Source organism: Streptococcus sp. HMSC064D12, assembly GCF_001837205.1.
Taxonomy (GTDB): domain Bacteria; phylum Bacillota; class Bacilli; order Lactobacillales; family Streptococcaceae; genus Streptococcus; species Streptococcus salivarius_D.
Map to the genome: position 1 here is coordinate 1 of NZ_KV831762.1, position 56,375 is coordinate 56,375.

Genomic DNA, 56,375 nt, shown 5'->3' on the forward strand with positions numbered 1-56,375 from the left:
GTATAACTTCTGAGGACTTTGTCTTCAATCTGAGCTGACCTTGCGTCAGCTTTTATTTTCCAAATAGTTTAGCGAAAAATCCCTTTTTTTCAGTAACAGGTTCAGTTTCTGTAGGAGCAAGGATATCAGGATAGAGCTCAGAAAATAATACTTTATCAAGGTTTTCTGCTTGATTACTATGTACAATAAGACCGTATGGTGAATGGGCCTTGGCCTCGTCTACGATAGTAGCTGAAATGTTGAGTGCTTGAGCCGTTTTGATATAGGTAAATTGTATCTGGTCAGCTAATTTTGGCGATAGCTTGAGACTAAGATTCGGGTAAACGGCTTGCAAGTCTTTTAAAATCTGCGGAAAATGGTCAATTACAGTTTTCTTTTCAGCATTTTCCAAGAGAACAGCTAGGACTACACGTTCCGCATAGGTTCCAAAATACTGACGAAGTTCATCGGGATTAAGGCGTTTTTCGCCACTAGCGCATTGGAGTACTTTGTTTTCAAGTGAAGTCATAGGAATCTCCTGTAAGTTTTCTACTTGTATTATACAATATTTTGAATTCCTTTTCATTCGGGTCGTTTTCTGAGATTTTCAAAAACAATTGAAAATATTAAAAAATAGAAAATCGCTAGAAAATTCTGGTTTTAATTTGCTTAAGCCTTGATATTATGGTAATATATAGGTGTAAAAAATTTTAACTCATAAGGAGAGTATTGTAATGTCAATTATTACTGATGTTTACGCACGCGAAGTCCTTGACTCACGCGGTAACCCAACACTTGAAGTAGAAGTTTACACTGAATCTGGTGCATTCGGTCGCGGTATGGTTCCTTCAGGAGCTTCAACTGGTGAACACGAAGCAGTAGAACTTCGTGATGGTGACAAAGCTCGTTACGGTGGTCTTGGTACTCAAAAAGCAGTTGATAACGTAAACAACGTTATTGCTGAACACATCATCGGATTCGACGTACGTGATCAACAAGGTATTGACCGCGCAATGATCGCTCTTGACGGTACTCCAAACAAAGGTAAACTTGGTGCCAACGCTATTCTTGGTGTGTCTATCGCTGTAGCACGCGCAGCTGCTGACTACCTTGAAGTTCCACTTTACAGCTACCTTGGCGGATTCAACACTAAAGTTCTTCCAACTCCAATGATGAACATCATCAACGGTGGTTCTCACTCAGACGCTCCAATCGCTTTCCAAGAATTCATGATCGTACCTGCTGGTGCACCAACATTCAAAGAAGCTCTTCGTTGGGGTGCTGAAATCTTCCACGCACTTAAGAAAATCCTTAAAGAACGTGGACTTGAAACAGCCGTAGGTGACGAAGGTGGTTTCGCACCTCGTTTCGACGGAACTGAAGATGGTGTTGAAACTATCATCAAAGCTATCGAAGCTGCTGGATATGTACCAGGTAAAGACGTATTTATCGGATTTGACTGTGCATCATCTGAATTCTACGATGCAGAACGTAAAGTTTACGACTACACTAAATTTGAAGGTGAAGGCGCTGCTGTTCGTACTGCTGCAGAACAAATCGACTACCTTGAAGAATTGGTTAACAAATACCCAATCATCACTATCGAAGATGGTATGGACGAAAACGACTGGGACGGTTGGAAAGCTCTTACTGAACGTCTTGGTGGTAAAGTTCAATTGGTTGGTGACGACTTCTTCGTAACTAACACAGCTTACCTTGAAAAAGGTATTGCAGAACACGCTGCTAACTCAATCCTTATCAAAGTTAACCAAATCGGTACTTTGACTGAAACTTTCGACGCTATCGAAATGGCGAAAGAAGCTGGATACACAGCAGTAGTATCACACCGTTCAGGTGAAACTGAAGATTCAACAATCGCTGATATCGCAGTTGCAACTAACGCTGGTCAAATCAAGACAGGTTCATTGTCACGTACTGACCGTATCGCTAAATACAACCAATTGCTTCGTATCGAAGACCAACTTGGTGAAGTTGCAGAATACCGTGGTTTAAAATCATTCTACAACTTGAAAAAATAATTCTATAGTCATATAGAATGAAAAGAGGTTCCTTAGGGAATCTCTTTTTTTTGCTTGTTCTAAAAAATTTTAGACTAAGATGGGCACCGTCTCTAAATAGGACTTCTAAATATAAAAAATCCCTGCAATCCTATTGATTGCGGGGATTTCGTCTTAGAATAGGCCTTTAATCTTGTCTAAAGCTCCACTGACCATTTCGTTACCTGAAACAAGAGATTTAGCTTGGTCGAAGTACTCGCCCAAATCATCTTTGTTTTCATCGACAAACTTTTTAGCAGCTTCGAAATCTTTCTTTTCGATCATTTCTTTTACTTGGTTAAATAATTCCATTGGATTCATATCGGTTCTCCTTTATAAGTTTTCTTACAAATCCTATTTAATCACGCTTATAGCAAACTAGCAAGAAATATGTTTGAAGCGACTGATATGAGAGTTACAATTTTCCAGTTAAGCACTATTGAGACTTGTTTAATCTAAAAAGGCAGTCCATATTGGACTGCCTTTAGGGGTTATTGTTGTTCCGTTGAAGAGCTGCTTGGCTCTGATTCACCCGAACTTGAGCTAGAGCTTGATTCGGATTCTACAGGATGTAGCTCCTTGTAAGATGGCGTCTTGAATAGATCAGCTGTTGATTTATTGCCTTTCTGCTTGTAGAGGCTAGTTGATTTATCTTTCAGCTTTTTGTTGATCTGTTTCAGTTGATCCATCTGTTTCGTGTAGGAAATCTTGCTAGAATCAACAGGTTTCAAACCATTTGGTGTATAGAAACGAAGGAGGTCACCTGTTTGAACAGCGTCACTCATTGAAAGCTGAGTGGCTACTGCCTTACGAATGGCTTCGTTATCCTTTTTAGTCGTTTCATCAGGGTTGGTAATTTCTTCCCCTGTTTGAGTATTATAGAGTCGACCAGAATAGCTAGTGTATTGAGGAGTAACATATTGACCTGAGGTTCTAAATGCGACAATTTGCTTGTTATCAGGAGATAGGAGGTCTTGTCCCATCTGGATATAAGAGCTAGTGTCAACACCAAGAATGTGAAGGAGAGTTGGAAGGGCATCGACCTCACCGCCAAAGGTGTTAGAGATGCCACCACCAGTATATCCTGGAATATGAATCATGTAAGGAACACGTTGAAGCATGGCCTTATCATAGTTTGACCAAGTTTCAGGGTTCTTACCGAGAAGTTCAGCAAGATTGCTACTTCGTGTATCAGAGATACCATAGTGGTCACCGTACATGACAATAATTGAGTTGTCGTAAAGACCAGTTTCCTTAAGGTAATCAAAGAAGTCTTTGATTGCTGAGTCAAGATAGTTAGCTGTTGCAAAATATCCGTTGACTGTTTCGTCTTTTGTTTCAGCGAGTGGGAAACCTTGTTCCTTTTCATCGCCTGAGAGTGAAGTGTATGGGTAGTGGTTAGATACTGTAAGGTATTTAACGTAGAAAGGTTGTTGCATTTGTTCCAGATATTTGATGGAATCTGGGAACATGTACTTGTCATTTAGACCATACTGGAAGGAGTTTTCATCAGTTTTTTCAGTGAAGGCTGATGAGTCAAAGAAGTAATTATACCCCCATTGTTTATAGGTATTATTACGATTCCAGAAGGATCCAGTGTTTCCGTGGAAAACAGCTGACGTATAGTCACCTGTTTGAGCTAGGATAGATGGTGCCGCATAGGCTGTATTGGTACCACCATAGTTTACCATGTATGATCCTGTACTTAGTCCAAAGAGAGATGTTTCCATCAAGGTTTCAGCATCAGAAGTTTTCCCTGATTTAACTTGGTGGAAAAAGTTTGAAAAGGCTAGCGTCTCGTTTGAGTGGTAGATGGAATTGATGAATGGAGTAACCTCATAGTCTTTACCGTCTACTTGGAGCTTGTAGTCTATGAGGAACTGTTGAAAGCTTTCCAAGTGAATAACAATGACGTTTCTTCCTTTAGCAATGCCATAATACTTAGGATCAGGTGCTGCGTAATGCTCTTTAACGTAAGCTTCAACCTTTTTCATATCCTCAGCTGTTGCAGATGAACGAGCCTGTGAGGCCTGATAAGTTAAGTTACCAGAATAGGCTGTGAAGAAGGGAAGTCCCATAGCACGAACAATATAGTTATTTGAGAAACCACGTGTCAACAACTCGCCACGGTTAACTTCCGCTAAGAAGAGGTTAACTGAGAGAAGGAGTGTCGATAGTGCAGTGACGGCAAAACTAGCTCGTTTGTTAAATGGCTTGCTGTCCATCTTAAGCTTCTTCCTGAAACCAGCATAGATGAAGAAAGGTACATCAATCAGGTAGAAGAGATAGCTTGGCTCAAGAAGGTTCTTGGCGGAGTCTCCTAGTCCTGCTGCCGAACTAGAACTTGCTAGGATGGTATTTACAGTGATGAAGTCTGTAAACTCTCCAAAGTAAATCACATTAGCAATAAGTAAGAGGTTGAGGATGACATAGATAGCAATGGTAATACTATAAAAGAAACGTCGTTTCTTGAAGTATAGTCCTAAACCTAGAAGCATTAATCCTAGTGGAATAGGGTTAATCAGCGAAAGCATAACCTGATATCTGCTTTCCAACTCAAGATTAATGTTGACGTAATAAGCGAATATGGTTTTTAGCCAGTAAAAGAAGAGTAACAAGAGGATAAATCCAAGTCTTGATGAAACTCCTTTCCAAAAGGCTTCATTAATTTTTTTCAAAGTAATACTTCCTTTGATTCTATATTATCTTAATCATTATACCAAATAAGATAATGACTCTCAAAAATTTACTGCCATTGAGTGTGATATTCCTTGACATATAATTGATAAAATCTAGTTACGAAACAGAAATAATAGCATTTTTTTGGTATAATAGTAACATGAGTATATTGACGGTAAGTCCCTTTGCGGAGAAAAAAATCAAACAAGGAAAACAGCTTCTTTTAGCGGAAGATTTTCCAAATATAACTGAAAATAATCAGTTGGTTTACCTTTATAGCCAGTCCAAAGATTTTTTAGGAACGGGCTATTTGTCAAGTCAAAATAAGGGGATAGGATGGTTTCTGTCCCCTAATAAAGAAAAATTGACAGTGACTTATTTTCAAGGACTTTTTGAAAGGGCTAAGGCCAAACGTCAATCCTATTATGATAATGAGTTGACGACAGCTTTTCGTCTTTTCAACCAGGATGGTGACGATTTTGGTGGTCTCACTATTGATCTATATGGCGATTACGCCCTCTTTTCATGGTACAATGCCTTTGTTTATTCCTTGAAGGATGTTATTGTAGAGGCTTTCCAAGCGGTCTTTCCTGAGGTTTTGGGAGGCTATGAGAAAATTCGCTTCAAGGGTCTTGATTTCGAATCAGACCATCTTTTTGGGCAAGAGGCGGCCGATACCTTCACCATTTTAGAAAATGGGGTAACTTATGAAGTTTTCCTCAATGATGGGCTAATGACGGGAATTTTCCTTGATCAGCATGAAGTGCGTGATGGTTTAGTTAATGGCCTAGCTTTGGGTAAATCAGTTCTGAATATGTTCTCCTATACGGCAGCTTTTTCAGTTGCTGCGGCTATGGGTGGAGCGATTGAAACGACATCAGTTGATTTGGCTAAGCGTTCACGTGAATTATCGACGGCTCATTTTGAAGCTAATGGTTTCAGTATGGACAATCATCGCTTGGTCGTGATGGATGTCTTTGATTATTTCAAATATGCAAAGAAAAAAGGCTTATCTTATGACCTTATCGTCATCGATCCGCCAAGCTTTGCCAGAAATAAGAAACGCACTTTCTCAGCAAATAAGGATTACCACAAGTTAATTGCACAGAGTCTTGATATTTTATCAGAGCATGGGACAATCATTGCAAGTACCAATGCTGCTAATATGACCGTGCAACAGTTTAAAAAACAACTGCGTAAGGGCTTGGGAGATGTTTCAGCGGACTTCGTTAACCTGCAACAATTACCAGCGGATTTTACCGTCAATCCTAATGATCCAACATCAAATTATTTGAAAGTATACACAATAAAGGTAAATAAATGAAAATTGTAGTTCCGATTATGCCAACTAGTTTAGAGGAGGCACAAGAGCTTGAACTGTCTCGTTTTGAGGGGGCAGACATTATAGAATGGCGTGCAGATTTTTTAGATAAGGATAGTATCTTAACGGTTGCTCCAGCTATTTTCGAGAAATTCGCAGGCTTTGAGATTGTCTTTACCATCCGTACGACGCGTGAGGGTGGCAAGCTTGAGTTAACGGATGCGGAATACGTCGCACTAATTAAGGATGTAGCTGCTATCTATTCGCCAGATTATATTGATTTTGAGTATTTCACACGTAAGGCTGTCTTTGACCAAATGCTCGAATTTTCAAACTTGGTTTTGTCTTATCATAACTTTGAGGAGACACCTGAAAACCTTATGGCACTTTTATCTGAGATGGCAAACTTGACACCAAGAGTGGTAAAGGTGGCGGTTATGCCTAAGCATGAGCAGGATGTTATTGACTTGATGAACTTCACACGTGGTTTCAAGGCCTATAATCCTGAACAAGAGTTTGCAACTATGTCAATGGGTAAACTTGGTCGTATGTCACGTCTTGCTGGCGACTTGATGGGTTCATCATGGACCTTTGCTAGTCTTGATAATGCCAGTGCTCCAGGACAAATTAGTCTAGCAGATATGCGTAGAATTAGGGAGATTTTAGATGCAGATTGATGGACACACACGCCTAGCAGCTGTTGTCGCCAATCCCATCAAGCACTCTATTTCGCCATTTATTCATAATTCGGCCTTCGAAAAGACACAAGTTAATGGTGTTTATGTGGCCTGGGAGATTCCAGAATCAGACCTAGCCGAGACAGTTGAAAATATTAGACGTTACAACATGTTCGGTATCAACTTGTCGATGCCATATAAGGAAGCAGTCATTCCTTTTTTGGATGAGATTAGTCCTGCAGCTCAACTGATTGGTGCTGTCAATACAGTTGTTAATCGTGATGGTCATTTGATTGGTCATAATACGGACGGTTTTGGCTTCTTTGCTAGTCTAAAGGACTTTAGCCCTAGAGACGCTCATCTGATGATTTTGGGCGCTGGTGGTGCCGCTAAAGCTATTGTGACGCAGGCAGTTCTTGATGGTGCAAAAAAAGTCAGTGTCTACGTTCGCCCTCAGTCATTGGATAAGGCAAAAGAGAGCTTTAAGTCCTTACTTGAACAGGCAACTTGCCACTTGGAGTTTCATGCTTTAAATGATTTTGAGTATTTTCAAGAGGAACTAGGCCAGGCTGATTTATTGGTGAATGCGACCAGTGTTGGGATGGATGGCGAATCCTTGCCTATTCCTACAGACACAAAATTTCCTAAGGGACTCTTGGTTGCTGATATCATTTATCAGCCTTTTGAAACACCTTTCTTGGCCTTGGCTAGGAAACAGGGAATCGAGGCTGTGAATGGACTTGGCATGTTGCTTCATCAAGCAGCAGCTGCCTTTAAATTGTGGACCGGCAAGGACATGCCAACAGACGCCATATGGCAGGAATTAGAAAATATTTACAATAGCTAGGAGGGGACGACTATGAAACTAGAGGTAAATTTAACACATAACCCTTATGACATTATTATTGAAAAAGGAGCCCTTAAGACAGTCGGTCAATGGGTGAAGTCACTTTGGGAACCACAAAAGATTGCACTTATCACAGACAATCATGTGGGAGCTCTATATGCAGAAAAAGTTAAGCTTAGCTTGGAGCATGAAGGTTTTGAGGTAGTCGTTTTTGATTTCCTAGAAGGTGAAGCAAGTAAGAATCTTAAAACTGTTAATAAGGCTTATGAGTTTTTGATTAAGAATGGCATGACTCGTAGTGATGGTATCCTTGCTCTTGGTGGTGGCGTTGTTGGTGATTTGGCAGGATTTGTCGCTTCGACCTATATGCGTGGCATTCACTTCGTTCAGGTTCCAACTAGTCTAACTGCCCAAGTAGATTCATCTATTGGTGGTAAGACAGGTGTGAACACACCATTTGCTAAAAATATCGTGGGAACTTTCGCTCAGCCTGATGGTGTCTTGATTGACCCTAATGTCCTTGAGACACTTGGTAAACGCGAATTGATTGAAGGTATGGGTGAGGTTGTCAAATACGGTTTGATTGACGATCCTGAACTTTGGCACCTCCTTGAAAGCATTGATGGTTCGGTTCACAGTATCCTAGAAAACTCAGAAACCATTATTTACCGTTCATGTAATGTGAAGCGTAAAATTGTGGTTGAAGATGAGTTTGAAGGTGGTGTCCGTATGTACCTAAACTTTGGTCATACGATTGGGCATGCCGTTGAACAAACAGCTGGTTACGGTAAAGTCATGCACGGTGAAGCGGTGGCTATCGGAATGGTTCAGATTTCACGTGTTGCTGAGGAAAAAGGTCTGATGCCTAAGGGAATCACACGTCAAATTGCTGAGATGTGTGTTAAGTTTGGCTTGCCAGTAGACTATGAGCCATGGCGTGTTGAGGAGCTTTATACAGCTCTCACACATGACAAAAAAGCCCGTGGTAATAGCATTAAGACAGTTATCGTTCCAGAGATTGGTAAGGCAGCTATCAATCAAATTCCTTTAGTTGAAATGAAAGAGTACTTGGAGAAATAAATGAGATATTTAACAGCAGGTGAGTCTCACGGCCCACGTTTAACAGCAATTATCGAAGGTGTTCCAGCAGGTCTTCCCTTGACGGCTGAAGATATCAATGGCGATTTGAAACGTCGTCAAGGTGGCTATGGTCGTGGTGGCCGTATGAAAATTGAGTCTGATAAGGTTGAAATCACTTCTGGTGTTCGTCATGGGAAAACAACAGGAGCTCCAATCACCCTTCATGTTATCAATAAGGACCATCAAAAATGGTTGGACATCATGGCTGTGGAAGATATTGAGGACCGTTTGAAAACCAAACGTAAAATCACTCACCCACGTCCAGGCCATGCTGACTTAGTTGGTGGAATGAAATACCGTTTCGATGATTTGCGTAACTCTTTGGAACGTTCTAGTGCGCGTGAGACAACTATGCGTGTGGCAGTAGGTGCTGTCGCTAAACGTATCTTGGCTGAGCTTGATATTGAAATTGCTAACCATGTTGTTGTCTTTGGTGGTAAGGAAATTGATGTGCCTGAGAATTTGACAGTAGCTCAAATCAAGGAATTGGCTCAACAATCAGAGATTTCAGTTGTTAACCAAGAACGTGAACAAGAAATTAAAGATTACATTGACCAAATTAAAAAAGAGGGAGACACAATCGGTGGTGTCGTTGAAACTGTTGTTGGCGGCGTCCCTGTTGGCCTTGGTTCTTATGTCCAATGGGATACCAAACTTGATGCTAAGATTGCTCAAGCAGTTGTATCCATCAATGCCTTCAAGGGTGTAGAATTTGGACTTGGTTTCAAGGATGGCTACCTCAAGGGCTCTCAAGTAATGGACGAGATTCTCTGGAATGAAGAGGATGGCTATACGCGTCGCACTAACAACCTTGGTGGTTTTGAAGGTGGTATGACCAACGGGCAACCGATTGTGGTCCGTGGGGTTATGAAACCTATTCCAACCCTATACAAGCCATTGATGTCAGTAGATATCGAAACACATGAACCATACAAGGCGACAGTCGAGCGTTCAGATCCAACGGCCTTGCCTGCAGCGGGTGTCGTTATGGAATCCGTAGTCGCTACAGTCGTAGCCAATGAAATCTTGGACAAATTCTCTTCTGACAACATGGAAGAATTGAAAGAAGCAGTAGCACGTCACCGTGCCTATGTGAAAAACTTTTAAGTAGCATCAGACAATAGATGGGAGTAGTAATGAGTAAGAAAACTATTTATATCGCAGGATTGGGCTTGATTGGTGGCTCCTTGGCCTTAGGGATTAAAAGGGACCACCCTGATTATGAGATTCTTGGATATAATCGCTCTGACTATTCTCGAAATATTGCACTTGAGCGTGGCATCGTTGACCGTGCAACAAGTGATTTCAAAGAATTTGCTCCCCTCGCGGATGTTATTATCCTTGCAGTGCCAATTAAGCAAACGGTGGCCTACTTGAAGGAGTTGGCTGACTTGGAGCTCAAAGATGATGTCATCATCACAGACGCAGGGTCTACTAAGTTGGATATCGTTGAGGCAGCTGAACGTTACCTAACAGGTAAGAATGTTCAGTTTGTAGGTTCTCACCCTATGGCTGGTTCCCATAAATCAGGGGCTATTGCAGCTGACGTGACACTTTTCGAAAATGCTTATTATATTTTCACACCGACGAGTCTAACAAGAGAGACAACTATCCCTGAACTTAAGGACATCTTGTCAGGGCTTAAGTCACGATTTGTGGAGATTGATGCGGCTGAACATGACCGTGTAACCAGTCAAATTAGTCATTTTCCACATCTTTTGGCTTCTGGACTTATGGAGCAGGCAGCTGATTATGCTCAGGCTCATGAGATGACCAATCACTTTGCGGCTGGGGGCTTCCGAGATATGACCCGTATTGCTGAGAGTGAACCTGGCATGTGGGCTTCCATTCTCATGACCAATGGGCCAGCTGTTTTGGATCGTATTGAAGATTTCAAAAAACGTTTGGACAATGTGGCTGACTTGATTAAGGCTGAAGATGAGAATGCCATTTGGGAGTTCTTTGACAACGGTCGTAAGAAACGTAAAGAGATGGAGATCCACAAAAAAGGTGGCGTGGAAAGTGCCTTCGATATTTTCGTGGATGTGCCTGACCGAGAAGACGTTATCCTTAGCATTATGGAATTGTTACGAGGAACGTCTTTGGTTAACCTTCGTATTAATGAGGAAAATCGTGAGGATATTCACGGTATCCTCCAAATTACTTTTAAAAATGAAAAAGATCGCACACATGCTAAGACTGTTATTGAAGCCAATACGGATTATCATGTGGTGATCGCCTAGGAGAATAAAATGACAAATATTTATGATTTAGCAAATGAGTTGGAACGTGGCATTCGTGCCCTTCCTGAGTACAAAACTTTGGTAGAGAAAAAAGAAGCGATTGCAGCTGATGCTGAAGCTAGCGCTCTTTTCAAAGAGTTTACTGATTTCCAAGAGGATTTCTATGCTAAAATGCAAGCTGGTACAATGCCAACAGCAGAAGAACAAGCTGCTGTTCAAGAATTGGGTCAAAAGGTAGAAGCTAATGCACTTTTGAAAGAATACTTGGCTGCACAACAAAGTTTGTCTGTTTATTTGAATGATATTGAACGTATCATCTTCAAACCTTTGCAAGAATTGAATAGTTAATCAAAGAGGGTGTGTCAATTGACAGGCCCTTTTCTGCATTCAAAAGAGATTGTCTAAGGAAAAAGCTAGAAATATTTAGGAGGAAAACGATGAGTCGTAAGATTGGAATTATTGGTATGGGAAATGTTGGAGCTGCAGTAGCTCATGGGGCAATTGCTCAAGGCTTGGCCGATAGCTATGTCTTTATAGATATCAATGAGAAGAAGGCCGAGGCAGATGCCCAGGATTTTAAGGATGCCATGGCAAATCTACCTAGCTATGCAAACATTGTTGTCAATGATTATGCAGCACTTGAAGATGCTGATGTGATTATTTCATCTCTTGGCAATATTCAGTTACAGCATAATGCTGGTGAGGATCGCTTTGCTGAATTTCCATTTACTCGAGAAGCTGTTTATCTGGTTTCTCAGGAACTTAAAAAATTGGATTTTAAAGGCATACTCTTGGTTATCTCGAATCCTGTAGATGCCGTATCAGCCCTCTATCAGGAATTCACAGGCTGGCCAAGAGAACGTGTGATTGGGACAGGGACTTTACTCGATACCGCTAGAATGAAGGCGGCGGTAGGAGATGATTTATCAGTCAATCCCAAATCAGTATCCGGCTACAATCTTGGCGAACATGGGAATTCCCAATTTACAGCCTGGAGTCAAGTTAAGGTCAAAGGTCAAGACATTACAGCATTGACAAGCGAAGAAGAGCGACAAAATCTGTTTATGGCTTCCATGAAGGGTGGTCACAAGGTCTTTTATGGTAAGGGCTATACTTCTTACGGCATTGCCAGTGCGGCTCTTCGTTTGGTAACTATTATCCTTTCAGATGCTCAAGAAGAAGTGGCAGTATCAAGCTATCAAGAAGCCTATCAAACCTATCTAGGCTATCCAGTTATTTTAGGACGTCAAGGGGTGGCTGCTCCCGTTCACTTGTCTTTGTCTGCTGAGGAAAATCGTCTTTTGGAGGAGTCTGCTAACTTGATTCGGAACCGTGTTCAAGAAGCAGTTGCCTTTCTGAAAGAAAAGTATGGCAATACAAGCGAGTGAATATTTTGACAATTCAGTCTATGGTTAGGCTTTCAAATATGGTATAATGGGAATAACTATAAAATTTTTAGGAGTAACCTATGAAACTAGAAACCAAGGCTCAAGGTCTTCATGGCAGCTTGCGCATCCCTGGTGACAAGTCAATCAGTCACCGTTCTATCATGTTCGGAAGTCTTGCCAAAGGTGTGACAACTGTTCGTGATATTTTACGAGGTGAGGATGTCCTCTCAACTATGCAGGTCTTCCGTGATTTGGGTGTGACTATCGAGGATGATGGTGATGTGGTACGCATTCACGGTGTTGGTTTTGATGGTCTCAAGGCTCCTCAAAACAAGTTGGACATGGGGAACTCTGGAACATCGATTCGTTTGATTTCAGGTGTGCTTGCAGGTCAAGATTTTGATGTGGAAATGTTTGGAGATGATTCCCTTTCAAAACGTCCGATGGACCGTGTGACCATTCCATTGCGTCAGATGGGTGTAGAGGTTTCAGGTCAAACAGACCGTGATTTGCCACCATTGAAAATGCACGGTAGCAAGTCCCTTAAACCTATTCATTACCAATTGCCTGTGGCCTCTGCTCAGGTAAAATCTGCCCTTATTTTTGCAGCTCTTCAAGCTGATGGTGAATCTGTCATCATTGAAAAGGAAAAAACACGTAATCATACGGAAGATATGATTCAGCAGTTTGGTGGTCAGCTTCAAGTAGATGGCAAGGAAATTCGTATTTCTGGTGGCCAAAGCTTTACTGCTCAAGAAGTAGTGGTTCCAGGTGACATTTCTTCAGCTGCCTTTTGGTTGGTAGCGGGACTCGTGGTGCCTAACTCTAAGATTGTCTTGGAAAATGTCGGAATCAACGAGACACGTACGGGTATCATTGATGTGATCAAAGATATGGGTGGTAAGATTACCCTTTCAGATATTGACCAAGTTGCCAAATCTGCGACTATTACGGTTGAAACTTCAGAACTTAAAGGAACTGAAATTGGTGGCGATATCATTCCACGTTTGATTGATGAACTTCCGATTATCACACTCTTGGCGACGCAAGCCCAAGGTAAGACAGTGATTCGTGATGCTGAAGAACTCAAGGTCAAAGAGACCGACCGTATTCAGGTGGTGGCAGATGCCTTGAATGCTATGGGGGCTGATATTGTTCCAACAGAGGATGGTATGATTATCACTGGTAAGACCGCTCTTCATGGAGCAGAGGTCAATACCTTTGGTGACCACCGAATTGGTATGATGACAGCTATTGCTGCTCTCTTGGTTCAAGATGGTGAGGTTGACTTGCAACGTGCAGAAGCTATCAATACAAGTTACCCAAGCTTCTTTAGTGACTTGGAAGGATTGCTCAATGGCTAAAGTTTTATTGGGCTTTATGGGAGTTGGTAAGAGTTCCGTCGCCCCATACCTGGATGGTCGTTTCGTTGATATGGATCAGGTCATCGAGGAGAAAATCGGCATGTCCATTGCTGATTTTTTTGCAAAAGAAGGTGAAGCAGCCTTTCGTCAGATTGAGTCTGAGACTTTGGAAGAACTTCTCCAAGAGGGAGATGATGTCGTCATCTCTACTGGAGGTGGTGTCGTTGTAACGGAGCGTAATCGTCAGCTCTTGGTCAAGAATCGTAAGCATAACGTTTGGCTCCACGCTTCTTTCGATGTGGTCTATGATCGCATTCAAAAGGATACCGAGAATCAACGCCCACTCTTTCTCAATCATTCAAAAGAGGATTTTAAGGCTATTTATGACGGTCGAATGGCACTCTATCAAGATTTAGCAGATTTGGTTGTCACAGTTGATAACCGAACGCCAGAAGAAGTAGCAAGGTTTATCAAATGTATGTAGGTTATTTGGGCCCAAGTGGGTCGTTTACTCATAATGCAGCCTTAAAGGCTTTTCCTGAGGCAGAATTGGTTTCATTAGGCACCATTACTGAGGTTATCAAGTCTTATGAAGAGGGACGTGTGGATTATGCGGTCATTCCAGTGGAAAATTCCATTGAGGGCTCTGTTCATGAGAGTTTAGACTATCTCTTCCATCAGGCCGATATTCGTGCTGTGGCAGAGATTGTTCAGCCCATCAAGCAGCAGTTGATGGCGACTAAACATCATGAGAAAATTGAGAAAATCTTCTCACACCCACAGGCCATTGCCCAAGGGAAAAAGTACATTAAACAGCATTTTCCACATGCCAAGATTGAGACAACAGCAAGTACAGCCTTTGCGGCTCGTTTTGTCGCTGATAATCCAGATCAGCCTTATGCGGCAATCGCTCCGCATGCAGCTGCTAAGGAATACGGTCTTCAAATATTGGCTAAGGATATCCAGGAGATTGAAAAGAATTATACCCGTTTTTGGGTGCTGGGGAACACAGTTCCCGAGATTCCGCTCAATCAGATTGATTGTAAATTAACGCTGGCCTTGACCCTGCCTGACAATATGCCAGGGGCACTGTACAAGGCCCTATCGACCTTTGCCTGGCGAGGCATTGACTTGACCAAGATTGAAAGCCGTCCGTTGAAGACGGTACTTGGCGAGTATTTCTTCATTATTGATTGTGATTATACAAAGGAAAAGTTGGCTCAGTTCGCTCTTGAAGAGCTAACTGCAGTTGGAATTGGATATAAAATCTTGGGTGCTTACCAAGTCTATGAAATTTAAAGGGAAATCTTATGACCAAATCTAACAATGGGCCGTTTACGCATCATGAACGGTTACGTTACAGCTATCTTTTAAAAAATCTTGCTCACCTGAATGGACAGCAGGCTTCAGAATTCAATTATCTTCAAGGAAAGTTGGATGCCTATGAAGCTGAGCGGCGGTATCAAGCGCAAATAGAGGACTATCAAGCAGCATGGCGCCAGCCTTATGACAATCGTTCTGACTACTATCAAGAACGTGATTATGAGTCTGTCAATCAGCTAACTGAGGAAGGTTTGCCCGTCTATCGGGAGGAAGTCGCTCAAAGTAAACCTAAACGTAAAAAGGTTCAAAGGCAAGCAACTCTTTCAACAACGTCGGCTCCAAGGTCCAAGTCGCAAGTAGCCAAGAAGAAGCGACCAAAGAAAAAGAGAAGGCTCAAGAAAGTTGTTAAGCTGGTGCTTAGTTGCTTGAGTCTTGGAGTTGTGTTCTTAGTGATAGCCATGGCCTATCAATTTTACAAGGGAACAGACCTTTCTGCTGCAGGTAATAATGGTAAATCCTATCAGCCTGCTGTAGTTGAGACCTTTAATGGTAAGGATACCAAGGATGGGGTTAATATCCTTATTCTGGGTTCTGACCAGCGAGTTAGCCAAGACTCTACCGATGCCAGAACGGACTCCATCATGGTTGTCAATGTGGGCAATAAAGAAGGTAAGATTAAGATGGTTAGCTTTATGCGAGATACCTTGGTCAATATCAAGGGGGCTTCAGAAACCGACTATTCTCAGGACTTGAAACTTAATACGGCTTTCAATATTGGTGAGCAAAATAATCATCAAGGGGCAGAACTCATGCGTGAGACCCTCAAACGAAACTTTGACATTGATATTAAGTATTATGCCATGGTTGACTTTGAAACCTTTGCGACAGGGGTCGATACCCTCTTCCCGAATGGTGTGGAAATCAATGCAAAGTTTGCGACCATTGATGGTAAAAAAGTGTCATCAGTACAAGTCCCAGATGATTTGAAGATGGACAAGAATGGTCATGTGCCAAATCAAACCATTAAAGTTGGTAAGCAGGATATGGATGGTCGCACCCTTCTGAATTATGCTCGTTTCCGTAAGGATGACGAGGGAGATTATGGCCGTACCAAGCGCCAGCAACAAGTGATGCAGGCTGTTATGAAGCAGCTTAAGAATCCACTTAATCTCTTCAATGGACCTGAGGCTTTGGGGAAGGTTTACTCACTGACCTCAACCAATATGAGTATGACGGATATGTTGGATTTGGGACTTTCAAATGCTGGTAGTTTCAAAAAAGGGATCAATTCGCAAACCATTCCTTCGGATGGTGATTGGATTGACAGTTATGATTTGTATGGCGGTCAAGGGATTGAAATTGATTTTGATAACTATCAGTCAAAATTAAAAGAACTAGGATTTAGATAAGAAAACAAAGCAGGTTCACACTGAACCTGCTTGTTTTTTGGTATTAAGAGCTTGTATAAGCGCCTTGTATAAGAGTTTTAGAAAATGATAGAGCAAATAGGTCATGATGACAAGAACGAAGGCGAACTCTACCTTATAAACCAATTGGGTAGCTGGATTGACTAGTCCAAGACTGGTAGTGGCTGCCTTAAAAGCATTGACACTATTGACTAAGGGAAAGCTAAAAGCTGCAAAAAGTGGCATAAAGCCTTTTCTAACCAGTTTTACGAAGAGATCAAGAGCATAGAAAAAGAATGCTTGCGAGAATAAGAGTAGGACAAGTAAAATAATAGTTGCAGGTCTTTGATTACTCTTGATTGAGCTGGTAATGAGAAGGGCCAGAGGTGCTGCTAAAATAGCAAGTATAGGTCGATAGAGGTGAGGGATGACTATCTGTCTCATTCTCCACAAAACAAGTGGAAAGAGGGCTAGAGTCGCTAATGCCGTTACTCCCAGAATAAGTCCCTTGATGCTAGTTGGAACACTAGCTGGTACTGTCACAAGACTGATAGCAGGTCCAACGTAGATCACGAACCAGCTTGGAAAGACTTGGTTCAAAGATAGTGGGCGCATAAAACGCAGACTGAAAAAAATAATATAGGCAATATAAAGTCCAAGGATCCCAACCCAAGTCACACTTAAACCTATTTGAGCTAGTGGAAGGCGGCTGGCAAAGAGAAAGGCAGCCATAAAGTAGCTAGCAAAGGCCGAAGCAATGACTGGATTGTGCAAATCTTCCCTTACTTGTTCAAAGCCAAGAATCAAGCGTCCTAGTATAAGTATAAAACCTATACTTGCCAGAAACCAAATGCCCTGAGCAATCAGGGCATAGTGGTTTATTTGATTGGATAAACTAAAGAGGGCAAGAACTAGACTAGATAGGGCCAAGGGAATTTTCTTAAAAAATACCTTCATTGGTCCACCGGCCTTTCTAGCTAGCTGCAAGAATGTGACGAAGCTGTACCGCACTCGGAGATACAATTGGAAGGAAGACGCCTTCATTCCAACGACGGATAAAGCTTGACTCTGATTCTTTCAAATAGCCACGACCACCACTAGCCTGAAGTTCGAGGAGCAGGCTGTTGGCTACGACGTCGACAATATCGATACGCAATTGGAAAAGTTCACGTGGTTTTTCAATGAAATAATTAGCATCATTAAGACCCGCAAAGAGTTGGTCTTGAATAGCAAGAAGATTTCCACGTGTTGCTTCAAATTCCTCACGAAGAACGCTACGGTTACTGTTTAGACTAGCTTCAACCTCATCAAGAGAACGTTGTGCCAAACCAAAGGCAAGACCAAACTGGAAGCCAAGGAAGTTCGGACGTGTTTTGGCAATATAGTCTGTACCTTCTTTTGAAAGGACCCAATTAGGATCTAACTTAACGTGATCAAAAGTAAGAGAGGCAGTGTTAGCACCTTGAAGGGAAACAAATTCCAAATCTTCAGAACGGCTGAGGCCCCCAGCTTCAGATGGAATGGTGATAATCCAAGGTTGGCTACCGTCTTTAAAGTCAGCAGCAAAGAGAGCAGCGAATTTATCAGAACGAAGGTTAGTTACCCAAGGCAAACGGCCATCGAGATAGTAGTCATCACCTTCTTGACTGATGGTAACATTCAATTCTTCAATATCTGACAAGAATTTGACCGCATTTGACAAGCCAGTGCCACCAGCACGCTCACCGGTATACAATTCTTTCAACCATGTTTCACGAGGGTAAGCATTGTCACTCGCAAGGATATACTCGATGAAAGTACGGTGTCCCCAAGAAATAAAGGAAGCTGTCAAAGAGTGTTGTGCCAATTCATCAAGCACATCAACGACTTGAGTAGGACCACCACCTAGGCCATCAAACTCAGCAGGCACGCCGATTTTAAAGACGTCGTTTTCAGCAATTTTTTCAAGAAGTTGGTCCGCAATTGGTCCAGACTCTTGGTCAATATGGTCAGCGTTGGTATCCAACCAAGTAAGGAATTCTTTTGAAAAATGTGACATAGGCTTAGGTCCTCCTCTAGTTTATCCTTTGGTTTTGAATTAAGCGAATTCTTGAAGTTCAGGGTTAATCGGTGTTTGTGCGAGATTGTTAGCGTAGTTACACAAGCTAGCAAGGCTGACACCCAAGATAACGTCAAGGGCATTTTGAGCAGTATAACCAGCTTCCAAGAAGTCATTGTAGGCTTCGTCACCAACAGCACCTTTGGTATTAATCACGGCAATAGTGAATTTCGCAAGGGTATCAAGTTTTGGATCATCTTCGATTGGTGTACGGTTACGAAGGGCTTCCAAAAGTTGAGGTGTCATTTGGATTTGCTTGATTGAAAAGGCTGTGTGACCTGCCACACAGAAGGCACATCCGTTAGTAACAGCAGCTGTAATTTGAACAACCTCACGTTCAGTTGGTGTCAATGAATTGCGACGGTTGATTTCACCGACAGTACGGTAAGTTTCAAGCGCAGTTGGCGCATTAGCAAGGAGACCAATCAAATTTGGAATGAATCCCCCATTGGCATCTTTGACTGTTTGAAGGACGTCTTTGACTTCTTCTGGTGCAGTTTCGATTGTATGAATGGTAATATCTGGCATGATTATTCTCCTTTAGATAGAAACGACATCTAGCCAAGTTGCTGAGTCGTTTAATTTTTTGTCATGGACCTATGATAGCACTGTATGACTTTTCTGAAAAATCTATATTATTTATGGCCAGCCATAAATTTAATTTATATGTGCTATAATGGAGGGTAGTAAAAGGCTTTAGAAGATATGTTTAAGCCCTATAAAGAGTAAAGAAAGTTGAATTATGTTAAATAAAAACGATATTGTAGAAGTTGAAATTGTCGATTTGACACATGAAGGAGCAGGCGTTGCCAAGGTGGATGGCTTTGTCTTTTTCGTGGATAATGCCCTCCCAGGTGAAGTCATCAAGATGCGCGTGCTTAAGCTCAAGAAAAATATCGGCTTTGGAAAGGTTGAGGAGTATGTGACCCTTTCACCAAACCGCAATCAGGACATTGATGCAACCTATCTCCGTTCAGGGATTGCTGATTTTGGACATATGACCTACGAGGAGCAGCTCAAGTTCAAGCGTAAACAAGTTGTGGACAACCTCTATAAGACAGCAGGCATCTCAGACGTAGAGGTCACTGAAACATTGGGGATGGAGACGCCTTACGCCTACCGTAACAAGGCTCAGGTACCTGTTCGCCGTGTTAAAGGTCAGCTTGAAACAGGTTTCTACCGCAAGAATTCGCACGACTTGATTCCAATTGAAGATTTCCTTATCCAAGACAAGGAAATTGATAAACTCATTGTCTTTGTCCGTGACCTTCTCCGTCGCTATGACCTCAAACCATACGACGAGAAGGAGCAGACAGGTTTGATTCGTCACTTGGTGGTTCGTCGTGGCCATTATTCAGGTCAGTTGATGTTGGTCTTTGTAACGACTAGACCAAAAATTTTCCGTATTGATCAAATCATTGCTAAAATTACAGAAGCCTTCCCAAATGTCGTTTCTATCATCCAAAACATCAACGATAAGAACACTAACGCCATCTTTGGTAAGGAGTTCCGTACCCTTTTTGGTCAAGATACCATTACAGATAGTATGTTGGGCAATGACTATGAGATTTCTGCCCAGTCATTCTATCAGGTTAACACCGAGATGGCTGAAAAACTCTATCAAACAGCCATTGACTTCTCAGACCTAAACAGCGACAGTATTGTTATTGATGCCTATTCAGGTATCGGGACAATCGGTTTGTCATTCGCCAAACAGGTCAAGGAAGTCTATGGCGTTGAAGTCATTGAAACAGCCGTCGAAGATGCTAAGAAAAATGCAGAACGCAACGGCATTACTAACGCCAACTATGTGGCTGACTCAGCTGAAAATGCCATGGCCAAGTGGAGCAAGGATGGCATCAGACCAGATGTTATCATTGTGGATCCACCACGCAAGGGCTTGACAGAAAGCTTCATCAAAGCCAGCGTCGCCATGCAACCTGAGAAGATTACCTATGTCTCATGTAACCCAGCAACAATGGCGCGTGATATCAAACTCTACCAAGAATTGGGATATGAATTGAAGAAAGTACAACCGGTTGATTTATTTCCGCAAACGCACCACGTGGAGTGTGTAGCTTTGCTCGTAAAAGCCTAGAACCTTTGAACGAAAGGGATAATGAAAAGCCTTGATTGCAAGGCTTTTTGCTTTATGGTGGGGAAGTATTAGAGTAAGTAATTTTTGGAGTGAGTGGAAGTGATAGTTAGGAATTCTCAAATTCTATTTCCATTTACACTGTGGGTACGTTTTTATTTCCATTGACAAGGAGTTTGAGGGAATAGAAACGTACCCACCTATATGAAAAAATCACGAAAGGTTTGATCTATGGAAATCAGTAGAAATTAGGTGATACAATAACACGTTATAAAAACCTTGAAATCAGTATGTTTCAAGGTTTTAAGTACTCTTACGGATAGCATTGGGAACATCTAACTTTCTTGAGGAGTAAAGTTTGTTTCTCAATATAGTAATCGTTAAATTGTGTCGAAGCGTTATATGATATGATAATTCCAAATAGTCCTTTGGGCTTTTTATGGCATTGTGATATTCTCTAAGAACACGAGATTGCTTCAATAATTTACAAAGTTATGGGGATTTCTCATAGCTTTTTTACTTTCTTCCTTGACAATTGAGCGAGTGTTCAACTATAATGATAATAGTTAAGTGGTTGTTCAACTGAATCATCGATTATTGAGGTATGAGATGTAATTTTTCTTCTCTATCACCAGTAATGCAAGCTTTATTAGCTGGCTTATTCAACTGGTTTTGTACCCTTATCGGTGCTAGTTTGGTCTTTTTTGTCAAAACCATTCATCAAAAATTCATGGATATGATGATGGGCTTGGCAGCGGGCATTATGACGGCAGCGGCAGTCTGGCCTTTGCTTGTCCCTTCTTTGGACTATAGCCAGTCAATAGCTACGAACAGATTTTACTGGTTGACGACGGCTGTTGGTTCTATTGTCGGGGGCTTATTTATCCGCTTTATTAATTATTTGGTTCCCGACCTACATTTGAATCATCAGATGAGTGATAAGGAAGGGATTTTGAATCCCAAAAGACCCTTATCAAAGACCATGCTGCTTTATCTGGCGGTAGTGTTTCATAATATACCAGAGGGCTTAGCAGTTGGTGTGGCATTTGCTAGTGTGGCAAATCTCGCAACTAGACTTTCCTTTACGTGAATGAGTGCCCTTGGATTGGCCTTGGGAATTGGCATCCAAAATATTCGAGAAGGCTCTGCCTTGTCCTTGCCACTACGGGTAGAAGGGCGAAGTAGGAAATCAGCTTTCTACTATGGCGCCATGTCAGCGATTGTTGAGTCGATTGCAGCTGTTTTAGGGGCCTATGCTGTTATGTCTATGACCCAGCTACTACCTTATGCTCTCTTATTTGCGGCGGGAGCCATGATTTATGTTGCAGTGGAAGAACTTGTGCCAGGTGCTCAAGAGCACAAGAATACCGATATTGCGACAAGTGGGGTTATGGCCGGATTTCTAATCATGATGTTACTTGATACAACTTTAGTATAGGAGGAATAGAAAATATGTCACAGTGTTTAACAGCTTGTAATCCAGATTTAATTCAAGGGGTCCATGAGACGGAGTTTGATACCGTTACATTGCTAAATATGTCCAATTTTTTTAAGGCGATTTCTGACCCAACTCGTTTGCGGATTTTACAAGCAGTACGGCAAAATCCAATTTGTGTCGGAGACTTAGCGATTGCGTTACAGATGACCAAGTCTGCTATTTCTCACCAACTATGCTATCTGCGGGACTGCCAATTGGTCAAGGGGGAGAAAAAAGGAAGGATGACCTATTATGAACTTGCGGACGATCATGTCGCAGCAGTCTTGTCTTTGACACTGAAACATTTGAAAGAGGAAAAACATGAAGAAAGAGTATGAACTTCGAGGAATTGACTGTGGCAATTGTGCTGCTAAGATTGAACGTGCTGTCAATCAATTGGAGCAGGTAGAATCTGCCACTGTCAATCTGATAGCTCAAAAGCTGATTTTGGAAACAAAAAGCGAAGATGGGATAGATAAGGAAATTATTGACTTGGTGGATGCTATTGAACCTGGAATCGAAGTTATCAGTGAGAAAAAGGAAGAGGCACTTCCAGAAAAACGAGATTGGGCGAAAGAGCTGCTACTTGCTGTTATGATTCTATTTGCCTTCGGCTTTTTCCTGCCAGAGGAGTATTTCTGGATTCGTCTGGTCTATTATCTGACCCTATATATCATTATCGGCCATAAGGTTCTTATCAAGATGGTTCAAAATATTCAACGTGGTAATCTTTTTGATGAAAACTTTTTGATGAGTATCGCGACCTTAGGAGCCTTTCTCTTGGGAGAATTTCCAGAGGCAGTAGCCGTCATGCTTTTTTATCAGATTGGGGAGTATTTCCAAGATAAGGCCACCTCTCAATCTCGTCAGTCCATTGCACGATTGATGGATATTCGGTCGGATAAGGCTTGGAGACTAGAGGGGGGAGAAACCGTTCAAGTAGACCCTGAAACAGTAAGGGTTGCGGACCATATTTTAGTTAAGCCTGGGGAGAAGGTGCCCCTAGATGGTCTGGTCAGAGAAGGTCGTTCTATTCTGGATACGTCAGCCTTGACAGGAGAATCACTGCCTAGGGAAATTGGCGTTGGTGAGGACATTACAAGTGGTGTGATCAATTTGACTAGTCCATTGGTAATTGAAGTGAGTAAGACTTTTTCGCAATCAACGGTCAACAAAATTTTGGAATTAGTTGAAAATGCAAGCAATAAAAAAGCGGAGACGGAACGGATGATCACACGTTTTTCGCGTGTGTATACACCAGTGGTTGTCGGAATCGCTTTTCTGCTTGCAAGCCTGCCTCCCTTGCTTGGTTTAGGGGAGTGGTCGACTTGGCTTTATCGGGCACTTACCTTTTTAGTCATTTCTTGCCCTTGTGCTCTTGCGGTTTCGGTACCAATGAGTTTCTTTGGCGGGCTAGGGGGAGCATCTAAATTAGGTGTCTTAGTGAAAGGTGGGAATTATTTAGAGGCTCTTGCCAAGTTGGATACGGTCGTATTTGATAAGACGGGGACAATTACAAAAGGTATCTTTGCGGTGGATACCGTTGTCAACGCAGAAGGTGTCGAGGATGATATTCTGTACCTCGCTGCCCATCTGGAAAGCTATTCCAATCATCCAATCGCAAACTCTATTCGAACAGCCTATGGACAGGAAGTGGACGAGAATAGGGTGAGTCAGATTACCGAGCTACCAGGGCAGGGCATGTCCGGTAGGGTAGATGGCAGACAGCTCTATCTTGGGAATGCTAGATTAATGGAAGTTCAAGGGATTGCTTATCCAGCTATTGACAGCACAGGAACAGTTCTCTATTTGGCAGAGGACAGTCATTTTCTAGGCTATTTCCTTATCACAGACCAAGTGAAGGAGACGAGCATCGAGGCCTTGAAGGATTTACAGGCAGTCGGAATTAAAAAGACGGTTCTCCTTTCAGGCGATCGTCAGGCAGTGGTTGATGAATTTGCACAGCAATTTGCCTTTAATGATGCATTTGGAGATTGCTTGCCTCAGGATAAGGTGAGTACATTTGAGGAAATTCTGACTCAGTCTCAGCAGGCTGTTGCCTTTGTTGGAGATGGGGTGAATGATGCACCGGTTCTTGCTAGGGCAGATGTTGGTATTGCTATGGGAGGGCTAGGTTCGGACGCAGCCATTGAATCAGCAGATGTTGTACTGATGGATGATGACCTTGGAAAACTTCCTCAAGTCATTCGACTGGCTAAAAAGACAGTCAGAATAGCTCGGCAAAACATGACCTTGGCTATTGTAGTTAAACTAATTTTCTTGGTTCTAAGTGGATTGGGAATTTCTAATATGTGGGAGGCAATCTTTGCAGATGTTGGTGTAACGCTACTGGCAGTATGGAATGCATTGAGGACCTTGAGGATAGATACCTCCACTTTGTCAAAGTAAGTGAACAAACAGAGCGATATACAAGTTTTTGTATAATCGCTTTTTTAAACTATGATATGGGCTTTAACGATTTTAACCTAAATCTAGTAACCGTTGAACGTGCATCAATAGAACACACTATGACCATCAACAAGAACTACGTTACTTTCATTAAGGGTATTTTCTGGTAAATTTCAAAAATAAAACCTTGATTTTGCGCCATTTCTTTTTTTCCTTCCCGAAGGCGCGGGAGTACACCCCTTTTGTTAAGGATTTATCCCTTTTTAAATAAAAATAATACAAGTAGGACACTTCTAAAAGTGATCTACTTTTTTTAAATATTTTCATTCTAAAGTTTAATTTTAAACAACAACTCTATCACTTTCGTTATATAATATAGATGTTGACTAACTCCACATGTTGAGGCGGTAAGTTTGCTAGTCAAGGAGTAAAACGACGAAGATTAGCATTTACTTCCGCCCATGCGATAGCTGTCCGTGATTGACAAGTGCTAGCACGCTGACAGAACGGAGATAGCGAACCGCTGAGTGTGTCGCTCTGCTCGTAAAAGCTTAGAAACCTTTGAACGAAAGGGATAATGAAAGCCTTGATTGCAAGGCTTTTTGCTTTATGGTGGGTAAGTATCAGAGTGAGAAAATTTTTGGAATGAGTAGAAGTGATAGCTAGAAATTATCAGTTTCTATTTCCATTTACCCTGTGGGTACGTGTTTGTTTCCATTGACAAGGAGTTTGTGGGAATAGAAATGTACCCACCTTGTTTGAATCAAGTGAAGTGTAGTTGAAGGAAATCTGTTGAAAGCAATACTTCATTTTACCGAATAAGTAATAATTTAGGCAACTTCAAATCGATTAAAAAAAACTATTTTAAAGGTTAAGAGTAGACAAAAATTGTCCACTCTTTTTTGCAAACTCAATTTATCAATAAATGAAATGAGGGAATGTAAAATGAAATATTTTGAGGTTGAGTTAGAAAATCCTGATGAATTTTTAAAACTACAAACAGAAGATTTTGTGAAAGCTAATCGCTTGCTACTAAGGAAGATAATCCAGAGCGTTACAGTCTATGAAGAAAACTTCGTCATATCCTTTAAATCTGGCATCGAATTGGAAGTATGAGTCTCATTCCATAACTTTTATATTGAACATATCATCTTGTTGTGTTATACTATAAATTGATATAAACAAAGATGTAGGAGGAACCGAAACTATGACAGCCTCAATGCGTTTAAGATAAGCTGGCAATAAAAAAAGCAGAATCTATACCCGATGATAGGCTTTTTTGTTGTGCTTATTTATACGATATTGAGCATTCATTAGTTACGGTGAGGATATTGGTTATTTAACTATACCTTTATTTAACTATGTCTTTAATATGAATGTTTCCAAATTGTATGTATGCAGACCAAAAGCCACATTGTGGGGTTTGGCCTGCATTTTTTATTGCCTAGAATGCTATTCAAAATAGAAATTCAAGCAAAATAATATGCAGGAGATAATATAAATGGAAAAATACAACAATTGGAAACGAAAATTTTATGCAATATGGGCAGGGCAAGCAGTATCATTAATCACTAGTGCCATCCTGCAAATGGCGATTATTTTTTACCTTACAGAAAAAACAGGATCTGCGATGGTCTTGTCTATGGCTTCATTAGTAGGTTTTTTACCCTATGCGATTTTGGGACCTGCCATTGGTGTGCTAGTGGATCGTCATGATAGGAAGAAGATAATGATTGGTGCCGATTTAATTATCGCAGCAGCTGGTGCAGTGCTTGCTATTGTTGCATTCTGTATGGAGCTACCTGTCTGGATGATTATGATAGTATTGTTTATCCGTAGCATTGGAACAGCTTTTCATACCCCAGCACTCAATGCGGTTACACCACTTTTAGTACCAGAAGAACAGCTAACGAAATGCGCAGGCTATAGTCAGTCTTTGCAGTCTATAAGCTATATTGTTAGTCCGGCAGTTGCAGCACTCTTATACTCCGTTTGGGATTTAAATGCTATTATTGCCATCGACGTATTGGGTGCTGTGATTGCATCTATTACGGTAGCAATTGTACGTATACCTAAGCTGGGTAATCAAGTGCAAAGTTTAGAACCAAATTTCATAAGGGAGATGAAAGAAGGAGTTGTGGTTCTGAGACAAAACAAAGGATTGTTTGCCTTATTACTCTTAGGAACACTATATACTTTTGTTTATATGCCAATCAATGCACTATTTCCTTTAATAAGCATGGAACACTTTAATGGAACGCCTGTGCATATTTCTATTACGGAAATTTCCTTTGCATTTGGGATGCTAGCAGGAGGCTTATTATTAGGAAGATTAGGGGGCTTCGAAAAGCATGTATTACTAATAACAAGTTCATTTTTTATAATGGGGACCAGTTTAGCCGTTTCGGGAATACTTCCTCCAAATGGATTTGTAATATTCGTAGTTTGCTGTGCAATAATGGGGCTTTCGGTGCCATTTTATAGCGGTGTGCAAACAGCTCTTTTTCAGGAGAAAATTAAGCCTGAATATTTAGGACGTGTATTTTCTTTGATCGGAAGTATCATGTCACTTGCTATGCCAATTGGGTTAATTCTTTCTGGATTCTTTGCTGATAAAATCGGTGTAAATCATTGGTTTTTACTATCAGGTATTTTAATTATTGGCATTGCTATAGTTTGCCAAATGATAACTGAGGTTAGAAAATTAGATTTAAAATAAACAATATTGGAGGAATATTTATGTATCTTATTTTCATGTAACTCTTCCTGCTAAAATCGCAGGGTTTTCCCTGCATACAAGCAAATGAAAGCATGCGATTATAGACAGGAGGAAATGTTATGGAATTAATATTAAAAGCAAAAGACATTCGTGTGGAATTCAAAGGACGCGATGTTTTAGATATAAATGAATTAGAAGTATATGATTATGACCGTATTGGTTTAGTAGGAGCAAATGGTGCTGGAAAAAGCACTTTACTCAGGGTACTTTTAGGAGAATTAACTCCCCCAGGATGTAAAATGAATCGTCTGGGTGAACTTGCCTATATTCCCCAGTTGGACGAAGTAACTCTGCAGGAGGAAAAAGATTTTGCACTTGTAGGCAAGCTAGGTGTTGAGCAATTAAATATACAGACTATGAGCGGTGGTGAAGAAACAAGGCTTAAAATAGCACAGGCCTTATCGGCACAGGTTCATGGTATTTTAGCGGATGAACCTACGAGCCATTTAGACCGTGAAGGAATTGATTTTCTAATAGGACAGCTAAAATATTTTACAGGTGCACTGTTAGTTATTAGCCATGACCGCTATTTTCTTGATGAAATAGTAGATAAAATATGGGAACTGAAAGATGGCAAAATCACTGAGTATTGGGGAAACTATTCTGATTATCTTCGTCAGAAAGAGGAAGAACGTAAGAGCCAAGCTGCAGAATACGAACAATTTATTGCGGAACGTGCCCGATTGGAAAGGGCTGCGGAGGAAAAGCGAAAACAGGCTCGTAAAATAGAACAGAAGGCAAAAGGTTCTTCAAAGAAAAAAAGTACTGAAGACGGAGGGCGTTTAGCTCATCAAAAATCAATAGGAAGTAAGGAAAAAAAGATGTATAATGCTGCTAAAACCCTAGAGCACAGGATTGCGGCCTTAGGAAAAGTAGAAGCTCCGGAAGGCATTCGCAGAATTCGTTTCAGGCAAAGTAAAGCATTGGAGCTCCATAATCCATACCCTATAGTCGGTGCAGAAATTAATAAAGTATTTGGGGATAAGGCTCTGTTTGAAAATGCATCTTTTCAAATTCCGTTAGGAGCAAAAGTGGCGTTAACTGGTGGTAATGGAATCGGAAAAACAACTTTAATCCAAATGATCTTAAACCATGAAGAAGGAATTTCTATTTCGCCTAAGGCAAAAATAGGTTACTTTGCACAGAATGGTTACAAGTACAACAGTAATCAGAATGTTATGGAGTTTATGCAGAAGGATTGTGACTACAATATATCAGAAATTCGTTCAGTGCTAGCATCTATGGGGTTCAAACAGAACGATATTGGAAAAAGTTTATCTGTTTTAAGCGGTGGAGAAATTATAAAATTGTTGCTTGCTAAAATGCTCATGGGTAGATATAACATCCTAATAATGGATGAACCCAGTAACTTCCTTGACATACCAAGTTTAGAGGCTTTGGAAATACTAATGAAGGAGTACACCGGAACTATCGTGTTTATCACCCACGATAAACGATTACTCGAAAATGTAGCAGATGTAGTTTATGAAATTAGAGATAAGAAAATAAATCTGAAACATTAAATTTAAGGTAGTCGCTGGTCAGTATAGTCTGTTCTGGTTGGCGACTCCATTGTTAAAGAGTATAAAGACTTTAGATTTTATGAATATTAAAAATAGGAACAGTCAATTGAACTGCTCCTATTTTTCTGCTAAATATATTGTAGTTTTCTTATATGTATAATGATAGATTAGCGGATTCTCATCTACGGTACTTACTTCAAATATGAAGAAGTGATCGCGGTTATCTCTGGACTTTTCCTTATTGAGGACAAAGTAATTCTTACGTGAAGTCGCCATTGTTTTTAGGATATCATCAGTTAGGAAGGTCAATGGAATATTCATGTTAGAGTAGCGGTAGAAGTCACGTTCAAAATCTTGGTAGCTCTCGCTATAATAGTCCATTTGTAGGTGATTACGCTGAAACTCAAGCTGATTCATAGAGCACCTCCTCGACAAGTTCAATACTAATAATGTCTTTTAATTTCAAATTGATGTGACCTGTTGTAGTTTTTATCAAAATGAAATCTTTGGTCAGACTTGGTATTGTTCCAGTGTAGGAAACACGCTTGTTTTTTTCAATCACTTGAATGCGTGTGCGTAGCTGCCCGGCGTATACTTGACTGAGGAGTAATAATTTCTTCTCTAGTGATAAGTCAGACATGTACGTTACTTTGTTTGTATCATCAGAGAGTGCTGATGCATGTTCAGATAGGAAAAAGCCCATCCATTTTTGCATCTTTGTATCCTGGTACTCTCTTGCTGATTGAAATGGTAAATATGAACGGTCAATCATATCAAATCCTTTCTATGCAGAGGCAAGGGTATTTTTATCAAATTGAATCGTAAAACCTTGAATTCCCCCACCTGTGTAACATTCTTTAAAGCGATTGATTACCTCAGTATAGATTATCACAGATGAGCTTGTTGGCTTAATGCTAAATGTAAATTCCAATGGTAATCGGTTTTCAGATTTAGCATGTACTAGTCGTATCGATATTTCAGTTGTTTTGAGTTTTCTCTGACGAAGTTTTGAAGTTGCTGTTTCAACGATTCCATGTAAAAATCTTTCAAGCATTTCAATATCATTACATCCTTTGCTACGGATTTCTGAAAATTGTACTGTATTTTTTTCTTGTTTCATTTTAATCCCTCCAATCCACCCGCGGAATGACCACCGATAAGTTTACTGCGTTCAATATTTCTGGAACCTTCAGTTAGGACGGTTCCTTTTTGTATGGCTAAAAAACCAAACTGTTCTCTGACAACATCAATAGCTGTCTGAAGTCTATTATCTTTTTCAATTTGTTCTACATCATCAAAGAGTGATAGTAGAGTATAGCTTTCATCTACGAAGCCACTATAAGATACACCAATTTGTCTCACTGCACCAGAGGTGTATTTTTTCGGAATAATACAAGTACATGACTCACCATTGTTTTGGGGAGATTTGCGGGTTCAATTTTATTCTGAGCATTTATAGATTTTTTCATCTCAGTCCTAGAATAGCCAATATGAATAGAAACGACAGTAGTCAATACTAGGGCTACTGTTCCGTTCCACAGTATCATTTAAAAATCATTTTCACACCCTTTCGTCTATTAGTATAGAAGAAAGCTCTCAGCACATGTTGAGGCGGTATCACTGCTTGTACGAGCTGAGGCATCAGCGTAGTAGAAGGAGATGTTCCGCCCATGCGATAGCTGTCGTAGAGTAAGGAGTTTACGACGAAACGATACGGCAACAGCGAACCGCCGAGTGTGTTGCTCTGCTCGTAAAAGCCTAGAAAGCTTGGTATGAATTAATAATGAAAAGCCTTGATTGTAAGGCTTTTTTTGTGTTTTTGTGATAGAATATAGGTAGTTATAATCGACAGCAACTAAGAAGCAGTAAAAAAATATTATTCATAGAATAATCAGGATTAGGAAGATAAAATGACAGAAATTGACAAAAAGAATTTAAAAAATTATCTTTATTGTACATTTGGAATTACTTATATAGCTTGGGGGATTCTTGCCATCTTTACGCAATCTCATATCTTTGGATTAGAAACAATTATAGGAAGAACATTACATATAGTAGGTGCACTTGGACCAGCTATTGCTAGTGGCTTTTATTTGAAAAGGAATAATATAAAATTTAAACATTTTGTATTTAATAAAAGAAAAAATAGTAGTATTTATTTCATTATTCATTTGTTAGCAATTTTGATACTATTTTCTGTATCTTCCTTAGAATTAAATGGAGTATCCATTTATCTAATGCCACTATTCTTTATTCAATTAATTTTTTTTGGTGGTGGACATGAAGAATTAGGATGGAGAGGAATATTACAACCATTACTTGATAAAAAATATACATATTGGCAATCTAATTTGATTGTAGGTTCAATCTGGGGAATTTGGCATCTGCCTTTATGGTTTATAGTTGGAGAAAGTCATCAAGGATTTCCTTTCATTTTATTTTTTATATATACATTATTTTTAAGTTTTGTTTTAGGACTTCTTTACCGTCAAATCCAATCAGTGGGTTACTGTATATTATTTCATGCGTTCGCAAATTTGTTAAATCTCTATTTTGTGTTAAAAATTAATCTTATTTTTATTATCATTTTTATTGCTTATTTGATTTTTACTATATTGGCGAGTAATAGAATTAGTAAGGAAAAGCAGGTAGAAACATTGTAAAAGACCCACAGGAAGTTTTCTGGGATGGATATCATTCGTATCTTTCGGATTCCGAGTTGAGTTATCCCTATGAAGGTTCAAAGACATTAATGCATGTATTCGACAGATTTGGGGATTCGGATTTAATTACGGAACTACTGGATGGTATGTATGAGGAACTGCCAACATCTAAACCTAGAATAAAATAATTAAATTGGAATTTAAGGAGAACAAAATGATTTTAGAAACGGAAAGATTGATTCTTCGCCCATGGGAGGAAAGAGACGCCCATGATTTATTTCAATATGCCAGTAATCCAGAAGTTGGTCCGATTGCAGGTTGGCCAGTACATACCAGTGTTGAAAACAGTAGGGAGATTATAAAAAATTATTTTTCAGCACCTGAGATATATGCCATTGTTTTAAAAGAAACGATGCAGCCAGTGGGTAGCATAGGATTGATGATTGGCTCTGCAAGTGATAAAGGGATTCCGGATACTGAGGCGGAGATTGGCTACTGGATTGGAGTTCCCTATTGGGGTCAGGGGCTTATACCAGAAGCAGTTCGTGAGATAATGAGACATGGATTTGATGACTTGAGTCTGGAGAAATTGTGGTGCGGTTATTTTGACGGCAATACAAAGTCACGGAGGGTTCAGGAAAAATGTGGGTTCCGTTATCATCATACAAAAGAGAACGTTCCGTGTGCATTGGAAGGTGTTCTTCGTACAGAACATATAACCTGTCTCTCAAAGGAAGAGTGGATTTCGTTTAAGTAAATCACTGTTTGTGCGAGGTAATACCTTTTAACGATTACCTTATGATATTGTTAAAAGCTTTATAGACATGTTTCCACATACAGACAGCTTCACTTGATAGACTCAGCGATCAGTCGTTTCATGTCGAGGCAGTATCACTGCTTGTAAGATCTGAAAAATAAATTTGCGTAGCGTTGCAAAGTTAAAATGGAGGGTTATCGATGGTTATCTTGGAATTGTATCAAGGTGATTATCAAAAGGATTTAGTCACGTTTGACTCTTTAGAAGAGGGAAGAGTCTTTGTAGCTCAACTCCCTGGGTATACTTTAGAAACAGAAGATGGGTTTGAAGTGGAGTATGTGAACCCAAAATACTTGCCGGATTATATGGAAATTGTTTTCAATGGAAATATTGTCCCTTTATCTAGATTTTCGTTTAATTATGAAGAAAATGTGGACATTATTTGGAAAGAAATTTCGAATCTATCCGTTAAAAACGATAAAGTGATCGAAGGATATTCAAAAATCGACGCATATGTCGTTAACAACGATGAAGTGAAAGCCTATGTCGAAGCAAGAGAAGCGAACTATCGCAAGGCAAAAGACTTCTTAGAACGCTGTGGATATGAAACCGACAGAAGCTTTTTCGGAAGCGAAGACGGCGAAGCGATTCTCTACAGAAAACGTGGCGCTGAAGATTGGCACTTCTTGTGTCACTTAGACCCGCTGTTTGTAGAGATTGAAGATGTAGAAGGATATGTCAAAGAAGAGATTCAATCGTTAAACTAAAGAACGTTGCGAAGGCGTGACGTGAGTTATATTTAAAAAGACTTCTATTTTGCTAGATGGTGGAATTAAGGAGAAATTTTTGACCTTAAAACAAATTAAATTTAATCCTTTTAAACACTGGGGAATCATCAGCGACTTGTATAAGCAGTCCTTCCCAAAGGAGGAGCGAATTCCCTTCTTTGGACTTGGCTCTTATCATTGAGAAAAATGGATTTACACTGTGTCCCTATCTCATTCGTGAATTAGGCGTTGACTTTGCTCTTATGAGCCAGACAGGGCAACTAATTCCATTCGACTATCAGGATATCTTTGACAATTTCTCTTTTGGACTTGGAGATGTATCGATTCGTCCGATAAATTAATAAAACGTACCTTACCAAAATTGTACTGAACTAAAAATATTATCTAATTGAGAAAAGAACAAAAGTTTTGGTCTATAATATAGATATTTTCTAGTATCGCATGTGGAGGCAGTCTCACTGCTTGTACGAGCCTAGAAAATATGTAGAAGGAAAAGCCTTGGTGACAGGGCTTTTTGTCATATAGTGGGGAAGTATCATAGTGTGAACTAGTCTTTAGTAGCTGAATTTTCAGTTTAGGTAAAATAGAACTTATTGAAATAGTTATGTGGATTATTTCATTACTTCTTTAATCATTTTAAAATCTTTAAATTAAGATTTGGAGAATTTAAATAATATTTGCATTTGAAAATGAAATGATTAATAAAACAGCTTCCGATAAGATATTTGACATTATTAGTTTCGTGCACTACAATAGAAGTTACATACCGATGGTATGATAGAAAGGGACTATAATGGCAAGGAATAGAAACTCACATGAAACTAGAAAAAAAATACTAGAGGTCTCTAAAAATCTATTTTTAGAAAAAGGATTTGATAATACTTCAATACAAGATATCATAGATGGCTTAGGTGGATTAACAAAAGGTGTTATCTATCATCATTTTGAGTCCAAATATGATATACTGCAAACGATCATTAGCGAAAATAATCAAGAAATTTTAAATTATAATTGGAGAGGAAATACTGGATTAGAAAAGATACAAAATTCTTTGATGGACTCTTTCTCTAATTTTGAACACCAAAGGCTCGTTTACTCTGCCTCAATCATGCTAAGAAGTCCACGTTTGTTAGGAGAGCAGTATCTAGGTCTATTTTCTGATTTTTTACCCGAAATTAGAGAAAAAGTTTACGAAGGAGTTGAAGATGGGTCTATTAAAACAGAATATCCAGAAGAGCTAGCAGATTTAATTGTTTTAACACTAAATATTTGGATTGGTTTTCAAATTTCCGTTTTTTCATTAGTAGAATTAAAGCGCAAAATGAATTTCATTAAACTTACTTTTGAAGGTCTAGGGGTACAGTTAATTTCTGATGAAATGATGGAGGTGATTTTCAACTTATTCGATCACTTAAAAAAATAGTAAATAAGTCGTCGCATGACATTCTTGTTAATACTCATTTCTATTTATGTATTATCAATTGAATAAATTATCTTACATAATTTATAATTAAAAAATAACATACTTTAAGTGTGTTATTAAAAATCTATTATACATACCGTAGGTATGTTTGTTTTTAGTATAGACATACCGATAGTATGTATAGTGACATTTTCTGAAGAATAAACTTATTTTTAAATATTTGTCGAGATTAGTCTGAATAGTTTATTCTTTATTTACGCTTTGGAGGAAATAATCTATGTTGTCGCTTATTAAAATTGAATTAAATAAAGTTTCTAAATCTAAATTATTTTTAGCTTGGTTGTGTACTATATTTATAGTGTTAGGTATTACAGCAATCATTATTATGGGTTTAGGTACTGACAATAAACTAGGAGAATTCACTGGACAGGATTCTAATGTTATTAGAGTTACTGGTAAATGGGAAGGTTGGGCAATTGTAGCTTCATTATTTTCATCTTTATTTACAAAAGCAGCATTTTTGATTTTCGAATCTTATTTATTATCTACGATTATTATTGATGAATTTAAACGAAGAACAATTTTTCAGTTGTTTTCTTACCCTATTTCTAAAATAAAGTTACTTTGGGGAAAAATTCTTTCAGTCATTCTAATAGCATTTATTGCCCATTTTTCTGCACATTTAGTGATTCAATTATTCATTAGATTCCTGGCTGTTGTAACTGAATCTAGTTATATCCCTCTAGCTAGTCAATTAATTAACTTAGCTGGAATAACGTTTGGAACAGTACTAATAGGCTTACTACCATTTGTTTTAGGTATGATTAAGCATTCGACAGCTATAACAATGCTTACTGGACTTGGTTTAGCAGCATTACTTTCGAATGCCAGTCCAGGAAGTTTATCTAATAATATTGCTGATAACCTATTCTTTTTGATATTTGCATGTTTCATAAGTTTAATGATTACTTCTTTTTCAATCTCTAGTATTTCAAGACAAGATATTAGTATCAAGTAGCATACCTGAGTTTAATTGAAGGAAAGTGATAATTCCTTGATGATTTCTATAAAAAAGAGACTGTATAAGTTGGTAGTTATGCACCGGAAGAAAAATTCTAGCATTTAAAGCTAGATATAGAAAGAGAGATAGAAATGAGAAATATCGTTGAAATAAAAGAAGTTTTTAAAACAATTGATAAAGAAGAAATTTTAAGTGGTATCAACCTTCAAATTGCTGAAGGAGAAATCTATGGTTTTTTAGGACCGAATGGTGCTGGAAAAACAACGTTAATGAAATGTATGTTATCCCTATCAACAATTACATCAGGTAGTATTGAAATTTTTGGGAAAAATCTACAAGAACACAGAGAAGAAATCCTAAGTCAGATTGGAAGTATTATTGAATCACCAATTTTTTATGATAATTGCACTGCAAAAGAAATCTTGGAAATTCACGCTCAGTATATGGGAAAAAATATTATTGAATCAGATATAATAAGAGCCTTAAGTATGGTCGGATTAAAAAATACGACTAAAAAAGTAAAAGAGTTTTCGTTAGGAATGAGGCAAAGGCTTGGTTTAGCTCGTGCCTTTCTAACAAAACCTAAATTGTTAATTTTAGATGAGCCAATCAATGGTTTAGATCCAATAGGGATTCAAGAAATTCGAAATCTTTTGTTGTCGCTTTCTAAGGAGCATGGAATTACTATTCTAATATCGAGTCATATATTATCGGAAATTTCACAGATAGCAGATAAAATTGGCTTTATCAAAAATGGAGAAATTGTAGAACAGGTTTCTATGAAAGAGATTAGGAGAGAGAATATTGACTTAGAAGAATATTTTATGTCACATTTTCTAAATGAAATTAAGAATTATGAGGTAGATTAAGGATGAAACAATTGATAAAGAACCATCAGAAGGCTTTTTATGCTTTCATGATATTTAATATACTGGTCCCTTTAACTAACGTTGCTTTTGCTTATTCTATTAAAGGTATTATTGATAGTGGCATGTCCCAAAATAAAGAAGCCTTAACTCAAGCGGTACTAGTAGGAGCTACTGTTATTTTCATCTATGCAGCACTCAACTTTATATCTCTTCGATTGAGAAATAAACTTGTTAGGCAAATCATGTCAAGATACAAAAACAAGGTGTTCCAATCTATTTTAGATAGGGATTATAGAGACTTTTCTAAAGAAAAATCAGGGAAATTTATTTCCGTATTAACCGAAAATATGAAGAAAATTGAGCAAGATTATCTATACCAGTATTTTAATATTTCAAAAAACCTTTCCTTAATGATTTTTTCACTTCTAGCTATGTTTATAGGTAATTGGTTTTTGACCTTATTAGTTATCATTGCTAGCATTATTCCAATGATGATTTCAGGATTTATTGGACAAAAATCAGCCTCTTTACAAAATAGAGCTATGGTTGCCGATCAGAAGTATTTAGCTAAGGTTAAAGATATTTTAGCAGGATTTCTTGTTATTAAAAGTTTTAATGTGAAAGATGCTATCTGTGAGGATTATAGTCATGAAAGTGAAAAATTTGATGAAATAAATTTTATAAAAGGGAAATTTGACGTTTTAGCTAATGTTATTTCACAGCTTTCAGGGATGATTGTTTTTTTGGTAGCCTTTGGTGGAGGGATGTATCTCGTATTTAATAGCTCTACCACAATTGGGAGTGTAACAGCTATTGTTCAACTGGTCAATTTTGTAGTAATGCCACTGAATGAAGTTGGAATGGGAATAAGTAAATTTCGTGAAGGTCAGGCAACACTAGATGCATTTGAGGTAAAAGATGTAACTGAGCTTCAGACTGGTGAAACAAAAGAATATTTCGATGATGTTATTTCTTTTTCAAATATAGACTTTTCTTACCCTAATACTGAAGAAAAAATTTTTAATCATTTATCTTTGAAGATTCAAAAAGGGGAAAAAATTGCAATTGTAGGAATGTCAGGGAGTGGAAAATCAACTTTGCTCAATCTATTACTGCGTTTTTACGATGTAACAAGTGGGCACATCTCCATTGATAATATAGATTTGCAAGCTATTTCAGCAGGGAGCCTTTATAACTTAATGACTATTGTTCAACAAGACATTTATATCTTTGATGATACTTTAAGATCAAATATTACTCTTAATCAATTCTTCACTGATGAGGAAATAAAGCAAGCGGTACAGCAGTCAGGTTTAGAAAGTTATGTTTTAGAAAATGAATCTGGTCTACAAGCTTTATGTGGAGAGAATGGCTCAAATCTATCTGGCGGACAAAAACAAAGACTTAGTATTGCGCGTGCCTTAATTCGAAAAACACCAATCTTATTATTGGATGAGGCTACCTCATCTTTGGATAATCAAGTAACTACTGAAATTGAAAATTCAATCCTGGATATTCAAGATTTGACTGCACTTGTAGTAACCCACAAGTTGAATGAGAACATTTTGAAAAAATACGATAGAATTCTCTTTATGAAAGGTGGCGTCATTGTTGAAGATGGTTCTTTTGGTGACTTGATGGATAGGAGAGGTGAGTTTTATAAGTTGTTTGAGTTGAGTGTGTAATTCTCTTTCGTTCTATAATATAGGAGTATACTAGCACGACATGTTGAAGCGGTATCACTGCTTGTGAGGCCTAGAAAATGTGTAGAATGAAAAGCCTTGGTGACAGGGCTTTTTATGGTAAGTCATTTGATATTTTTATCTGAATCATATTTCTTCTTCATGTTACAATAAATATATACAAAATAGAACGCTTAGAAAAATGGAAAATATAATGGTTAACCAAAGCAAATATGTGTCTAGTGATTTTCCAGAGGCAACGTATCAAGTGGCTTTTGAGGATTTGAAAAAGAAAATTTTAGTCGGGCATCAGGAAATTATTCAAGGTAAAGTCTCTTCTCTAGCTGATGCGAGAAAGGAATTTGGCCTTGACTAGGTAGGTTGCGATATTGTCTCTCTTACTTGTAACAGAGCTAAGCAGAGTAAATAGTAGAATAATAAAGGTGAACATAGACTTTCAAGTAAATATAGTACTGTCTATATGAGACATTTTGGAGGGTATCAAATATGAAATTTCATGAGTTTGGTGATAAAAATTTGCCTCCCATTTTATTGATACATGGTGGGGGTAGCTCTTGGTGGAATTATCTTAGACAAGCTCGTCTCCTGTCTCATAATTACCATGTCATTTTACCTACACTTAATGGCCATGGTGAAGAGTATCAACTCGATTATGTTTCTACGGAAGATTCTGCTTTGGAGATCCTAAACTATATCAAAGCAAACTATGGTGGAAAGTTGTTTGCGATCGGTGGCGTTTCTCTTGGTGGTCAAATTGCCATGGAACTTTTATCCTTAGACAGCGAGATAGCTGAGAAGGCCATCATAGATGGAAGCATCTGTATTCCTCAACCAAGGTTAGCTAAAATCAGCATCTTTCTAGTATCACTATTTGGTAAATTGATGTTCAGTAAATTCTCTTGCAAACTTCAATTAAGCATGATGGACAAACTCTATCCTAAACTGGCTTATCCAGAGGAGATAAAAGCATATTATTTAGAGGATCTGCCAAGGACACCTATCAAAACATTGGTGACCATTTACAAAACCTATATGGGGCGTTACAAGCTGAAGGAGACGATTTCTGCTAGCAAGGCCCAGGTTCTGTATATCTATGGTGAAAAAGAATTAAACTGTGTGAAAGCATCGGCGAAATTATTTCAGCAGCTACATCCCAACACTATCCTGTATGAAGCAAAGGGGTATAACCATGGCTATCTATCAGCTTACCTGCCTCAAGAGTGGATTGATTTGGTGGTACCATTTTTGGAGAATAACGATTGATTATACTTTATTAATTTAGAAAGCAGAGTTTCATGGAAGTCAAAAAATATAGTCCGCTCAATTCATTAAAAAAGATAGCAGATAACCTCTGGATTGTAGATGGGGAAGAAGTACTGATGAATTTCAAACTCTTCAAAGTGCCTTTTTCAACTAGAATGACAGTTATCCGTCTGCAGAATGGTGGTCTTTGGGTGCATTCGCCGATTAAGCCTAGTGATAATTTACTTTTTGAAATCAAGCAATTAGGTGAGGTAAAACACCTTATTGCACCCAATGTCTTACATTATAGTTATATAAATGAGTGGCACGAACTATTTCCGGAAGCAGAAGTATGGCTAGCTAGTGGTGTTCAAAAGCATGCCAGAAAATCGGGAATGAATTTATATTATGGTCATGAACTAGAGAAAGCCAATTGGAACGAGGAAATTTGTTTTACAACATTTGAGGGAAGTTTTTACGTGAAAGAGGTTGTTTTTTTCCATACTGAAAGTTCAACTCTAATTTTAACGGATCTTATTGAAAACATAGAAACAGAAAATTTATCGATTTTTGAAAAGCTACTGTTAAAAATAGGTGATAATCACTATCCAAATGGTAAAACACCAAGAGATTTAAGAATGACCTTTTTATTTGGTAAAAAACAAGCATTGAAGAGTTATCATAAAATAAAGAAATGGGAACCTAAGAATATTATTATTTCTCATGGACCGTGTATCATTGGACAAGCAAAAGAGATGTTAAACCAAGCGTTCTTTTGGCTAGAGAAATAGGGTTCTGTGGTTAAGGGAACTTGTCGAAAGACAAATACGAATACTTCGACCTTTGTATTTAAAAGTTGCATTCATTCGCCGCACGCAAAATAACACCCCACAAGCTACAACTTGTGGGGCATTTTCTTTTATTAGTTTTTCTCTTACAAAATAAGGTCTGTTTTTTCAACTTTGTAAAGGGCAATTCCCATGATTATGGTCAAGACAAGAAGAATTAAAACAGCAGGGGTCCAAGAGTTAAAGAGTTGTTTGCTTGAACCGAACAAGACTGGACCAAGGGCTGCAAAGATATAGCCTCCGGTTTGGGCTAAACCTGATAGTTGGGCTGTTTTTTCAGGCGTGCTAGCCTTCATTGAAAAGGAAACCATCATGTAAGGGAATAGGACACTAGCAGAACTTCCGATTAAGAGGTTAAGGACCAACCAATACACAAAGCTGTCTGTATTGACTAGAAGCATAGCCACTCCGATAAGTCCTGCTAGGACGGTAGTCACTAGCATCAAATGGCGGTTGCGATCAGAAAGTTTCGTGATTAGGCTAGGAACAATCATAGAGAATGGAATACTCGTCAGTGTGAAAACGGAAGCTAGAATTCCGGCATTGGCTTCGCCGACACCGGCTTGTGTAGCCATGGTTGGAAGCCAAGTGATAGTGGTATAGAAGAAGAGTGACTGTAATCCACCGAAAATCATGATGGCCCATACTTTGCCACTCTTATACCAACTGCCTGAATTTTCGCTGGTAGAAGTATCTTGTTCTAAGTAATGATTGTGACGGACATTAGGGAGCCAAATCACAAGAGCTAGGGCACAGACCGCTGTCAATACCCAGACCAAGCCTTGCCATGAGGTTGCCTTAGTGATTGGAACGGCAACTGATGAAGCTACGGCTGTGGATAATCCCATGGCTGTAATGTAGAGTGTGGTTAAGAATCCTAACTGATTTGGCTCGTTAGCCTGAATTAGGCTTGGGAGAAGGACGTTGATAAAGGCAATTCCAGCTCCGACTAACAGCGTTCCCACATAAAGAAGAGGGAGATTAAGGGTACGCAAAGCAGAACCAAGTGTCATCACAATTAAAACACCGAGGAAGAGTCTTTCTATACCAAAGCGTTTGGCCCAGCTAGCCGCAAAAGGTGAGAATATCGCAAAGGTCAAGAGAGGGAGACTTGTCAAGAGACCGAGAGAACTGACCTCAACGCCTAGACCAGAAGCAATGTCTGATAAGACCGTAGACAAGGTTGTGAACGGGGCCCGCAAAACGATCCCTAGAAGAAGGATTCCAGGGATTAGAAAATGTGAATGTTTCTGTTTCATAAAGCGTCTCCATGTTTAATAAGGGTATTTTAATTTTTAAGAATATGACACTAATGCGTCACTTCCATCTTACCATAAATGAAGGGGGTGATGAAAGCGATTACGTTGATTTGTCAAGAAAGAATTTTTAGTTTTATAATCCTATTCTGCTGATTATCAAATAGCATAATCTGATTTTTAAAAGACCGAACATGTAGTCCAGCCTCTTTTCAATGTCGTCTTAAATTTCATACCCCATAAGGAGTCCGCCTTCTTCAGCATAAAAGCTACAGAGTCCAGAAGTAGGAAGGACTTCGATGCTTGCTTGGGCAAATTTTTCACGAACCAATTCAGAGAATTGCTCGATAAATTTTTCATTGTTGCGGTGGGCAATCGTAATGTGGCCTCCAGCATAACCAGCCTTGAGGAGTTCATCAAAGGCAGCTTTGATGGCTTTCTTTTGACCTCTGGCTTTTTGAAGCAATTCAAGAGTACCTGTCTTACTAGCTTCACCGACCATACGGATATTGAGGAGTCCAACAACGGTGCCAACTAGTTTACTTAGACGACCATTCTTCACCAAATTATCAACTTTGGCTAAAACAAAGAGCAACTTAGTCTTGGCTTGGTAAGCTGTGATAGCATCAAGGACTTGGTCAAAATCAAGGCCTTCAGCAACTAAGTGATTGAGTTTACGAACGAGCAGGTCGACCTCGCCACCAGCTGACAGGCTATCAATCACGTGAATCTTGGTATCAGGATGCTCTTCAATATAAATTTTCTTAGCAATTTCAGCACTATTATAGCTACCAGAAAGGGTTCCAGTAATCGTCACGACGACGATATTGTCCGCCCCTTCAAAGGACTTCATGTAGTCATCAGGACTTGGACAAGCAGATTTGGAAGCAGTTGTAGTCGCATACATCTCCTCCATCATTTGATCAATATTGAGTTGGGCATCATCCCTGTAAATGGTTTCGCCCACTTGGATAGTCAAAGGAACACTGACAAACTCCGTATCTGGTGCCAGATTGTCCAAAGAACGGTAGTCACAGCCTGAATCCGCAATAATTTTCCATTTCATAGGTTACACCTCATATCTGTATAATGTACATTGACAAGTTATTTGTCTTCTTTTACAATTTTATCATGAAGTGCATTGCTATCAAAGCAGATTTCATCAGGTGTGACAGATAGAAAGTGAATGTTATGGCAGAAAGAAAAATCTCAGAGAAATCTTTGGAAAATCTCAAACGATTTAACCAAGAAAACAAAGCAATTACACGAGAATCCATTGAAATTTCTCTCCTGCAATTGTTGGAGAAAAAAGACTTTAAAAAGATTACCATATCGGAACTGGTTGAGCGTGCGGGTGTATCTCGTGCTGCCTTTTATCGCAATTATGGTTCTAAGGAAGAGATTTTGAAATCTATTTTTGAGTCTAGTATTGCAAAGATTACTAAGTCCTTGGACGGCTATAATCTCAAGACGGATCTTTACCAAGTCTGGGTTTATCTCCTTAAGGAAGTCAAAAAAGAAGCTAAAATCATCAGTCTTGCCATTGATTATAATTTTGAGCAGGTTTTGACCAAGGCAGTTTATGATTTTTTGGAAAAACGAAATGGTAGCTCATCAAATGGTGCCGGTAGTTACCTCAATTCCTTTTGGAGCTCAGCTATTGTCTCAGTGATTTCCAAATGGGTCAAGGATGGCATGAAGACCCCAGCTGAAAAGATTGCCAAACTTGGTCTTCCGCTTTTTCCACATAAAAAGAAGTAGTAATCGCCTACCACTACAACTAATAGGAGGTTCAGTATGCCAATTTATGAATTTTGTGCAGAGAATGTCACTAACTTAGAAAAAGCTTTTAAAGCCGGTGCTCAACGCGTGGAGTTGTGTGATAATCTGACTGTCGGAGGCACGACGCCTTCTTATGGTGTCATAAAGGCAGCCGTTGAGCTGGCCAAGGATTATCAGGCTAAAGTGATTGTAATGATCCGTCCACGAGGGGGCGACTTTGTCTATAGCCAGCAGGAATTGGCTATCATGCTAGAAGATATCAAGTGTGCGCGTGACTTGGGTGTTGACGGCTTTGCACTAGGGGCTTTGACTTCAGAAAATCAACTCGATACAGAGGGTCTAAAGACCTTGCTGGATGCCAGTCGAGGCTTAGAGGTTACCATGCATATGGCCTTTGACGAAATCCCTAAATTAGACCAGCCTAGTGCTATCCAGTGGCTCAAGGAAAATGGAGTGACGCGTCTTCTTACTCGTGCTAGAACTCCTGATACCCCCATACACTTACGCTTGCAAGCCTATGCAGAATTGGTTCAGCTAGCAGATGGTCAGTTGGAGATTTTAGCAGGTGGTGGTATCTCTGTGACCAACCGTGACCGATTTCTTGCCATTCCTGGTCTCGAACAAGTTCATGGAACACGTATCGTCTTTTAGATTTTTTAAAGGGACTAGTTTACCGGCTCGGTCCCTTTTGGCTTTCTTGTGGACTGAAAAAGCCACTTTGATTTTCTAGTCATTCTTTGGTAAGCTATTGCTATAGCATTAAAAATTGGGGGATGTATGTTAGATAATTTGTTAAAAAAGAACCCTGTCTTGGGTGTCATTATTTATCCGTTATTAGGGTTAGGAGCTATTTGGCTTGGTCACTATTACTCACAGAGCCTCTCGCTATTGGAAAAAACGGGTGGTCAGCTTAAGGTTAATACTTTTGTTTACATTGCCTATCAATTAGGTGGGATCAAACTCGTCATGGGTTTCTTTATTCTTTTAGCGCTTTTCTTTTTTTATCTGGGCTATACTTACTTTAAAAAACTTGGCAATACTCAGAAATAAGGACCAAGTTTATATACCAACTGCGGCTGCTTGCTTGCAGTTTTTTCTTTTCTAACGGGTCAACCAGAATCCCCAATTTATGCTAAAATAAAAGTATTACGCTTCAAAAAGGAGATGAGATGAAAGCAGAAGAATGGTTAACCTATTTTGTAAAGATTTATGGACGTCGCCCAAAGATGACAGAGGTTGACGAGGCGATACAAAATGGCAGTCTCTTGGCCAATCGAGAAGAAGTAGAGAGCTTATTGTTGGCATCTAAGAAAAGCTTTTGGCAAACCTTAAGTCAGTCTATTGTGACTCATAAGGTCGCAGCGTCAGTTCTTGCAGTTTCTTGTATGACGCTTCTTGGTGGTGGTGCTATTTTTGCTTGGCATTCTCATCATTCACAAGCTCAACAGACGTCATCCCTTGCGGTAGCTTCGTCAAGTAGTCAGAGTGGTCAAACGTCTTCCTCAGACAAGTCCAAGCAATCGAGTTCCAAAGCGTCTGACTCGTCTTCAGGTTCTAGTTCACAAAGTCAGAGTGCTTCATCGGAGGCAAAAACACCTGCTATGGATGTGGAAGCCATTCGAAATGGTGATTTTTCAAGCATCGAAGGTGACTGGGTTTCTGACGGTGGTCATGTTGTGACCATTACCAAGTCAGGGCTCACCAAGTCTGAAGAGACAGGAAGTACTGATGGCAAGACTGTCGTTAAAGATTTCAACGGTCAGCCTATGTTTTATTTTGCGGACAATGGTCCAGGACATGGGGTCAATCCTTTTGTGCCTGTGCCAGCCAACCAAGCGGCACCATCTCCGGACAATTCTGTTAAAGACACAGATCGTCTGGTTCAAATTCCAGAGTCTGCTGGGCCAGGAGTCGTTTACACATCCTATTACAGAGTGAAAAGCAAGAGCCAGTCTGGTCAATCTAGCCAGACAAATACGACAGCCCTTTGGAATAGTGACAAGGCTGCCAAGCTTGCTAGTTACATGGTAGAGTTTGGCCACAAGATGAATCAAGAAAGTTATAGAAGGCTAACACCTAACGGAAGTGATGATTTCTTTGGTGCCATGTCTTTTGCCAAAAATAACCGCATCATTGTAGGTGAAAAGACTGAACAAAATGCCCCAATGACCAACCAACAAAAGGTAGACGTTGCCTTTTCTGACGATGGTACAGGGACAGCCGACTATATCATTGTAGACAGCTACGGGTATTCAGGTTCCACCATGATTCTCTACCATTTCACCATCCATAAAGGTCAACCAGTAGTCCTAGTTTCCATGCAAAATCAGGGAAATCCTGAAAACATGTATTACATGTACCCTACCAATAATAAGGATATTCAAGAAGCCTTTGCCAATATTGTGAATGACAAGTGATGGTTTAAGAGGTTTGAAAGAAAAATTTTACATCTTAAAAATACAATATAAGTGAACAAAAGATTTTCTATGTTCCAAATCTGTTTACTTACTATTTAAATTATATAAAAGGGCCAGCCTAAAGTTTAGACTGGCTTTTCCTATTATAAAATAACTTAGTTATTCATCTTTTCGCTTTTCTGTCATCAGAGCTAATGGAGTACATATCAATACAATGGTTGCTCCTACAATAAATACATTATCAAATGCCCTGCTTAACTGCTCATTTTTTTCTTTAACAATGACTTTAAGAGCAGATGCTAATTCATCCTTTTGAGCTAATAATTTAATAGCTGTACCAACTTTAGCTTGTCCTCCAGAGATAGTTTTCAAACTAGTTGATAACTGTGGGACACTTGAACTAACAGTTTCAACTCCATTGATTAATAACTGATTTGCATCATAAATCTTTCTATAATTACTCCCCTTTTTAGGTTCTGGAAGATTATCTGTTTTTTGAGCAGCTATTTTGATTGCCTCAACCATATTACTTTGTTTGGTTGAAATACTATTACTTTTCTTAGTCGTGTCGAAAGTTTTTGAAATTTCCTTCTTAGCAACTTTTTTTACGTCTGTTGATAAAACCCATTTTTCAATTTGGTTATACGCTGTTTCCTTAATTTGTGTTTTAGCAATATTGACATTACTATTTAAAATGGTAACGAGAAGAGCCATACCAATGGCCTGTCCAATATATCTAGAAGCATTAACGATACCTGACCCAATTCCAGCCTTATTAATTGGTAAATATTTTACTGATGATGTTAAGGACATTGCCATAAATCCTAGTCCTAAACCAATAATTACATTACAACAAACAATGAGGCTTTGTGAGGTATTATACTGAATAAGACTAAGCATAAATAATCCACCTGCTGTAATAACCAAACCGGTACTAATGAGCAATCTTGCACTAATTTTTTGGTACATCTTAGTTGCTAACAGCATACCTACTACGATAGCTAAAGATGTGGGAATAATAAGATATGCTGAATGCAAAGCAGAATAGTTGCGAACATTTTGCAAGAAATAGTTTAAGATCAATGAAGGTACGATAATCGCAAATCCAAAAATCATATAAATAATACTTGAAGATGTAAATGTACTTTCCTTGAATAAATTTAAGTCAATGATAGGTGATTTTACTCTTCTTTCGGTTAAAAAAAAGAAAAATAGGCCTACAACACTAATAATAAAACTAGCTATGATGGTTTGTGATGCCCAACCATACTCGTGACCTTCTAATAAACCAAATATAAGTCCACCTAAAGTACAAGTAAGAAAAATAATACCTAGCCAGTCAATATTCTTTGAAATTTTTAAATCATATGATTCTTTTGTTCCCATTAGAATCATCAAGAATGCAAAGATAGCGATTGGAACATTAATACCAAAAATCCAATGATATGTTGTCCAATGGACAATTAAACCACCAATTACTGGTCCCCCCGCTGCAGCTAAGGCACTGAAGGTACCCATAATAGCAGTAATACGGCTGGTATTCTCTTTCCCAAGTAGTTCAATTCCCATGGGGAGAACAATTGGAGTTAATATGGCACCTCCAATTCCTTGGAATAACCGAAAAATAATTAAAAGTAATAATGAATCAGCCGCCATACATGCGAATGAGAAGATGCCAAATATGACTACACCAATTAGCATAACCAATTTTCTACCGTAGATATCAGCGAGTTTTGAAACAGTAATAATAAATACAGACATTGCTAAAACATAGATTGTTGCTACCCAACTTGTATCAGTCAATCCTGTATGTAAGTCTTCCATAATATTTGGTAGGGCGATATTAACAATCGTGGCATCTAAAGCTCCCATAAAGAGTGCTAAAACTAGACCTATAAATCCTAGAATTTTTCTTGATTTTGTCATTAAATTCTATTCCCTTCATTAATTATTTTGTTAAATGATTAATGATGCATCAATTATCTTCGTGAACATAAAACAGTCTTTTTTAACTTTTATAATTCACATAAAAAGAATATAATAATACCCATATATTGACCATGACAACATCAAACAATATGTTTAATTAAGGAAAAAATGACAAAGAAAAGAAAGACTAATAGCGTTACTAACCTCAAGTCTGCTTTGATAGACCTCCTACTTGAAATGGAGTACTCAAAAATAACCATTGGAAATATAACTCAGAGAGCAAATGTTAGTAGGGGAACATTTTATCAACATTTTCTTGATAAGGATGATTTAGCATACTCTATCGGAACAGAGACAATGAAAAGATTTTGGGAGATTTTAGCTCAAGGAAATTTAGATAAAGAGGACATGCTTTTAAAGGCTCTACTATTAATAAAAAATGACTATAAACATTTTAAAGCAATTTCAAAAGCACCTCACGTTCAATTTAAAGATAAGGTTCAACAACTTATTTGTGATCTTATAAATAACAACCCAGCTATTAGAGAAAAGATCAAGAAAAAGACGAAGATTTCAGATGAAATTGTGATAAAAGCCTTCTCTACATCTTTTGAAACCATTATCTCATCCTGGATTGATAATGATTTATCGGAAAGTCCTGAGAAAGTTGTAGATAATATAATAAAAATTGAACAACTATTTTGGAAATAATAAAGAATAGAGAAAAAATGATAAAAATCCATAGTCTTCAAACGGTGTGAGCCTATACTGAGACTTTACGCCGTGATAAAAACGCCTGAAGAATTGGTATTTCAGGCGTTCGGAATTATTGAGACTATAGGCTCAAAAATTAGCCATGGAACTTCGAAGAAGTTCGCTGGCGTCCGCTATCACCTAAGGAAAGTCTCAAGTAAAAGCCTTTATCTTCAATCTAAAGCCTTGTTGCCAAGGCTTTTTCTTGTGGAAAAGTATCCTGAGATTAAGTAGCTGTCAAAATCTGGTATAATGAAGCTAAGGAGGCGCCTATGAAAACTTTGAAAAAACAGACGCTAATTCTTTTATCTATTGCTAGCTTATTACTCGTCGGTTTAGCAGTTTTTGCACATATCCACAAAAAGGTGGAGCAACCAAGCTACTCCAACCTAAATAGTAAGGCCAGTCTTAGTGAGGTGCGAGCCATACTCTCGAAACATTTGAACGAGGAGAGTGTGGATAACTTTATCAATCTCGTCACTGATTACAATGACACCGTGGGTTCTGTAGGTCTTTCTGGGAGTTTTGCGCCATTTACCAAAACAGACTATGATGTGGAAAAAATCAGTAGCCTGTGGACAGCCAAGCATGGTGACTTTATCGGTACCAACTGCCGTATCAACACCTACACGCTACTGAAAGGCAAAATCAAGATTCCTCAAGTCAAAAGTGATACTGAGCTCCTTTTCCAAGACAAGGACGCCATTGACAAGGGCAAGCTCTTTAATGCCAAGGACCAGGCAGACTTTGACATTCTCTTTTCAAGGGTCAAGACTGAGGCCACCCAAGATGTCAAGGTTCATGCCAAGCATATGGAGGATTACTACAAGCAGTTCACCTTTGATGACAAGGCACGCATGCTGTCGGTCGTTGTCCACGATAATCTGGATGGAGATTCCCTTTTTGTCGGTCACGTCGGAGTCCTGGTACCTACGACAGATGGATACTTATTTGTCGAAAAATTGACCTTCGAAGAGCCCTACCAAGCCATAAAATTTGCTAGTAAGAAAGATTGCTACAAGTATCTCACAACCAAGTACAAGGACTATACCGGACCAGGTCTAGCCAAACCCTTTATCATGGATAATGACAAATGGGTGGATATGGACTAGGTTATCGTGAGACGAAAGTTTGAATAGAGGAGAAAAAGGAAGCAAGATATGAAAAGAAAAGAAGCCTTGTTGCTTTATCTGGCAGGGACCCTTGGACAGATTTTACTGGTCAGTCTCCTAGTTTGGCTGCTAAGAGCAGGAGGAGTTAGGGTTGATTATGGAACTCCAATTGGCCTTTTTACCCTTATTTTAGGTGGCTTGTCATCAGCTATTTGGGGAGGCTATGTTAGCATCCGCTATCATCACTCCAGTTTTAAACAACTTGTCAGAGATTTTTTCCAAATCAAACAGCCTCTCAGTAACTATCTCTTAGTTCTTATTTTTCTAGGTTTGGATTTTCTACCACCGATCCTGAGTGGAGGTATGCTTATCCAAGTTTGGTATCTCCCCATTATGTTATTTTGTAAAGCCCTTGTCTTTGGTGGTATCGAAGAAATCGGTTGGCGCTATTTTTTCCAGCCCGCTTTGCAAGAAAAGTTAACCTATCTAGTGTCCACGCTTTGTACCTTTGTAGCCTGGTCACTGTGGCATATCCTCTATTTTTACATTGATGGGTCTCTGGCCACGATTCATTTATTGCCTTTCTTGCTAGGCTTATTAAGCAATTGTTTCATCTTATCCGCTATTTATACAAAGACCAGAAGTCTTTGGCTTTGTGTCATGACCCATGCACTAATCAATGCTTTATCGCAACTGTCATCAACGGAGGAGAGCCTTTGGTTATCCCTTGTGATTAAGGTGTTGATAATCCTTCTTGCCATGAAAATTGCTAGTAGCAGTATGGAAAAAGTTAAATCCTAAGAGTAGTTATGTGACTGCTCTTTTTTTCCACTCAAATGACCTTGCCCATCTTTTTGAGGCATGTTATACTAGAAGGGTATTGTCAAAATTTTCTGACATTACAGGTGGAAAGGAGGTGCTAATGCCTTTTAAAAAAACAAAACACCTTGTTTTTTCCCGCTACCTAAGCCTGCTCTGTTTGCTTCTAGTTTTACTAGTAGCGTCAGTTTTTATAGCAGTGTCTTTAGGGGCGGTCACTATAGATATAGGTGATACCTATGGTGTCATCTTCAGTAAATTGGGGCTTCCGATGGCCAGTCATAACATAGCCAAACCACTTGAAGCTATTATCTGGAATATGCGAGTTCCTAGGGTTCTCCTGGGGTTAATAGTTGGTGCAGGTCTTTCCATGTCTGGGAGTGTCATGCAGTCAACCGTTAATAATCCGATTGCCGAACCCTATATCCTGGGAATCTCGGCAGGGGCAACTTTTGGAGCAACCTTGGCCATCATTTTAGGTCTTAAAGCTGTAGTAGGCTTGGGTGCCTTTGTGGGAGCTATCCTAGCGACGGTTCTTGTCCTAATCATTGCCTCTATGCAGGGGAGAGTGACCACATCTGGCCTGATTCTATCTGGAACGGTTGTTAATGCCCTCTTCATTGCTTTTGCCAATTTTATAATCTCTATTGGAGCGACAGCAGACAGTGTCATGACCATTAAGTTTTGGACCATGGGTTCATTGACAGGAACATCTTGGTCAGATTTGCTGCTTCCAGCAGTAGTGGTTGGTTTGGCCTTTCTCTTTTTCTCAACTCAGTATCGTGTCTTCAATGCCATGATGATGGGAGATGAGGCAGCTTTGACTTTAGGGATTCCACTTAAACTCTATTGGTATCTTTACATCGCCATTGTTGCGGTCATAACGGCTGTCTTGGTTGCTAGCTGTGGGATTATCGGTTTTGTCGGCTTGATTACCCCTCATATTGCTAGAAGTTTAGTCGGGACTAACTATCGTAAGCTTTTTCCTGTGGCAACGCTCTTAGGTTCCTTGTTTGTGGTTTGGGCAGACGTCTTGGCTAGAATCCTCGTTAAAAATGCAGAGCTACCGATCGGTATCTTTACTGCCTTAGTTGGCGCACCTTTCTTTATTTATATTGTGACTAGAAATCGTAGGAAGGTGGTTTAGACTTATGGATTTAAAGTGTCAGGATATTCATTATTCGATTGGAGAGAAAAAGATCCTAAACGGTGTCTCTCTAGAGGTTAAAGGTGGGCAATTCCAGACCATACTGGGACCAAATGGGAGTGGGAAATCAACCTTGCTTAAAACCATTTACCGCCAGTTGAAACCAGATAGCGGTCAGATTTTTCTTGATGGAAAATCCCTAGATCAGGTAAGCCTAAAGGACACTGCAAAAGAAATGGCCGTTGTGACACAGTTTAATACCCTTCAATTTGATTGTACGGTGGAAGAAATTGTCATGCTTGGCCGAACGCCCCATCTTTCCTTTCTGCAAAAAGAATCGGAGCGGGATCACGTCCTCGTTCAGGATGCCTTAGACAAGGTTGGCATGTCTGAAAAGAAGGCACGCTATTATTCGTCATTATCAGGTGGCGAAAAACAAAGAGTCATCCTAGCGCGTGCCTTGGCTCAGGAACCCAAACTCCTTTTGTTGGATGAGCCTACCAATCATTTGGACATTAAGTATCAGTTGGAGATGTTGGCCTTGGTCAAGGAGCTAGGCATTAATGTTCTCGCAGTTCTCCACGATATTCAATTGGCCTGTCGTTTTTCAGATTATATCTACTTAATGAAAGGGGGTGAGATTGTTGCCCAAGGTGTCCCAAGGGATGCCGTAACCCCACAATCCTTGCAGGCGGTTTATGATGTTCAGAGTCGTATTACTTGGACGGATGACCAGCAGGCAATGATTCAGTATTTATAAGCCTAGGAAAGGAAGGCCTTATGAACAAGAAAACATTTCGTATCGCATTAATCGCTGCAGCAGTCCTCACATTGACAGCATGCAGTTCTACATATAAAAACAGCACATCATCGTCATCATCAGCAAAAGAAACGGTGAAAAAGACCAAGTCAGAAACCCAGTATCCTTTGACTGTCAAAACTTATGACGATAAAGGAACTGAGCTAGATCAAGTCTTCAAAAAGGCACCAGAAAAGGTTATCACCAACAACCTTTCATCAACTGAAATCTTGATTGAGCTTGGTTTGAAAGACAAAATTGTCGGTATGCTTAACCCTGACAATGAAGTAACCGATAAATATAAGGATGACATTGCTTCAATCCCACATATCGGTGATAAGAAGACTATTTCTCAAGAAGCTATCTTGGCTTACGGACCAGATGCTCTTATTGGTCGTAATATGATGTTCTCAGACAAGTCAATGGGAACCATCAGCACATGGAACAGCAACGACATTCCTGTCTATACGCAAAAAGCTTCTGTTTCAACAACTAAACAAGATTTGAATAATATCATCGAAGATGTTAAAAATATTGGTGACATTTTCAACGTTCAAGACAAGGCAGACAAGTATGCGGGACAACTCCAAAAGCGTATCGACGCCGTTAAAAAGAAAAACAAGTCTTCTGACAAAGACTTGAAGAAGGCTCTTATCATGTGTGCCTACAACGATGAGACCTTTGGAACTTACAAATCTGCCCTTCAAGAAAGTATGCTCAATCAGCTTGGTTATACCAATGTTGCGACAGGAACATCAGATTTGACTCTGGAAAATCTCGTGTCAATGGAACCAGAATTGATTATCTATGTAACCAGTGACCGTAATAAGGCCATGGACAAGGAAGCAACAGACAAGATGGAAAAGAACGCTGTTCTTGAAAATGTTCCAGCCGTTAAAAACAAGAAAATCATGACTATTTCTTATGATGAGCTTATGGATTACGGTCCATCTGTGATTGATTCTCTTGAAAAGGTTAATGACTTTGTTAATAAATAAAAACTTTGTCTGCCATGACATTCAGGTGACGATTGCCCTTCCTGAGTTCTATGATTCCAAGAAGGCTTATCCAGTTGTTTTTCTGAACGATGGGCAGCTTGAGTATCTTGGAAAGCTGGCAGATTCTGCTATCCTGATTGGACTTGAACCTCAGAATCGCTTGGATGATTTTACGCCTTGGCAGGCTCAGGCTTTGAGACCTGGGAGCCCTGATTTTGGCGGTAAGCTAGCCAGCTATCATGACCATCTATTTGGCCATATTTTCAAAAGCATCGCACAGGAGTTTCAACTGGATGAAAATCGTATGGCTTACGGAGGCTACTCGCTGGGTGGTTTGGCTGCTATTTCCAGTCTTTATAGCAGTGATAGGATGCCTTTGATCTTTTCCATTTGCGGATCCTTTTGGTATCCAGATTTTGTAGATTACTGCAAAGCCCACCCGCTTATTAATAAGTCTTGCTCGGTCTATTTACGTAACGGTTTGACCGAGGGGGCTAATCATAAGAATAGACTGGCCAAAGCTCCTAGTTATGCCAAAGAAGTGCATGAACTTATCAAAAAACAGTGCTTGTCCACTTATTCAGCATTTGACCCCTACGGTCATCATGACCATCTCCAAGAAAGATATGACGCTTTTTCGGATTGGTTGATTGAGCAGTGGCAACTCTGAAATGCTGCTATTGGTGATTGAGTAGAAAAGAGAGAAGAAAAGTAGTGAAGAAAATTCCGACGATGGAATCTCTTCACTACTTTTTGTTATGCTTAATTTCCTAATCACTCTTAGTGACAACATACACAACCCATTTGTAATTTTGCTTTTCTTCAATCTTTGAAAAGCCAATGCTTGCTAACAACTGTTTCAATTCATGGCTTGTTCCATAATCTGTCATATGATATTTTATTTTTTCTTTCTCGGAAGCAATAATCAAAGTGGAAGGATTGGACATGACTCTATAGATTTCCTGAAAACTCTGTTTTAAATCCTCCCAGAAAATATGTGTCTGGATGGCAAATACCAAATCAAAATCATTATTTTGGTAGGGAAGGTTTGCTACATTGCCAATCCTCAGCTTAACACTTCCGTTTTCTATAGCATCTGAATGAATTCGTCTAGCAGTTTGATAAGACTCCTTAGAGATATCAATACCATGAATGTCAAGATTTTTATCTAACTCAAGAAGGTTCTTAATAGTGCTGCCTCCGCCATAGCCGATTTCTAAAATCCGACTATTGTTAGGGATAGTGGTTTGTTTGGTTGCCCAAAGGCTGAGTTCCTTGAAATAGGACGACCAGATGTTGGTAATCAATCGACCGACAAGACCACTCGGTTTTCTAGATTGCTTTATAAGATATTGAATGAGCATGTTCCCTCCCATTTTTGAAAATAGAGTTTGAAATATACATGATTAAAATTCAAACTTTATTATAGAGAAAGCTATTAAGAATAGCAAGAAAAAATGAAATATTTACTTATATATTTCAAACTTATGCTACAATTATTTATAACAGAGGTGTTCACATGAATCAATATCAAAAGACGACTGAGAAAAAGAAGCAAGCGATTGTTCAAGCAGCTTTGCGTTTGTTTAAAGACAAAGGTTTTAAGGAAACTAGTATAAAATCTATTGCAGAGGCAGCAGAAGTATCTCCTGTTTCTATCTACAATTATTTCGGGAGTAAAGATAATTTGGTAGCTCTCTGTGTTAATGACTTGTTTGAAGAAATCACACAGCAAGCTGAGGATATTTTAAAGAGCAATCTAGATTTTAAAACAAAATTAAACCAGGCTTTTTCCCTATGTCAGGAGAAAATGAGTCGGCAAATCTCGGACTATTTTCAAGATAAAATGGTGAAAGAACCTACTTTTTCAACTCTCTTAGCGAAAGCAATCACTGCAAAAAAACGTGATATCTATCGTGCTTATATTGAGCTAGGAAAAGAAGAGGGGGCTATTGCTGAAGACTTATCGACAGAGCTTATTTTAAATGTTATGGATGCTCTTAATGGTATGGGAAATCAATTAGCCCATAGTGACATTTTAGAGACAGAGGTTGAGCAAATCCATCAGATTTTTTTGTATGGTATTTTTGGAAAAAATTGAGCCTATCTTTTATGGTATTTTATAACTTGCCCCGTCCATCTCAATCAGTTGTATATTCTCATACAAGGGTGTAAAATCTACTATATAAAGATAAAGAGGAAGTAGTAATGGAATTAAAAGATTTTACAGAACAAGAACAAAAGCAAATCGAAAAAGGTTTGAGCACAGCTGAGATCTCTGACAAGGAAGCGGCTAAGAAGTTGCTCGCTCTCGTACCGCAAGAATGGATTAAACGCATTCCTTTCTTTGTCAGAGGACATGCGACGACTAAGACAGTAGAGCGTGTAGCCAAGCAATACCCTGAACTCTACGCAGTAGCTAAACGTCAAGGGGACCTTCCTGAAAAAGAAGGCCAAGAGTTGCGTAAAATCATGACAGGCATCTTTGAAGAAAAAATGAATAAACACAAGATTAAGTAATGTTGTATGAAAAGAGGTATAATTCCGCAAACTTATACCTCTTTCTTATCTTTACTTCTTATTTGATTTGGATAGGCTGATGGCAACCATTGTCGCACACAGGAAAAATGCAGCTAGTAAGCCTTTTGTAGAAGTAGTCATGAAAGGTTTATCAAAGACATAATAGTTATAGACAGCAAATCCCAGTCCAATAAGAGTTACAATAATCGACACAATAAATAGCGTAACCCATAATCTTCTTTGAGTCATCGTCAACCTCCTCTTTGTATCCGTTTTCTTTCTGCCTATAGTATAACATAAAAAACCTTAGCTAAATTCCAGAGAGTAGTTCGGCTAAGGTTTTTCATTTTATTTCGTCAAGACAACCGTATCATTTGGATCATGGTCGTCATCTTCAATAGTCAGTTGATTACCATCGAGTTTATAGTATTTGGTGTCGTCACCGATTGTCAGACTTTGATTGTCAGAGTTAACTGTTACAGACTTGCTTTCCTTCTCGCCATCTGCCTCATCCTCTTCCCAAGTTCCAGTATTTCCAGAGATGGTAAGAGTAATGCGATCATTTTCGTCAGTCCCTTTATAGGTGCCATCTAGCCCTTCAGTTTGTTTAGAGGCTTCAGAGCTTTGTGAAGATGAAACCTTACTTGAACTTTGTAGGGTGCTAGCAGAGCTTTCAGGTGTTTGAGCTTTCTGGTTTGAGCAGGCTGCTAAAAGACCAAGAACT

At 39.2% G+C, this 56,375-nt stretch carries 59 protein-coding genes and 2 pseudogenes (1 of these 61 running past the window's edge); 45 read left to right on the forward strand and 16 right to left on the reverse strand.

Annotation, left to right across the window (positions count from 1 at the left end; all coding sequences use genetic code 11):
- Positions 1 to 52: 52 nt before the first annotated feature.
- A complete protein-coding gene (locus HMPREF2697_RS08210; RefSeq protein ID WP_049528980.1) occupies positions 53 to 508 on the reverse strand; it encodes a YueI family protein in 456 nt (151 codons plus the stop codon).
- A gap of 205 nt (positions 509 to 713) precedes the next feature.
- On the opposite strand from HMPREF2697_RS08210, the gene eno reads away from it, so the two are divergent.
- Positions 714 to 2,018, forward strand: coding sequence for a surface-displayed alpha-enolase (gene eno, locus HMPREF2697_RS08215; protein ID WP_002886048.1), 1,305 nt, complete (start codon positions 714 to 716; stop codon positions 2,016 to 2,018).
- Positions 2,019 to 2,171: 153 nt separating this feature from the next.
- Here the strand turns inward: eno and HMPREF2697_RS08220 are convergent, their stop codons facing one another.
- Together HMPREF2697_RS08220 and HMPREF2697_RS08225 are read right to left on the reverse strand one after the other, a co-directional pair.
- Positions 2,172 to 2,357: a hypothetical protein gene (locus HMPREF2697_RS08220; protein ID WP_002886071.1), complete on the reverse strand. Its 186-nt coding sequence runs from the start codon at positions 2,355 to 2,357 to the stop codon at positions 2,172 to 2,174.
- 170 nt (positions 2,358 to 2,527) lie between these two features.
- Complete coding sequence (locus tag HMPREF2697_RS08225; protein WP_070850330.1) at positions 2,528 to 4,714, reverse strand: LTA synthase family protein; 2,187 nt, start codon at positions 4,712 to 4,714, stop codon at positions 2,528 to 2,530.
- A 161-nt stretch (positions 4,715 to 4,875) separates the two neighbouring features.
- Between HMPREF2697_RS08225 and HMPREF2697_RS08230 the strand changes: the two genes are divergently transcribed.
- The 12 genes from HMPREF2697_RS08230 (at position 4,876) to HMPREF2697_RS08285 (ending at position 16,427) form a co-directional block, all read left to right on the forward strand.
- Entirely contained in the window at positions 4,876 to 6,039 is a 1,164-nt protein-coding gene (locus tag HMPREF2697_RS08230) for a class I SAM-dependent rRNA methyltransferase (protein ID WP_070850332.1), read from the forward strand.
- Positions 6,036 to 6,713 carry a type I 3-dehydroquinate dehydratase gene (aroD, locus tag HMPREF2697_RS08235; protein WP_070850334.1) on the forward strand — a complete coding sequence of 226 codons (678 nt, stop codon included), beginning with the start codon at positions 6,036 to 6,038 and terminating at the stop codon, positions 6,711 to 6,713. Before HMPREF2697_RS08230 ends, aroD begins: the two co-directional genes overlap by 4 nt.
- Positions 6,703 to 7,560, forward strand: coding sequence for a shikimate dehydrogenase (locus HMPREF2697_RS08240; protein WP_070850336.1), 858 nt, complete (start codon positions 6,703 to 6,705; stop codon positions 7,558 to 7,560). The genes aroD and HMPREF2697_RS08240 overlap by 11 nt, the downstream gene beginning before the upstream one ends.
- A gap of 12 nt (positions 7,561 to 7,572) precedes the next feature.
- Positions 7,573 to 8,640 (forward strand): 3-dehydroquinate synthase, encoded by a 1,068-nt coding sequence (aroB, locus tag HMPREF2697_RS08245; protein WP_013990891.1) that lies wholly within the window; start codon positions 7,573 to 7,575, stop codon positions 8,638 to 8,640.
- Positions 8,641 to 9,807 (forward strand): chorismate synthase, encoded by a 1,167-nt coding sequence (gene aroC / locus HMPREF2697_RS08250; protein ID WP_014634145.1) that lies wholly within the window; start codon positions 8,641 to 8,643, stop codon positions 9,805 to 9,807. It begins immediately after the preceding gene.
- 29 nt (positions 9,808 to 9,836) lie between these two features.
- Positions 9,837 to 10,943 carry a prephenate dehydrogenase gene (locus HMPREF2697_RS08255; RefSeq protein ID WP_070850338.1) on the forward strand — a complete coding sequence of 369 codons (1,107 nt, stop codon included), beginning with the start codon at positions 9,837 to 9,839 and terminating at the stop codon, positions 10,941 to 10,943.
- A 9-nt stretch (positions 10,944 to 10,952) separates the two neighbouring features.
- Complete coding sequence (locus HMPREF2697_RS08260) at positions 10,953 to 11,291, forward strand: YlbF/YmcA family competence regulator (protein ID WP_070850339.1); 339 nt, start codon at positions 10,953 to 10,955, stop codon at positions 11,289 to 11,291.
- 89 nt (positions 11,292 to 11,380) lie between these two features.
- Positions 11,381 to 12,331, forward strand: a complete 951-nt coding sequence (locus HMPREF2697_RS08265; protein WP_070850341.1) for an L-lactate dehydrogenase — start codon at positions 11,381 to 11,383, stop codon at positions 12,329 to 12,331.
- Positions 12,332 to 12,411: 80 nt separating this feature from the next.
- Complete coding sequence (gene aroA / locus HMPREF2697_RS08270) at positions 12,412 to 13,695, forward strand: 3-phosphoshikimate 1-carboxyvinyltransferase (RefSeq protein WP_003093644.1); 1,284 nt, start codon at positions 12,412 to 12,414, stop codon at positions 13,693 to 13,695.
- Entirely contained in the window at positions 13,688 to 14,179 is a 492-nt protein-coding gene (locus HMPREF2697_RS08275) for a shikimate kinase (protein ID WP_070850343.1), read from the forward strand. The genes aroA and HMPREF2697_RS08275 overlap by 8 nt, the downstream gene beginning before the upstream one ends.
- Positions 14,170 to 14,994: a prephenate dehydratase gene (pheA, locus tag HMPREF2697_RS08280; protein WP_002890467.1), complete on the forward strand. Its 825-nt coding sequence runs from the start codon at positions 14,170 to 14,172 to the stop codon at positions 14,992 to 14,994. Before HMPREF2697_RS08275 ends, pheA begins: the two co-directional genes overlap by 10 nt.
- Positions 14,995 to 15,005: 11 nt before the next feature.
- Complete coding sequence (locus HMPREF2697_RS08285) at positions 15,006 to 16,427, forward strand: LCP family protein (protein ID WP_070850345.1); 1,422 nt, start codon at positions 15,006 to 15,008, stop codon at positions 16,425 to 16,427.
- Positions 16,428 to 16,442: 15 nt separating this feature from the next.
- Here HMPREF2697_RS08285 and HMPREF2697_RS08290 read toward each other — a convergent pair whose 3' ends face one another.
- From HMPREF2697_RS08290 to HMPREF2697_RS08300, 3 genes are read right to left on the reverse strand one after another with little or no spacing between them, the layout of a single operon-like run.
- On the reverse strand, positions 16,443 to 17,381 hold the full coding sequence (locus HMPREF2697_RS08290) for an SLAC1 family transporter (protein WP_070850347.1): 939 nt from the start codon (positions 17,379 to 17,381) through the stop codon (positions 16,443 to 16,445).
- A gap of 16 nt (positions 17,382 to 17,397) precedes the next feature.
- The gene (locus HMPREF2697_RS08295; RefSeq protein ID WP_070850349.1) at positions 17,398 to 18,462 is read right to left on the reverse strand and encodes an acyl-CoA dehydrogenase family protein; all 1,065 of its coding nucleotides are present in this window, start codon (positions 18,460 to 18,462) and stop codon (positions 17,398 to 17,400) included.
- Between the two features lie 39 nt (positions 18,463 to 18,501).
- A complete protein-coding gene (locus HMPREF2697_RS08300) occupies positions 18,502 to 19,050 on the reverse strand; it encodes a carboxymuconolactone decarboxylase family protein (RefSeq protein WP_002888987.1) in 549 nt (182 codons plus the stop codon).
- Positions 19,051 to 19,264: 214 nt separating this feature from the next.
- Here HMPREF2697_RS08300 and rlmD point away from each other — a divergent pair, with 214 nt between their 5' ends.
- The 7 genes and pseudogenes from rlmD to msr(D) all read left to right on the forward strand — a co-directional run bounded on the left by rlmD (position 19,265) and on the right by msr(D) (position 28,805).
- A complete protein-coding gene (rlmD, locus tag HMPREF2697_RS08305) occupies positions 19,265 to 20,620 on the forward strand; it encodes a 23S rRNA (uracil(1939)-C(5))-methyltransferase RlmD (protein WP_021144466.1) in 1,356 nt (451 codons plus the stop codon).
- Positions 20,621 to 21,221: 601 nt separating this feature from the next.
- Positions 21,222 to 22,055: pseudogene (locus tag HMPREF2697_RS10720) on the forward strand (ZIP family metal transporter).
- A gap of 14 nt (positions 22,056 to 22,069) precedes the next feature.
- Positions 22,070 to 22,432 (forward strand): ArsR/SmtB family transcription factor, encoded by a 363-nt coding sequence (locus HMPREF2697_RS08315; RefSeq protein WP_070850351.1) that lies wholly within the window; start codon positions 22,070 to 22,072, stop codon positions 22,430 to 22,432.
- Positions 22,416 to 24,503, forward strand: a complete 2,088-nt coding sequence (locus HMPREF2697_RS08320; protein ID WP_006145503.1) for a heavy metal translocating P-type ATPase — start codon at positions 22,416 to 22,418, stop codon at positions 24,501 to 24,503. Before HMPREF2697_RS08315 ends, HMPREF2697_RS08320 begins: the two co-directional genes overlap by 17 nt.
- Positions 24,504 to 25,448: 945 nt before the next feature.
- Positions 25,449 to 25,619: a hypothetical protein gene (locus HMPREF2697_RS08325; RefSeq protein ID WP_000873143.1), complete on the forward strand. Its 171-nt coding sequence runs from the start codon at positions 25,449 to 25,451 to the stop codon at positions 25,617 to 25,619.
- Positions 25,620 to 26,004: 385 nt separating this feature from the next.
- Positions 26,005 to 27,222 carry a macrolide efflux MFS transporter Mef(A) gene (gene mef(A), locus HMPREF2697_RS08330; protein WP_000417519.1) on the forward strand — a complete coding sequence of 406 codons (1,218 nt, stop codon included), beginning with the start codon at positions 26,005 to 26,007 and terminating at the stop codon, positions 27,220 to 27,222.
- Positions 27,223 to 27,341: 119 nt separating this feature from the next.
- Entirely contained in the window at positions 27,342 to 28,805 is a 1,464-nt protein-coding gene (gene msr(D) / locus HMPREF2697_RS08335) for an ABC-F type ribosomal protection protein Msr(D) (protein ID WP_000420313.1), read from the forward strand.
- A gap of 117 nt (positions 28,806 to 28,922) precedes the next feature.
- Here msr(D) and HMPREF2697_RS08340 read toward each other — a convergent pair whose 3' ends face one another.
- The 4 genes from HMPREF2697_RS08340 to HMPREF2697_RS08355 are packed head-to-tail and all read right to left on the reverse strand — an operon-like array spanning position 28,923 to position 30,167.
- Positions 28,923 to 29,222: a DUF5960 family protein gene (locus tag HMPREF2697_RS08340; RefSeq protein WP_001072467.1), complete on the reverse strand. Its 300-nt coding sequence runs from the start codon at positions 29,220 to 29,222 to the stop codon at positions 28,923 to 28,925.
- On the reverse strand, positions 29,209 to 29,577 hold the full coding sequence (locus HMPREF2697_RS08345) for a hypothetical protein (protein WP_000567222.1): 369 nt from the start codon (positions 29,575 to 29,577) through the stop codon (positions 29,209 to 29,211). Before HMPREF2697_RS08345 ends, HMPREF2697_RS08340 begins: the two co-directional genes overlap by 14 nt.
- A 12-nt stretch (positions 29,578 to 29,589) precedes the next feature.
- Complete coding sequence (locus tag HMPREF2697_RS08350; protein WP_000806926.1) at positions 29,590 to 29,925, reverse strand: DinB/UmuC family translesion DNA polymerase; 336 nt, start codon at positions 29,923 to 29,925, stop codon at positions 29,590 to 29,592.
- Complete coding sequence (locus tag HMPREF2697_RS08355) at positions 29,922 to 30,167, reverse strand: hypothetical protein (protein ID WP_001813542.1); 246 nt, start codon at positions 30,165 to 30,167, stop codon at positions 29,922 to 29,924. Before HMPREF2697_RS08355 ends, HMPREF2697_RS08350 begins: the two co-directional genes overlap by 4 nt.
- Positions 30,168 to 30,715: 548 nt before the next feature.
- Between HMPREF2697_RS08355 and HMPREF2697_RS08365 the strand changes: the two genes are divergently transcribed.
- From HMPREF2697_RS08365 to HMPREF2697_RS08415, 12 genes and pseudogenes are all read left to right on the forward strand, one after another.
- A complete protein-coding gene (locus HMPREF2697_RS08365) occupies positions 30,716 to 31,468 on the forward strand; it encodes a CPBP family intramembrane glutamic endopeptidase (RefSeq protein WP_070850353.1) in 753 nt (250 codons plus the stop codon).
- 41 nt (positions 31,469 to 31,509) lie between these two features.
- Positions 31,510 to 31,656 (forward strand): annotated as a pseudogene (locus tag HMPREF2697_RS10790) (competence protein TfoX); the annotation flags it as partial.
- A gap of 26 nt (positions 31,657 to 31,682) precedes the next feature.
- Positions 31,683 to 32,225 carry a GNAT family N-acetyltransferase gene (locus tag HMPREF2697_RS08370; RefSeq protein ID WP_004182884.1) on the forward strand — a complete coding sequence of 181 codons (543 nt, stop codon included), beginning with the start codon at positions 31,683 to 31,685 and terminating at the stop codon, positions 32,223 to 32,225.
- Between the two features lie 200 nt (positions 32,226 to 32,425).
- The gene (locus HMPREF2697_RS08375) at positions 32,426 to 32,992 is read left to right on the forward strand and encodes a hypothetical protein (RefSeq protein ID WP_002890492.1); all 567 of its coding nucleotides are present in this window, start codon (positions 32,426 to 32,428) and stop codon (positions 32,990 to 32,992) included.
- A gap of 179 nt (positions 32,993 to 33,171) precedes the next feature.
- Entirely contained in the window at positions 33,172 to 33,354 is a 183-nt protein-coding gene (locus HMPREF2697_RS08380; protein WP_002890497.1) for a hypothetical protein, read from the forward strand.
- 452 nt (positions 33,355 to 33,806) lie between these two features.
- Positions 33,807 to 34,436 (forward strand): TetR/AcrR family transcriptional regulator, encoded by a 630-nt coding sequence (locus tag HMPREF2697_RS08385; RefSeq protein WP_002890498.1) that lies wholly within the window; start codon positions 33,807 to 33,809, stop codon positions 34,434 to 34,436.
- Between the two features lie 277 nt (positions 34,437 to 34,713).
- The gene (locus tag HMPREF2697_RS08390) at positions 34,714 to 35,454 is read left to right on the forward strand and encodes an ABC transporter permease (RefSeq protein ID WP_002890499.1); all 741 of its coding nucleotides are present in this window, start codon (positions 34,714 to 34,716) and stop codon (positions 35,452 to 35,454) included.
- 134 nt (positions 35,455 to 35,588) lie between these two features.
- Entirely contained in the window at positions 35,589 to 36,326 is a 738-nt protein-coding gene (locus tag HMPREF2697_RS08395) for an ABC transporter ATP-binding protein (protein ID WP_002890501.1), read from the forward strand.
- 2 nt (positions 36,327 to 36,328) lie between these two features.
- The gene (locus HMPREF2697_RS08400; protein ID WP_002890503.1) at positions 36,329 to 38,011 is read left to right on the forward strand and encodes an ABC transporter ATP-binding protein; all 1,683 of its coding nucleotides are present in this window, start codon (positions 36,329 to 36,331) and stop codon (positions 38,009 to 38,011) included.
- A gap of 199 nt (positions 38,012 to 38,210) precedes the next feature.
- Positions 38,211 to 38,384, forward strand: coding sequence for a hypothetical protein (locus tag HMPREF2697_RS10795; RefSeq protein WP_002890505.1), 174 nt, complete (start codon positions 38,211 to 38,213; stop codon positions 38,382 to 38,384).
- Positions 38,385 to 38,515: 131 nt separating this feature from the next.
- Entirely contained in the window at positions 38,516 to 39,292 is a 777-nt protein-coding gene (locus HMPREF2697_RS08410; protein ID WP_070850355.1) for an alpha/beta fold hydrolase, read from the forward strand.
- 32 nt (positions 39,293 to 39,324) lie between these two features.
- Positions 39,325 to 40,062: a DUF4336 domain-containing protein gene (locus HMPREF2697_RS08415; protein WP_060972403.1), complete on the forward strand. Its 738-nt coding sequence runs from the start codon at positions 39,325 to 39,327 to the stop codon at positions 40,060 to 40,062.
- Positions 40,063 to 40,205: 143 nt separating this feature from the next.
- Here the strand turns inward: HMPREF2697_RS08415 and HMPREF2697_RS08420 are convergent, their stop codons facing one another.
- Positions 40,206 to 41,378, reverse strand: a complete 1,173-nt coding sequence (locus HMPREF2697_RS08420) for a CynX/NimT family MFS transporter (RefSeq protein WP_060972402.1) — start codon at positions 41,376 to 41,378, stop codon at positions 40,206 to 40,208.
- A 220-nt stretch (positions 41,379 to 41,598) separates the two neighbouring features.
- Entirely contained in the window at positions 41,599 to 42,441 is an 843-nt protein-coding gene (locus HMPREF2697_RS08425; RefSeq protein WP_070850357.1) for a DegV family protein, read from the reverse strand.
- 125 nt (positions 42,442 to 42,566) lie between these two features.
- Between HMPREF2697_RS08425 and HMPREF2697_RS08430 the strand changes: the two genes are divergently transcribed.
- From HMPREF2697_RS08430 to HMPREF2697_RS08445, 4 genes are all read left to right on the forward strand, one after another.
- A complete protein-coding gene (locus tag HMPREF2697_RS08430) occupies positions 42,567 to 43,136 on the forward strand; it encodes a TetR/AcrR family transcriptional regulator (protein WP_002885959.1) in 570 nt (189 codons plus the stop codon).
- 36 nt (positions 43,137 to 43,172) lie between these two features.
- On the forward strand, positions 43,173 to 43,808 hold the full coding sequence (locus tag HMPREF2697_RS08435) for a copper homeostasis protein CutC (protein WP_070850358.1): 636 nt from the start codon (positions 43,173 to 43,175) through the stop codon (positions 43,806 to 43,808).
- A gap of 126 nt (positions 43,809 to 43,934) precedes the next feature.
- Entirely contained in the window at positions 43,935 to 44,207 is a 273-nt protein-coding gene (locus tag HMPREF2697_RS08440) for a hypothetical protein (protein WP_002885916.1), read from the forward strand.
- 119 nt (positions 44,208 to 44,326) lie between these two features.
- Positions 44,327 to 45,574: a DUF4767 domain-containing protein gene (locus tag HMPREF2697_RS08445; protein ID WP_070850360.1), complete on the forward strand. Its 1,248-nt coding sequence runs from the start codon at positions 44,327 to 44,329 to the stop codon at positions 45,572 to 45,574.
- Between the two features lie 159 nt (positions 45,575 to 45,733).
- Here HMPREF2697_RS08445 and HMPREF2697_RS08450 read toward each other — a convergent pair whose 3' ends face one another.
- Complete coding sequence (locus HMPREF2697_RS08450) at positions 45,734 to 47,500, reverse strand: DHA2 family efflux MFS transporter permease subunit (RefSeq protein WP_070850362.1); 1,767 nt, start codon at positions 47,498 to 47,500, stop codon at positions 45,734 to 45,736.
- A 171-nt stretch (positions 47,501 to 47,671) separates the two neighbouring features.
- On the opposite strand from HMPREF2697_RS08450, the gene HMPREF2697_RS08455 reads away from it, so the two are divergent.
- The 7 genes from HMPREF2697_RS08455 to HMPREF2697_RS08485 all read left to right on the forward strand — a co-directional run bounded on the left by HMPREF2697_RS08455 (position 47,672) and on the right by HMPREF2697_RS08485 (position 53,801).
- Positions 47,672 to 48,214: a TetR/AcrR family transcriptional regulator gene (locus HMPREF2697_RS08455; protein ID WP_064521322.1), complete on the forward strand. Its 543-nt coding sequence runs from the start codon at positions 47,672 to 47,674 to the stop codon at positions 48,212 to 48,214.
- A 314-nt stretch (positions 48,215 to 48,528) separates the two neighbouring features.
- Positions 48,529 to 49,368 (forward strand): DUF4300 family protein, encoded by an 840-nt coding sequence (locus HMPREF2697_RS08460; RefSeq protein ID WP_070850364.1) that lies wholly within the window; start codon positions 48,529 to 48,531, stop codon positions 49,366 to 49,368.
- Positions 49,369 to 49,416: 48 nt separating this feature from the next.
- The gene (locus HMPREF2697_RS08465) at positions 49,417 to 50,169 is read left to right on the forward strand and encodes a CPBP family intramembrane glutamic endopeptidase (protein ID WP_070850367.1); all 753 of its coding nucleotides are present in this window, start codon (positions 49,417 to 49,419) and stop codon (positions 50,167 to 50,169) included.
- A 121-nt stretch (positions 50,170 to 50,290) separates the two neighbouring features.
- A complete protein-coding gene (locus HMPREF2697_RS08470; RefSeq protein ID WP_022495851.1) occupies positions 50,291 to 51,334 on the forward strand; it encodes a FecCD family ABC transporter permease in 1,044 nt (347 codons plus the stop codon).
- Positions 51,335 to 51,338: 4 nt separating this feature from the next.
- Entirely contained in the window at positions 51,339 to 52,094 is a 756-nt protein-coding gene (locus HMPREF2697_RS08475) for an ABC transporter ATP-binding protein (protein WP_070850369.1), read from the forward strand.
- Between the two features lie 20 nt (positions 52,095 to 52,114).
- Positions 52,115 to 53,131, forward strand: a complete 1,017-nt coding sequence (locus tag HMPREF2697_RS08480; RefSeq protein WP_002885936.1) for an ABC transporter substrate-binding protein — start codon at positions 52,115 to 52,117, stop codon at positions 53,129 to 53,131.
- Positions 53,112 to 53,801 (forward strand): alpha/beta hydrolase-fold protein, encoded by a 690-nt coding sequence (locus HMPREF2697_RS08485; RefSeq protein ID WP_070850371.1) that lies wholly within the window; start codon positions 53,112 to 53,114, stop codon positions 53,799 to 53,801. The genes HMPREF2697_RS08480 and HMPREF2697_RS08485 overlap by 20 nt, the downstream gene beginning before the upstream one ends.
- A gap of 100 nt (positions 53,802 to 53,901) precedes the next feature.
- Here the strand turns inward: HMPREF2697_RS08485 and HMPREF2697_RS08490 are convergent, their stop codons facing one another.
- Positions 53,902 to 54,495 carry a class I SAM-dependent methyltransferase gene (locus tag HMPREF2697_RS08490; RefSeq protein WP_013990857.1) on the reverse strand — a complete coding sequence of 198 codons (594 nt, stop codon included), beginning with the start codon at positions 54,493 to 54,495 and terminating at the stop codon, positions 53,902 to 53,904.
- Positions 54,496 to 54,650: 155 nt separating this feature from the next.
- Between HMPREF2697_RS08490 and HMPREF2697_RS08495 the strand changes: the two genes are divergently transcribed.
- Both HMPREF2697_RS08495 and HMPREF2697_RS08500 read left to right on the forward strand, forming a co-directional pair.
- Positions 54,651 to 55,232 (forward strand): TetR/AcrR family transcriptional regulator, encoded by a 582-nt coding sequence (locus HMPREF2697_RS08495; protein ID WP_013990856.1) that lies wholly within the window; start codon positions 54,651 to 54,653, stop codon positions 55,230 to 55,232.
- A gap of 107 nt (positions 55,233 to 55,339) precedes the next feature.
- Complete coding sequence (locus HMPREF2697_RS08500; protein WP_013990855.1) at positions 55,340 to 55,651, forward strand: hypothetical protein; 312 nt, start codon at positions 55,340 to 55,342, stop codon at positions 55,649 to 55,651.
- Positions 55,652 to 55,702: 51 nt separating this feature from the next.
- Here the strand turns inward: HMPREF2697_RS08500 and HMPREF2697_RS08505 are convergent, their stop codons facing one another.
- Together HMPREF2697_RS08505 and HMPREF2697_RS08510 are read right to left on the reverse strand one after the other, a co-directional pair.
- Entirely contained in the window at positions 55,703 to 55,900 is a 198-nt protein-coding gene (locus HMPREF2697_RS08505) for a bacteriocin immunity protein (RefSeq protein ID WP_070850373.1), read from the reverse strand.
- Positions 55,901 to 55,999: 99 nt separating this feature from the next.
- Positions 56,000 to 56,375 carry the 3' portion of an SP_0198 family lipoprotein gene (locus HMPREF2697_RS08510; RefSeq protein ID WP_070850375.1) on the reverse strand. Its footprint extends 44 nt past the window's final position, so 376 of the gene's 420 nt are visible here — the last part of the coding sequence; the start codon falls outside the window, past its right edge; its stop codon occupies positions 56,000 to 56,002.

Excerpts from the sequence above, each read along its gene's own strand:
- HMPREF2697_RS08420 (WP_060972402.1), bottom strand. The coding sequence starts at position 41,378 with ATGAAACAGAAACATTCACATTTTCTAATCCCTGGAATCCTTCTTCTA.
- HMPREF2697_RS08220 (WP_002886071.1), bottom strand. The coding sequence starts at position 2,357 with ATGAATCCAATGGAATTATTTAACCAAGTAAAAGAAATGATCGAAAAG.
- HMPREF2697_RS08375 (WP_002890492.1), top strand. The coding sequence starts at position 32,426 with ATGGTTATCTTGGAATTGTATCAAGGTGATTATCAAAAGGATTTAGTC.
- HMPREF2697_RS08400 (WP_002890503.1), top strand. The coding sequence starts at position 36,329 with ATGAAACAATTGATAAAGAACCATCAGAAGGCTTTTTATGCTTTCATG.
- HMPREF2697_RS08425 (WP_070850357.1), bottom strand. The coding sequence starts at position 42,441 with ATGAAATGGAAAATTATTGCGGATTCAGGCTGTGACTACCGTTCTTTG.
- HMPREF2697_RS08260 (WP_070850339.1), top strand. The coding sequence starts at position 10,953 with ATGACAAATATTTATGATTTAGCAAATGAGTTGGAACGTGGCATTCGT.
- HMPREF2697_RS08500 (WP_013990855.1), top strand. The coding sequence starts at position 55,340 with ATGGAATTAAAAGATTTTACAGAACAAGAACAAAAGCAAATCGAAAAA.
- HMPREF2697_RS08485 (WP_070850371.1), top strand. The coding sequence starts at position 53,112 with ATGACTTTGTTAATAAATAAAAACTTTGTCTGCCATGACATTCAGGTG.
- HMPREF2697_RS08325 (WP_000873143.1), top strand. The coding sequence starts at position 25,449 with ATGAAATATTTTGAGGTTGAGTTAGAAAATCCTGATGAATTTTTAAAA.
- HMPREF2697_RS10795 (WP_002890505.1), top strand. The coding sequence starts at position 38,211 with ATGGAAAATATAATGGTTAACCAAAGCAAATATGTGTCTAGTGATTTT.
- HMPREF2697_RS08255 (WP_070850338.1), top strand. The coding sequence starts at position 9,837 with ATGAGTAAGAAAACTATTTATATCGCAGGATTGGGCTTGATTGGTGGC.
- HMPREF2697_RS08465 (WP_070850367.1), top strand. The coding sequence starts at position 49,417 with ATGAAAAGAAAAGAAGCCTTGTTGCTTTATCTGGCAGGGACCCTTGGA.
- HMPREF2697_RS08430 (WP_002885959.1), top strand. The coding sequence starts at position 42,567 with ATGGCAGAAAGAAAAATCTCAGAGAAATCTTTGGAAAATCTCAAACGA.
- HMPREF2697_RS08480 (WP_002885936.1), top strand. The coding sequence starts at position 52,115 with ATGAACAAGAAAACATTTCGTATCGCATTAATCGCTGCAGCAGTCCTC.
- HMPREF2697_RS08320 (WP_006145503.1), top strand. The coding sequence starts at position 22,416 with ATGAAGAAAGAGTATGAACTTCGAGGAATTGACTGTGGCAATTGTGCT.
- HMPREF2697_RS08415 (WP_060972403.1), top strand. The coding sequence starts at position 39,325 with ATGGAAGTCAAAAAATATAGTCCGCTCAATTCATTAAAAAAGATAGCA.
- HMPREF2697_RS08470 (WP_022495851.1), top strand. The coding sequence starts at position 50,291 with ATGCCTTTTAAAAAAACAAAACACCTTGTTTTTTCCCGCTACCTAAGC.
- HMPREF2697_RS08475 (WP_070850369.1), top strand. The coding sequence starts at position 51,339 with ATGGATTTAAAGTGTCAGGATATTCATTATTCGATTGGAGAGAAAAAG.
- HMPREF2697_RS08440 (WP_002885916.1), top strand. The coding sequence starts at position 43,935 with ATGTTAGATAATTTGTTAAAAAAGAACCCTGTCTTGGGTGTCATTATT.
- aroA (WP_003093644.1), top strand. The coding sequence starts at position 12,412 with ATGAAACTAGAAACCAAGGCTCAAGGTCTTCATGGCAGCTTGCGCATC.
- HMPREF2697_RS08505 (WP_070850373.1), bottom strand. The coding sequence starts at position 55,900 with ATGACTCAAAGAAGATTATGGGTTACGCTATTTATTGTGTCGATTATT.
- HMPREF2697_RS08345 (WP_000567222.1), bottom strand. The coding sequence starts at position 29,577 with ATGATTGACCGTTCATATTTACCATTTCAATCAGCAAGAGAGTACCAG.
- HMPREF2697_RS08395 (WP_002890501.1), top strand. The coding sequence starts at position 35,589 with ATGAGAAATATCGTTGAAATAAAAGAAGTTTTTAAAACAATTGATAAA.
- HMPREF2697_RS08495 (WP_013990856.1), top strand. The coding sequence starts at position 54,651 with ATGAATCAATATCAAAAGACGACTGAGAAAAAGAAGCAAGCGATTGTT.
- HMPREF2697_RS08410 (WP_070850355.1), top strand. The coding sequence starts at position 38,516 with ATGAAATTTCATGAGTTTGGTGATAAAAATTTGCCTCCCATTTTATTG.
- HMPREF2697_RS08275 (WP_070850343.1), top strand. The coding sequence starts at position 13,688 with ATGGCTAAAGTTTTATTGGGCTTTATGGGAGTTGGTAAGAGTTCCGTC.
- HMPREF2697_RS08370 (WP_004182884.1), top strand. The coding sequence starts at position 31,683 with ATGATTTTAGAAACGGAAAGATTGATTCTTCGCCCATGGGAGGAAAGA.
- rlmD (WP_021144466.1), top strand. The coding sequence starts at position 19,265 with ATGTTAAATAAAAACGATATTGTAGAAGTTGAAATTGTCGATTTGACA.
- HMPREF2697_RS08285 (WP_070850345.1), top strand. The coding sequence starts at position 15,006 with ATGACCAAATCTAACAATGGGCCGTTTACGCATCATGAACGGTTACGT.
- HMPREF2697_RS08365 (WP_070850353.1), top strand. The coding sequence starts at position 30,716 with ATGACAGAAATTGACAAAAAGAATTTAAAAAATTATCTTTATTGTACA.
- HMPREF2697_RS08445 (WP_070850360.1), top strand. The coding sequence starts at position 44,327 with ATGAAAGCAGAAGAATGGTTAACCTATTTTGTAAAGATTTATGGACGT.
- HMPREF2697_RS08230 (WP_070850332.1), top strand. The coding sequence starts at position 4,876 with ATGAGTATATTGACGGTAAGTCCCTTTGCGGAGAAAAAAATCAAACAA.
- HMPREF2697_RS08490 (WP_013990857.1), bottom strand. The coding sequence starts at position 54,495 with ATGCTCATTCAATATCTTATAAAGCAATCTAGAAAACCGAGTGGTCTT.
- pheA (WP_002890467.1), top strand. The coding sequence starts at position 14,170 with ATGTATGTAGGTTATTTGGGCCCAAGTGGGTCGTTTACTCATAATGCA.
- HMPREF2697_RS08460 (WP_070850364.1), top strand. The coding sequence starts at position 48,529 with ATGAAAACTTTGAAAAAACAGACGCTAATTCTTTTATCTATTGCTAGC.
- HMPREF2697_RS08350 (WP_000806926.1), bottom strand. The coding sequence starts at position 29,925 with ATGAAACAAGAAAAAAATACAGTACAATTTTCAGAAATCCGTAGCAAA.
- HMPREF2697_RS08210 (WP_049528980.1), bottom strand. The coding sequence starts at position 508 with ATGACTTCACTTGAAAACAAAGTACTCCAATGCGCTAGTGGCGAAAAA.
- HMPREF2697_RS08295 (WP_070850349.1), bottom strand. The coding sequence starts at position 18,462 with ATGTCACATTTTTCAAAAGAATTCCTTACTTGGTTGGATACCAACGCT.
- HMPREF2697_RS08385 (WP_002890498.1), top strand. The coding sequence starts at position 33,807 with ATGGCAAGGAATAGAAACTCACATGAAACTAGAAAAAAAATACTAGAG.
- HMPREF2697_RS08340 (WP_001072467.1), bottom strand. The coding sequence starts at position 29,222 with ATGAATCAGCTTGAGTTTCAGCGTAATCACCTACAAATGGACTATTAT.
- HMPREF2697_RS08390 (WP_002890499.1), top strand. The coding sequence starts at position 34,714 with ATGTTGTCGCTTATTAAAATTGAATTAAATAAAGTTTCTAAATCTAAA.
- HMPREF2697_RS08240 (WP_070850336.1), top strand. The coding sequence starts at position 6,703 with ATGCAGATTGATGGACACACACGCCTAGCAGCTGTTGTCGCCAATCCC.
- HMPREF2697_RS08300 (WP_002888987.1), bottom strand. The coding sequence starts at position 19,050 with ATGCCAGATATTACCATTCATACAATCGAAACTGCACCAGAAGAAGTC.
- HMPREF2697_RS08290 (WP_070850347.1), bottom strand. The coding sequence starts at position 17,381 with ATGAAGGTATTTTTTAAGAAAATTCCCTTGGCCCTATCTAGTCTAGTT.
- aroC (WP_014634145.1), top strand. The coding sequence starts at position 8,641 with ATGAGATATTTAACAGCAGGTGAGTCTCACGGCCCACGTTTAACAGCA.
- eno (WP_002886048.1), top strand. The coding sequence starts at position 714 with ATGTCAATTATTACTGATGTTTACGCACGCGAAGTCCTTGACTCACGC.
- HMPREF2697_RS08435 (WP_070850358.1), top strand. The coding sequence starts at position 43,173 with ATGCCAATTTATGAATTTTGTGCAGAGAATGTCACTAACTTAGAAAAA.
- aroD (WP_070850334.1), top strand. The coding sequence starts at position 6,036 with ATGAAAATTGTAGTTCCGATTATGCCAACTAGTTTAGAGGAGGCACAA.
- HMPREF2697_RS08450 (WP_070850362.1), bottom strand. The coding sequence starts at position 47,500 with ATGACAAAATCAAGAAAAATTCTAGGATTTATAGGTCTAGTTTTAGCA.
- HMPREF2697_RS08315 (WP_070850351.1), top strand. The coding sequence starts at position 22,070 with ATGTCACAGTGTTTAACAGCTTGTAATCCAGATTTAATTCAAGGGGTC.
- aroB (WP_013990891.1), top strand. The coding sequence starts at position 7,573 with ATGAAACTAGAGGTAAATTTAACACATAACCCTTATGACATTATTATT.
- HMPREF2697_RS08265 (WP_070850341.1), top strand. The coding sequence starts at position 11,381 with ATGAGTCGTAAGATTGGAATTATTGGTATGGGAAATGTTGGAGCTGCA.
- HMPREF2697_RS08455 (WP_064521322.1), top strand. The coding sequence starts at position 47,672 with ATGACAAAGAAAAGAAAGACTAATAGCGTTACTAACCTCAAGTCTGCT.